Source organism: Bradyrhizobium sp. USDA 4532 (assembly GCF_024171315.1).
Classification (GTDB): domain Bacteria; phylum Pseudomonadota; class Alphaproteobacteria; order Rhizobiales; family Xanthobacteraceae; genus Bradyrhizobium; species Bradyrhizobium australafricanum.
Window position 1 is genome coordinate 1463676 of sequence record NZ_JALJZN010000001.1, and the last position, 56113, is coordinate 1519788.

At 64.4% G+C, this 56113-nt stretch carries 53 protein-coding genes, 1 tRNA gene and 1 pseudogene (1 of these 55 running past the window's edge); 30 read left to right on the top strand and 25 right to left on the bottom strand.

All coding sequences use genetic code 11. The features are described from left to right. Nucleotides 1-860, bottom strand: the 5' portion of a protein-coding gene (locus tag J2R76_RS07080; protein ID WP_253623881.1) for a D-alanyl-D-alanine carboxypeptidase family protein. 394 nt of this gene lie to the left of the window's left edge; the window shows 860 of its 1254 coding nt (coding positions 1-860); the start codon lies at nucleotides 858-860; its stop codon lies beyond the left edge, outside the window. A 162-nt stretch (nucleotides 861-1022) separates the two neighbouring features. Between J2R76_RS07080 and J2R76_RS07085 the strand changes: the two genes are divergently transcribed. Continuing rightward, nucleotides 1023-1958 carry an alpha/beta fold hydrolase gene (locus J2R76_RS07085; RefSeq protein WP_253623882.1) on the top strand — a complete coding sequence of 312 codons (936 nt, stop codon included), beginning with the start codon at nucleotides 1023-1025 and terminating at the stop codon, nucleotides 1956-1958. Nucleotides 1959-1991: 33 nt separating this feature from the next. Here J2R76_RS07085 and J2R76_RS07090 read toward each other — a convergent pair whose 3' ends face one another. Beyond that, nucleotides 1992-2924: a septal ring lytic transglycosylase RlpA family protein gene (locus J2R76_RS07090; RefSeq protein WP_375166483.1), complete on the bottom strand. Its 933-nt coding sequence runs from the start codon at nucleotides 2922-2924 to the stop codon at nucleotides 1992-1994. 789 nt (nucleotides 2925-3713) lie between these two features. Here J2R76_RS07090 and J2R76_RS07095 point away from each other — a divergent pair. Then, a complete protein-coding gene (locus tag J2R76_RS07095) occupies nucleotides 3714-4148 on the top strand; it encodes an NUDIX domain-containing protein (RefSeq protein WP_253623884.1) in 435 nt (144 codons plus the stop codon). On the opposite strand, the gene J2R76_RS07100 is transcribed toward J2R76_RS07095, so the two are convergent. After that, nucleotides 4102-4584 (bottom strand): low molecular weight phosphatase family protein, encoded by a 483-nt coding sequence (locus tag J2R76_RS07100; RefSeq protein WP_253625995.1) that lies wholly within the window; start codon nucleotides 4582-4584, stop codon nucleotides 4102-4104. The two genes, J2R76_RS07095 and J2R76_RS07100, sit on opposite strands and share 47 nt — an antisense overlap. Nucleotides 4585-4732: 148 nt before the next feature. Between J2R76_RS07100 and J2R76_RS07105 the strand changes: the two genes are divergently transcribed. Continuing rightward, a tRNA-Ser gene (locus tag J2R76_RS07105) sits at nucleotides 4733-4822 on the top strand. 298 nt (nucleotides 4823-5120) lie between these two features. Then, on the top strand, nucleotides 5121-5675 hold the full coding sequence (locus J2R76_RS07110) for an SGNH/GDSL hydrolase family protein (protein WP_253623885.1): 555 nt from the start codon (nucleotides 5121-5123) through the stop codon (nucleotides 5673-5675). Between the two features lie 7 nt (nucleotides 5676-5682). Here the strand turns inward: J2R76_RS07110 and J2R76_RS07115 are convergent, their stop codons facing one another. Further along, entirely contained in the window at nucleotides 5683-6603 is a 921-nt protein-coding gene (locus tag J2R76_RS07115; protein WP_168856382.1) for an alpha/beta fold hydrolase, read from the bottom strand. Between the two features lie 150 nt (nucleotides 6604-6753). On the opposite strand from J2R76_RS07115, the gene J2R76_RS07120 reads away from it, so the two are divergent. Both J2R76_RS07120 and J2R76_RS07125 read left to right on the top strand, forming a co-directional pair. Continuing rightward, a complete protein-coding gene (locus J2R76_RS07120) occupies nucleotides 6754-7212 on the top strand; it encodes a helix-turn-helix domain-containing protein (protein WP_028340657.1) in 459 nt (152 codons plus the stop codon). Nucleotides 7213-7298: 86 nt separating this feature from the next. Beyond that, complete coding sequence (locus J2R76_RS07125) at nucleotides 7299-7466, top strand: hypothetical protein (protein ID WP_016847764.1); 168 nt, start codon at nucleotides 7299-7301, stop codon at nucleotides 7464-7466. A gap of 12 nt (nucleotides 7467-7478) precedes the next feature. Here J2R76_RS07125 and J2R76_RS07130 read toward each other — a convergent pair whose 3' ends face one another. After that, nucleotides 7479-8297 (bottom strand): aminoglycoside phosphotransferase family protein, encoded by an 819-nt coding sequence (locus tag J2R76_RS07130; RefSeq protein WP_253623886.1) that lies wholly within the window; start codon nucleotides 8295-8297, stop codon nucleotides 7479-7481. Nucleotides 8298-8497: 200 nt separating this feature from the next. Between J2R76_RS07130 and J2R76_RS07135 the strand changes: the two genes are divergently transcribed. Beyond that, the gene (locus J2R76_RS07135; RefSeq protein WP_028332011.1) at nucleotides 8498-8755 is read left to right on the top strand and encodes a hypothetical protein; all 258 of its coding nucleotides are present in this window, start codon (nucleotides 8498-8500) and stop codon (nucleotides 8753-8755) included. Between the two features lie 18 nt (nucleotides 8756-8773). Here the strand turns inward: J2R76_RS07135 and J2R76_RS07140 are convergent, their stop codons facing one another. From J2R76_RS07140 to J2R76_RS07160, 5 genes are all read right to left on the bottom strand, one after another. Next, the gene (locus tag J2R76_RS07140) at nucleotides 8774-10117 is read right to left on the bottom strand and encodes a sorbosone dehydrogenase family protein (RefSeq protein WP_253623887.1); all 1344 of its coding nucleotides are present in this window, start codon (nucleotides 10115-10117) and stop codon (nucleotides 8774-8776) included. A gap of 80 nt (nucleotides 10118-10197) precedes the next feature. Beyond that, nucleotides 10198-11811: a DHA2 family efflux MFS transporter permease subunit gene (locus J2R76_RS07145; RefSeq protein ID WP_057018671.1), complete on the bottom strand. Its 1614-nt coding sequence runs from the start codon at nucleotides 11809-11811 to the stop codon at nucleotides 10198-10200. Further along, nucleotides 11808-12965 carry an HlyD family secretion protein gene (locus J2R76_RS07150; RefSeq protein WP_253623888.1) on the bottom strand — a complete coding sequence of 386 codons (1158 nt, stop codon included), beginning with the start codon at nucleotides 12963-12965 and terminating at the stop codon, nucleotides 11808-11810. Before J2R76_RS07150 ends, J2R76_RS07145 begins: the two co-directional genes overlap by 4 nt. 83 nt (nucleotides 12966-13048) lie before the next feature. Next, on the bottom strand, nucleotides 13049-14545 hold the full coding sequence (locus tag J2R76_RS07155; RefSeq protein WP_057018673.1) for a sensor histidine kinase: 1497 nt from the start codon (nucleotides 14543-14545) through the stop codon (nucleotides 13049-13051). Between the two features lie 16 nt (nucleotides 14546-14561). After that, entirely contained in the window at nucleotides 14562-20852 is a 6291-nt protein-coding gene (locus J2R76_RS07160; protein ID WP_057018674.1) for a HAMP domain-containing protein, read from the bottom strand. 273 nt (nucleotides 20853-21125) lie between these two features. Between J2R76_RS07160 and J2R76_RS07170 the strand changes: the two genes are divergently transcribed. Further along, on the top strand, nucleotides 21126-23114 hold the full coding sequence (locus J2R76_RS07170; RefSeq protein ID WP_057018675.1) for a PAS domain-containing sensor histidine kinase: 1989 nt from the start codon (nucleotides 21126-21128) through the stop codon (nucleotides 23112-23114). A gap of 176 nt (nucleotides 23115-23290) precedes the next feature. On the opposite strand, the gene J2R76_RS07175 is transcribed toward J2R76_RS07170, so the two are convergent. Both J2R76_RS07175 and J2R76_RS07180 read right to left on the bottom strand, forming a co-directional pair. Next, entirely contained in the window at nucleotides 23291-23473 is a 183-nt protein-coding gene (locus J2R76_RS07175; protein WP_225646739.1) for a hypothetical protein, read from the bottom strand. Nucleotides 23474-23642: 169 nt separating this feature from the next. Continuing rightward, complete coding sequence (locus J2R76_RS07180; RefSeq protein WP_038377154.1) at nucleotides 23643-23954, bottom strand: hypothetical protein; 312 nt, start codon at nucleotides 23952-23954, stop codon at nucleotides 23643-23645. A gap of 61 nt (nucleotides 23955-24015) precedes the next feature. Here J2R76_RS07180 and J2R76_RS07185 point away from each other — a divergent pair, with 61 nt between their 5' ends. Beyond that, entirely contained in the window at nucleotides 24016-24216 is a 201-nt protein-coding gene (locus J2R76_RS07185) for a DUF3072 domain-containing protein (RefSeq protein WP_026192767.1), read from the top strand. Between the two features lie 117 nt (nucleotides 24217-24333). Then, nucleotides 24334-24588, top strand: coding sequence for a hypothetical protein (locus tag J2R76_RS07190; RefSeq protein WP_028332017.1), 255 nt, complete (start codon nucleotides 24334-24336; stop codon nucleotides 24586-24588). 173 nt (nucleotides 24589-24761) lie between these two features. Here J2R76_RS07190 and J2R76_RS07195 read toward each other — a convergent pair whose 3' ends face one another. Then, a complete protein-coding gene (locus tag J2R76_RS07195; RefSeq protein WP_057018676.1) occupies nucleotides 24762-25019 on the bottom strand; it encodes a hypothetical protein in 258 nt (85 codons plus the stop codon). Between the two features lie 112 nt (nucleotides 25020-25131). On the opposite strand from J2R76_RS07195, the gene J2R76_RS07200 reads away from it, so the two are divergent. Then, nucleotides 25132-27201, top strand: coding sequence for an ATP-dependent helicase (locus J2R76_RS07200; RefSeq protein ID WP_253623889.1), 2070 nt, complete (start codon nucleotides 25132-25134; stop codon nucleotides 27199-27201). Nucleotides 27202-27360: 159 nt separating this feature from the next. Here the strand turns inward: J2R76_RS07200 and J2R76_RS07205 are convergent, their stop codons facing one another. The 3 genes from J2R76_RS07205 to J2R76_RS07215 all read right to left on the bottom strand — a co-directional run bounded on the left by J2R76_RS07205 (nucleotide 27361) and on the right by J2R76_RS07215 (nucleotide 28433). Then, the gene (locus J2R76_RS07205; protein WP_253623890.1) at nucleotides 27361-27642 is read right to left on the bottom strand and encodes an adenylate/guanylate cyclase domain-containing protein; all 282 of its coding nucleotides are present in this window, start codon (nucleotides 27640-27642) and stop codon (nucleotides 27361-27363) included. Next, on the bottom strand, nucleotides 27581-28096 hold the full coding sequence (locus J2R76_RS07210) for an adenylate/guanylate cyclase domain-containing protein (RefSeq protein ID WP_253623891.1): 516 nt from the start codon (nucleotides 28094-28096) through the stop codon (nucleotides 27581-27583). Before J2R76_RS07210 ends, J2R76_RS07205 begins: the two co-directional genes overlap by 62 nt. Nucleotides 28097-28181: 85 nt before the next feature. Continuing rightward, nucleotides 28182-28433, bottom strand: a complete 252-nt coding sequence (locus tag J2R76_RS07215; protein WP_253623892.1) for a PilZ domain-containing protein — start codon at nucleotides 28431-28433, stop codon at nucleotides 28182-28184. 264 nt (nucleotides 28434-28697) lie between these two features. On the opposite strand from J2R76_RS07215, the gene J2R76_RS07220 reads away from it, so the two are divergent. Genes J2R76_RS07220 through J2R76_RS07230 form a run of 3 tightly spaced genes read left to right on the top strand, consistent with a single transcriptional unit; the run spans nucleotide 28698 to nucleotide 31730 of the window. After that, nucleotides 28698-30104, top strand: a complete 1407-nt coding sequence (locus tag J2R76_RS07220) for an MFS transporter (RefSeq protein WP_253623893.1) — start codon at nucleotides 28698-28700, stop codon at nucleotides 30102-30104. A gap of 12 nt (nucleotides 30105-30116) precedes the next feature. Further along, the gene (locus J2R76_RS07225; protein WP_253623894.1) at nucleotides 30117-31304 is read left to right on the top strand and encodes an acyl-CoA dehydrogenase family protein; all 1188 of its coding nucleotides are present in this window, start codon (nucleotides 30117-30119) and stop codon (nucleotides 31302-31304) included. A gap of 24 nt (nucleotides 31305-31328) precedes the next feature. Further along, the gene (locus tag J2R76_RS07230; protein ID WP_141342398.1) at nucleotides 31329-31730 is read left to right on the top strand and encodes a VOC family protein; all 402 of its coding nucleotides are present in this window, start codon (nucleotides 31329-31331) and stop codon (nucleotides 31728-31730) included. Nucleotides 31731-32035: 305 nt separating this feature from the next. Here the strand turns inward: J2R76_RS07230 and J2R76_RS07235 are convergent, their stop codons facing one another. Continuing rightward, nucleotides 32036-32776: a Spy/CpxP family protein refolding chaperone gene (locus J2R76_RS07235; RefSeq protein ID WP_076828866.1), complete on the bottom strand. Its 741-nt coding sequence runs from the start codon at nucleotides 32774-32776 to the stop codon at nucleotides 32036-32038. Between the two features lie 454 nt (nucleotides 32777-33230). On the opposite strand from J2R76_RS07235, the gene J2R76_RS07240 reads away from it, so the two are divergent. The 9 genes from J2R76_RS07240 (at nucleotide 33231) to J2R76_RS07280 (ending at nucleotide 42755) form a co-directional block, all read left to right on the top strand. Continuing rightward, nucleotides 33231-34571 (top strand): ABC transporter substrate-binding protein, encoded by a 1341-nt coding sequence (locus tag J2R76_RS07240; RefSeq protein WP_076828868.1) that lies wholly within the window; start codon nucleotides 33231-33233, stop codon nucleotides 34569-34571. A 116-nt stretch (nucleotides 34572-34687) separates the two neighbouring features. After that, complete coding sequence (locus J2R76_RS07245) at nucleotides 34688-35626, top strand: carbohydrate ABC transporter permease (protein WP_016847560.1); 939 nt, start codon at nucleotides 34688-34690, stop codon at nucleotides 35624-35626. Continuing rightward, nucleotides 35626-36537 carry a carbohydrate ABC transporter permease gene (locus J2R76_RS07250; RefSeq protein ID WP_016847559.1) on the top strand — a complete coding sequence of 304 codons (912 nt, stop codon included), beginning with the start codon at nucleotides 35626-35628 and terminating at the stop codon, nucleotides 36535-36537. The genes J2R76_RS07245 and J2R76_RS07250 overlap by 1 nt, the downstream gene beginning before the upstream one ends. 4 nt (nucleotides 36538-36541) lie before the next feature. Next, nucleotides 36542-37642, top strand: coding sequence for an ABC transporter ATP-binding protein (locus tag J2R76_RS07255; protein WP_057018685.1), 1101 nt, complete (start codon nucleotides 36542-36544; stop codon nucleotides 37640-37642). 29 nt (nucleotides 37643-37671) lie between these two features. Next, nucleotides 37672-38661, top strand: a complete 990-nt coding sequence (locus J2R76_RS07260; RefSeq protein WP_057018686.1) for a hydroxyacid dehydrogenase — start codon at nucleotides 37672-37674, stop codon at nucleotides 38659-38661. 69 nt (nucleotides 38662-38730) lie between these two features. Continuing rightward, entirely contained in the window at nucleotides 38731-40155 is a 1425-nt protein-coding gene (locus tag J2R76_RS07265; RefSeq protein WP_141342399.1) for an amidase, read from the top strand. Nucleotides 40156-40255: 100 nt separating this feature from the next. Continuing rightward, the gene (locus tag J2R76_RS07270; protein WP_057018687.1) at nucleotides 40256-40921 is read left to right on the top strand and encodes a hypothetical protein; all 666 of its coding nucleotides are present in this window, start codon (nucleotides 40256-40258) and stop codon (nucleotides 40919-40921) included. Nucleotides 40922-40976: 55 nt separating this feature from the next. Beyond that, nucleotides 40977-41750 carry a transporter substrate-binding domain-containing protein gene (locus J2R76_RS07275; protein WP_375166484.1) on the top strand — a complete coding sequence of 258 codons (774 nt, stop codon included), beginning with the start codon at nucleotides 40977-40979 and terminating at the stop codon, nucleotides 41748-41750. 171 nt (nucleotides 41751-41921) lie between these two features. After that, on the top strand, nucleotides 41922-42755 hold the full coding sequence (locus tag J2R76_RS07280; RefSeq protein WP_253623895.1) for a DUF2147 domain-containing protein: 834 nt from the start codon (nucleotides 41922-41924) through the stop codon (nucleotides 42753-42755). A gap of 349 nt (nucleotides 42756-43104) precedes the next feature. Here J2R76_RS07280 and J2R76_RS07285 read toward each other — a convergent pair. The 3 genes and pseudogenes from J2R76_RS07285 to J2R76_RS07295 all read right to left on the bottom strand — a co-directional run bounded on the left by J2R76_RS07285 (nucleotide 43105) and on the right by J2R76_RS07295 (nucleotide 45478). Next, nucleotides 43105-44132, bottom strand: a pseudogene (locus J2R76_RS07285) (IS110 family transposase). 219 nt (nucleotides 44133-44351) lie between these two features. Further along, entirely contained in the window at nucleotides 44352-44756 is a 405-nt protein-coding gene (locus J2R76_RS07290; protein ID WP_076828878.1) for a cupin domain-containing protein, read from the bottom strand. A 23-nt stretch (nucleotides 44757-44779) separates the two neighbouring features. Continuing rightward, complete coding sequence (locus J2R76_RS07295) at nucleotides 44780-45478, bottom strand: ribonuclease activity regulator RraA (RefSeq protein WP_076828879.1); 699 nt, start codon at nucleotides 45476-45478, stop codon at nucleotides 44780-44782. A gap of 213 nt (nucleotides 45479-45691) precedes the next feature. On the opposite strand from J2R76_RS07295, the gene pxpB reads away from it, so the two are divergent. The 4 genes from pxpB to J2R76_RS07315 all read left to right on the top strand — a co-directional run bounded on the left by pxpB (nucleotide 45692) and on the right by J2R76_RS07315 (nucleotide 48823). Then, the gene (pxpB, locus tag J2R76_RS07300; RefSeq protein WP_057018691.1) at nucleotides 45692-46423 is read left to right on the top strand and encodes a 5-oxoprolinase subunit PxpB; all 732 of its coding nucleotides are present in this window, start codon (nucleotides 45692-45694) and stop codon (nucleotides 46421-46423) included. After that, nucleotides 46420-47454 carry a biotin-dependent carboxyltransferase family protein gene (locus J2R76_RS07305; protein WP_141341295.1) on the top strand — a complete coding sequence of 345 codons (1035 nt, stop codon included), beginning with the start codon at nucleotides 46420-46422 and terminating at the stop codon, nucleotides 47452-47454. The genes pxpB and J2R76_RS07305 overlap by 4 nt, the downstream gene beginning before the upstream one ends. 30 nt (nucleotides 47455-47484) lie before the next feature. After that, nucleotides 47485-48258 carry a LamB/YcsF family protein gene (locus J2R76_RS07310; protein WP_057018693.1) on the top strand — a complete coding sequence of 258 codons (774 nt, stop codon included), beginning with the start codon at nucleotides 47485-47487 and terminating at the stop codon, nucleotides 48256-48258. Nucleotides 48259-48406: 148 nt separating this feature from the next. Next, nucleotides 48407-48823 (top strand): hypothetical protein, encoded by a 417-nt coding sequence (locus J2R76_RS07315; RefSeq protein ID WP_057018694.1) that lies wholly within the window; start codon nucleotides 48407-48409, stop codon nucleotides 48821-48823. 74 nt (nucleotides 48824-48897) lie between these two features. Here the strand turns inward: J2R76_RS07315 and J2R76_RS07320 are convergent, their stop codons facing one another. From J2R76_RS07320 to J2R76_RS07330, 3 genes are all read right to left on the bottom strand, one after another. After that, nucleotides 48898-49050 (bottom strand): hypothetical protein, encoded by a 153-nt coding sequence (locus J2R76_RS07320; protein WP_016844408.1) that lies wholly within the window; start codon nucleotides 49048-49050, stop codon nucleotides 48898-48900. A gap of 345 nt (nucleotides 49051-49395) precedes the next feature. Beyond that, nucleotides 49396-50553: a CmpA/NrtA family ABC transporter substrate-binding protein gene (locus J2R76_RS07325; RefSeq protein ID WP_057018695.1), complete on the bottom strand. Its 1158-nt coding sequence runs from the start codon at nucleotides 50551-50553 to the stop codon at nucleotides 49396-49398. Then, nucleotides 50550-51140: an ANTAR domain-containing response regulator gene (locus tag J2R76_RS07330; protein WP_028332037.1), complete on the bottom strand. Its 591-nt coding sequence runs from the start codon at nucleotides 51138-51140 to the stop codon at nucleotides 50550-50552. The genes J2R76_RS07325 and J2R76_RS07330 overlap by 4 nt, the downstream gene beginning before the upstream one ends. 116 nt (nucleotides 51141-51256) lie before the next feature. Here J2R76_RS07330 and rimO point away from each other — a divergent pair, with 116 nt between their 5' ends. Together rimO and J2R76_RS07340 are read left to right on the top strand one after the other, a co-directional pair. Next, nucleotides 51257-52582 (top strand): 30S ribosomal protein S12 methylthiotransferase RimO, encoded by a 1326-nt coding sequence (rimO, locus tag J2R76_RS07335; protein WP_057018697.1) that lies wholly within the window; start codon nucleotides 51257-51259, stop codon nucleotides 52580-52582. Between the two features lie 101 nt (nucleotides 52583-52683). After that, nucleotides 52684-52857 (top strand): hypothetical protein, encoded by a 174-nt coding sequence (locus J2R76_RS07340; protein WP_159109454.1) that lies wholly within the window; start codon nucleotides 52684-52686, stop codon nucleotides 52855-52857. Here the strand turns inward: J2R76_RS07340 and J2R76_RS07345 are convergent. Next, nucleotides 52834-53307: a hypothetical protein gene (locus tag J2R76_RS07345; RefSeq protein ID WP_141341296.1), complete on the bottom strand. Its 474-nt coding sequence runs from the start codon at nucleotides 53305-53307 to the stop codon at nucleotides 52834-52836. The two genes, J2R76_RS07340 and J2R76_RS07345, sit on opposite strands and share 24 nt — an antisense overlap. A gap of 1015 nt (nucleotides 53308-54322) precedes the next feature. Beyond that, complete coding sequence (locus J2R76_RS07355; protein WP_076828958.1) at nucleotides 54323-54544, bottom strand: DUF3606 domain-containing protein; 222 nt, start codon at nucleotides 54542-54544, stop codon at nucleotides 54323-54325. Nucleotides 54545-54802: 258 nt separating this feature from the next. Here J2R76_RS07355 and J2R76_RS07360 point away from each other — a divergent pair, with 258 nt between their 5' ends. Beyond that, on the top strand, nucleotides 54803-55999 hold the full coding sequence (locus J2R76_RS07360; RefSeq protein WP_141341298.1) for an acetylornithine transaminase: 1197 nt from the start codon (nucleotides 54803-54805) through the stop codon (nucleotides 55997-55999). Nucleotides 56000-56113 lie beyond the last annotated feature (114 nt).

Here is a 56113-nt window from a genome sequence, read left to right on the forward strand (position 1 = left end):
GCGCGGTCCTCGGAATCCTCGAGGCCATTGACCACGACGATCAGCCGCGTGTCGTTCTGCACCGCCGAGCCGACCATGCCGTAGCCGCCTTCCTTGGTGTAGCCGGTCTTCAGGCCGTCGGCACCGGGCAACGCGTTCAGCAGCGGATTGCGGTTCTGCTGGCGGATCTTGTTCCAGGTGAATTCCTTCTCGCCGAACAGCTTGTACCGGTCCGGGTAGGTCAGGATGATGTGGCGCGCCAGCGTTGCGAGCTCCCGCACCGTCATCTTGTTGGCCGGGTCGGGCAGCCCGTTGGAATTGCCGAAGGTCGACTTGGTCATGCCGAGCTCGCGGGCGCGCTTGGTCATGAATTCGGTCGCAAAGCTATGCTCGTTGCCGGCAATGCCTTCGGCGAGCGCGATGCAGGCATCATTGCCGCTCGGGATGATCGCGCCATGCAGGAGATCGTCGACCGAGACCTTGCTGTTGATTGCCGCGAACATCGTCGAGGTGCCGGACGGCGCCCCGCCCCGCCGCCAGGCGTTCTCGCTGATCCGGTACTCGTCCGTGAGCTTGATGTCGCCCTTCTTGATGGCGTTGAACACCACCTCGGCCGTCATCAGCTTCATCATGCTGGAGGGCGCGCGGAGCTCGTCGGCGTTCTTCTCGAACAGCACGCTGCCGCTTGAGGCCTCCACCAGGATCGCGGTCGGCGCATCGCCGTCGAACCCGCCCTCTTCCTTCTTGGCGCCCTGGACGCTGTTGTTGGCGGCATAGACCATTCCGCCGAAACCGATCGCCAGCGCGACTGCGGCCAGGCCGCGCCAGCAACGCCCGGCGCGAGCTGACAACGTGCGGGGAACTGCGGTCTGGGCTGCCATCGGCGATGTCCTGAGAGACTGCGTTCTAACAGCTGGAAGTATCGCAAACAACTGAGGTTTCTGCGCTTGTGCACGGCCGGCCGGATTGCCGGTTGCGTTGAACGTCCCTATCCTTGGAACCAGCTAACGTCAGCAGAACCGGCAAACAAGGCGGAAACGCGAATGTCATCCTCCCGCACCATCTCCGCCAACGGCATCGACATGTTCGTGCGCGAGGCCGGGCAAGGCCCGCTGGTCGTGCTCTGCCATGGCTGGCCGGAACTGTCCTATTCATGGCGGCACCAGCTCGCGGCGCTGGCCGCGGCAGGCTTTCGGGTCGTCGCGCCTGACATGCGCGGCTTCGGCCGCACCGGCGCGCCGGCCGAGGTCGGCGCCTACACGATCTTCGATACGGTCGGAGACATGGTGGCGCTGGTTGCCGCGCTCGGCGAGACACGCGCGATGATCGTCGGCCATGACTGGGGCGCGCCGGTGGCCTGGCACGCGGCCCTGTTCCGTCCCGACATCTTCACGAAAGTCGCCGGCCTCAGCGTGCCGCCGCCGTTCCGCGGCCGCGGTCGCCCGCTCGAGACCCTGCGCGACAGCGGCATCACCAATTTCTATTGGCAGTACTTCCAGCCGCCCGGCGTGGCCGAGGCCGAGTTCGAGCGCGACATCGCCCACACCATGCGCCTGGTGCTCGGGCGTGGCGTCTCCGATCCAAGCTCGATGTTCGTCGACGAGGCCAAGGGCTTCCTCGGCAAGCTGCCGGCCGGAATGCCATTGCCGGCCTGGCTGACCGAGGCCGACATTGCCGAATTCGCCGAAGGCTATCGGCACTCCGGCTTCCGCGGCGGCCTCAACTGGTACCGCAATCTCGACCGCAACTGGGAGCTGACCGCGCCCTGGCAGGACGCGCAGATCAATCAGCCGTCGCTGTTCATCGCCGGCTCGAATGATTCGGTGATCACCGGGCTGATCGGCGCCAAGCGGGTCGCGGACATGGAGCGCGTGCTGCCGAACCTCAAGCAGAAGCTGATCATCGAGGGCGCCGGCCACTGGATCCAGCAGGAGCGTCCCGACGAGGTCAACGCGGCGCTGATCGCGTTTCTGAAGTGATCAGGCCAACAGCCTGATCTGTAAACGCATGGCTCAGTAGAGCCCGCGCCCGCTCAGGACTTCGGCCGGTCCGCGCGCGTCGATCGGGACATAGGCGGCCGCCGGGCTCGGGCTTGCGGCGTAGCGCGCGTCGCCCTCATAGGAGACTTCGCGCGGATTGTTCAGGGCGCGGCGGTGTGACCGGCTCGAGGCCGACATTTCCGAGGTGGCGCTCACCGAGGCGTAGTCGGCCTGGGTGTTGCCGAGGCTGTAGGGCCGCCCCTCAGGCAACGGAACGTCGCCACGGACCCGGCCCGAGGAGGACGACATCTCCGGCACGAACGGCCGTGCGGAGGCGACGCGGACCATCGACGGGGACGGCGCTGGAGTACCGGTGCGCAGGGTCGCCATCAGCTGGCGGTCGTCGGACCCCTCGAGCGGCGCCCGGCCGACATATTCGACGCGAACGCGCGCCACGCCATTGCCTTTGAATTCAAGCAGTTCTGCGGCTTTGTTCGAGACGTCTATGAGGCGATTGCCGTGGTACGGGCCGCGGTCATTGACCCGGACGACGAGCGATCGGCCATTACTCAGATTGGTGACGCGGGCGTAGCTCGGCATCGGCAACGTCGGATGGGCGGCGGTGAGCGAGCCCATGTCGAACACCTCGCCATTGGCGGTCAGGCGGCCATGGAAATCGTCGCCGTACCAGGACGCCATGCCCTCGGCGCGGTAGTTCTCGTTCTCCTCCGGCACATAGGTGCGGCCGGCGACAACATACGGCTTGCCGATGCGATAGGTGCCGCCGCCTTTCGGCACGGGATCACCCAGCGCCACCACGCGCGGGCTCGACGACACCCCGTATTTGGGGTCGACCCGGTTGGCGAACTTGTTCGAGGAGGCACAATTGGCGAGGACGAGGCACGTCGCCACCGCAACGGCGCCGCGCGCCGTCCGGATCATCGAATCTGGCCGTCTAATCCCCATCTGCCCCAAGTACCATTCTGCCGGACGTGCGCCTACTCCGAGGCGTCGAAGTCGTTTGCCGTCGCTGTGCGGCCCACCTCCGCACCAGAGCGTGACGATATCGCAACCGGAACACGGCGGAAATGGGGAGAGCCGGCGGGCGGTGGCGTCTTGGTGAATGGTCTGTTGCGCCGCCTCCGTCGTTCTACTGACCTTCGCCCCTGCCAAACGCCCTCGCCTGTCCCGCGATCAGACACACTGTTGCAGCAAATCATCAGTCCGGGCGCATCTTGGATTCCAACAATTGAATCTTTTTGACTGTGCAAGCCTGCAATCGTTCTCTCCTCCGTGTGGGGCGCAAAGGAAGTTTGCGATGATCGAGACGGTTACAGCGGTGATGGGCTTGGTGAGTGCGGCGATCTTCTTGGCGCACGCCGTGGAAGGCTATCGGTACCGGGCCTGACAGTCCGTTGAAGGCGGAAAGACGCGTCACCTCTTTCCAGGAGTGAATGTGTTCGGAAAGCTTTAATCAATTCGGATGAGCATCGATTGAAGGCAGGTGTATCATGCGTAATCACGATTTGGTCTCCGACGGGTTTCTGACCCTGACCGCAGCAAGCCTCGTGCTGCTGTGCTCGAGCCTGCTGGCGTTCGCTTTCGGCTGAACGTTTTTGAGATTCTACCGGCGCCCGTTCGACGGGCATCGGTTACCCCTACTCATTCCCCGCCAAACGGGTTGCGGCAGACGCGCTGTCTTCTCCCCGCCCCACTCGTGACGCATCCTCGCCGTTTCCCGAAGAGGATGTACGGATGACCGGCAGTGTCAGGGAGGGAACGTCCGCCCTTCTCGTCAGCACAGATGGCCGGCTGCTGATGCAACTGCGCGACGACCTCCCGCATGTTACCGATCGCGGAAAGATCAGCCTGTTTGGCGGACGGCGGGAGGGCGCCGAGACCTTCCTCGAATGCGTCGTTCGCGAGATCCACGAGGAGATCGGCTACTACCTGCCGCCCGAGCGTTTCGAGTTGATCGGCCGCTATTCCGGTCCCGATCATGCAACGCCAAACGGCACGCTTCGCGGCGAGGTGTTCCTTGCGCGCGATGTGCCCATCGACCAATTGACGGTGACCGAAGGCCGCATCGAGATCGTCGCCATCGACGATCTCGAACGCATCAGCGACATGCTCGCGCGCCCGGCTACGTTTGCGCTGGAGATCTTTCTGAAGCGCAAACCGATGACTTAAGCGCCGAAACCAGTGCGCGGATGTGATCGTCGATCATGGCCAACGCGACTGACGGATGAGCAAAGTCGATATCGTCAACGTGCCAGTAAGTCACCCTGTCGGCGACCTCCGGGAACCGGCGCTCGATCAGCGGACGGTGCTCGGCCTCCTTGAGCGCGATCACGAGGTCGGCGTCGTCGAAGTCGGCCAATGAACAGGGCTGCGGAAACCGCGTTGCGCCTTCCGGAACGATGCCGCTCGCGCGGAGACGATCGTCGGTGAAGACTGACATCGGCCCGACATTGTCGGGCGATCCCCGCTCGGCCGCGCCTCTGGAGGATGCGCGCCACGCCAGTTGTTCGGCTCTTGCAAGATGATTGAACAGTTCCTCTGCGTATCGACTGCGATAGTAGTTGCCGGTGCAGAGAAAGAGGACACGCTTCATGGGCCTCATCATGGCCAAGGTGGGCCCTCGCGGTCAACGGCGTTGCAAGCGTGGGCCCTTTGAGTTCACGGACCGGCGAATGACGGGCCCACCCGGGTTTCGCTGCCAAGTTCGCGTTGCGTTCGGCGCCGCCCTACGCTAAGGGCCTGATCCTTGATCCGGAAGGGTGGCCGAGTGGTTTAAGGCACCGGTCTTGAAAACCGGCGTGCCCGCAAGGGTACCGTGGGTTCGAATCCCACCCCTTCCGCCACCGCTTTCAATTGGGCGCTGTCCAGCCGGGCTCAGAGCTGAGACCAAAGCGGCAGCGATAGCCAACCACCAAATGGCCGCAACGGAGGTAACGGGTTGCGCGTCGCCGTATCCAGCCACCTCCCGCAGGACGTGATCCGCAGAAAGTGATCGCTTCGGCGTTGTGCGGTTGTTTCCGAATATTGCTCGGGCTGGAGCCGTGATGATAGCTCTGAGGAGCAATGCGTCGCGCACTACCTTGGGTTTTGGCCGTTACTTTTCTGATTGGTTTTGTCGCTTCCTTTGCGGAGCTGCAGAGGATGCGCAACCGTTTCGGCGAAGTGTCTCAGCACGCCTTTCACGATCATGCCGCGGTGCGCGAATTCATGATACGCGCTGCGCTCGCCGACGCGCCGGCGCCGATCGTCGTGCTTGGCGACAGCATCACCGAAATGGCTCCGCTGCCCCGGCAGCTCTGCGGACGTCCGGTCATCAATGCCGGTGTTGGCGGTCAGACCATCGCGGAGGCAAAGCAGCTCGCCGGGCGCGTGCTGCAGGACCAGGGCGCATTCTTGCTCGTGCTCGCGGTCGGCGCCAACGACGCCGGATCGCCAACGGCGCAACGCGACTTCGCCAACCTCATCGAGACCGTCAAGTCGCTCTCGACGCGGCCATTGGTGACCATCGCCGTCGCAGCTGACGAATCGACCAACCGGGCGATCGAAGCCGCCGCAGTTGCGCGTGGTGTTCGGTTTATCGACCCGCATCTGCCGCCGGGCGCGAAGATGGCCGACGGCATTCACTTCACCGCGGCCGCCTACAAGGCCTGGGTGCCGGCACTTGAGGCTGCGATCTCGGCGGAATGCACGATGTGACGCGTAGTCACGTCTGCCGCATGAACTCCGCAATCAGGCCGGCGATTTCCCCAGGCGCATCCTCGAAGCAGTAATGCCCGACGCCGGCAAGGCGTCTGACCGGCGCCGTCGGGAAGATTGCGGAAAACAGCGGCAGGAAATGCTCCGCGCGCAGCGTGCGGTCCGCCTCGCCCCAGATCGCGAGCGCAGGCTTGCTGCGGATCAAGCGGTGGGCGGCGGGATCGGGCGTCTGGAATTGATGCGCGCCGGTCGCAAAGCCCTTGGCCCAGCCGATCGCACCGAGGCAGTCCGCCGGACGGGCGAAGTGCGCGCCGTAGGCGGCGAGCCAGGCGTCCGTGATGACGGCGTTGTTCTCGAATCCGTTGAGCTTCAGCGTGCTCAAAATGTTGAAGCCGAGCTGTCCGAGAACCGGCTCAAGGTCGCCGCTCGCCTCGGCCTTTGCGATCCATTGAAACCACGGCGAGACCTGCGCGTTGGCGGCGACGCGATCGAACAGATCGCTCTGCCCGAACGGCGTTGGCCCGTTGGCGGAGACGATGCGGCGAATCCGGCCCGGATGCCGGGCCGCCAGCCCCATGCCGACCGGGCCGCCGAAATCATGCATGACCAGCGTGATGTCGGTGAGATCGAGCGCGCGGACCAGCGCTTCGAGATTGTCGACATGGTCCTGAAGCCAATAGCTGCGATGCGCCGGCGTCGCGCTCTTGCCAAAACCCATGTGATCCGGAACGACCACCCGGTGCGTCGCACTGAGGCTCGGCACGAGGTGGCGGAACAGATAGCCCCAGCTTGGTTCGCCGTGCAGGCAAAGCAGCACCTCGCCGTCCCGCGGACCTTCGTCGACATAATGCATCTGAAAGCCCGGCGCCGCGCTGAAATGCGGTGCGAAAGGAAAAGTGCCGTCGAACGCGGCGTCGGCTTGGATCATGGCGCACCTCAGGAGGTTTTAATTTGCAACCATCGTGTATCGCTTGAGGTTTTATTTTGCAACCAATATATCGAACCCACGATCGGGTGGTTTTCCGGCCGCGGCTCTGAGCGCCGATCATCCCCCAGGGAATGAGTGTTGAGGATCACGATGGCCAAGCGAGTGAGCCACAGGGACTCGATGTGCGGCGTTGCCCGGCCGCTGGATGCGATCGGCGACTGGTGGTCGCTGCTGATTGTCCGCGATGCGTTCGACGGGCTGCGCCGCTTCGGCGAATTTCAGAAGAGCCTCGGGCTTGCCAAGAACATCCTCTCGGCGCGGCTCCGCAATCTTCTGGCGCACGGCATCATGGAGACGGTGCCCGCAAGCGACGGCAGCCCCTACCAGGAATATGTGCTGACCGAAAAGGGACGCGGCCTCTTCCCGCTCCTCGTGGCGCTCCGGCAGTGGGGTGAGGATTTCTTCTTTGAGCCCGATGAGGCGCATGTGCTGCTGGTCGACCGCAAGAACGGGCTGCCGGTGCGACGGCTCGAATTGCGCGCGCAAGATGGACGCGTCGTTGGCGCGGAGGACACGATGGTGCGGCTGCCGCCGGCTTCACCTGAGTGAGTGAAGCAAGCGTGTCGCGCGCGCCGTCAACGGCAACCGGATGTTAACTCTCCGTGCCGCAGCATCCGCGCGTGGAGGTTCGACCAATGCAGACATTCCGGATTTCGCTGAGCGATGGGACGCGGCAATTCCACACCGCGATTCAGGCGCCGGACCCCGCTTCCGCGCGCATCAAGGCCGCCTATTTCTTCGATATCTCGAAGTGGCGGATTTTGAGCGTGTCGCTGAGTGGAGCCAGCGCCGCGGCGGCGTAGTCGCTGCGCGCCCTACGCCATCCGGTCGAGTTCGGCGGCGGCGAGCTGTGCAATCGTAAGGTCGATTTCGGCGAGCGGATCGTCATCCCCCAGAAACCATGCGGCCGACAAGCCGGTCCAGGCTACGATCCATGACAGCAGGCGCCGGCGATCCAGCCGCGCGGCTTCAACGACGATGTCGAGTCGCCGCGCAAAGCGTCCGGGTTCGGTCGCGACCGGCCGTGTCGGATCCGCAAGATCCGGATTGGTGAAGATGTTGGCGAAGTCGAAGCCGCGCTCGCCGACGAGATGCTTCGGATCGATCGCAAGCCAGCCGCGCGCGCCGAAGTCGAGCACGTTGTCATGGTGCAGGTCGCCATGCAGGACCACGATCTCGCGCTGACTGCCCAGCAGAGCTTCGGCAACTTCCGCCGATCGGTTCAGAATGCCGCCATGCGCCCTCGCCGCGGGCCACAACTCACGAAACCAGTGCGTCAGCGGCGTCAGATCCGGCCGCGGCTTCGCTCGCTCGGCGTGAAGCCGATCAGCCGTTGCGCAGAGAATCCTGCAGGCCTCGTCGTCCCGGCCGGTTCGCGCCATTTCGCTGAGCGAAGCCGATCCCGTCGCCCTCTCGAGCAGAAGGGCGTCGCCGTCACGGGCAAGAACCCGCGCCGCACCTTCGCCGTCCCACCACTCCATCACGATGGCACCGAGGCGCTCGTCCGGCTCGTGCGAGAGCTTGAGCATGGCCGGCTCCCCATGCCGGCGCACCGGCAGCAACCGTGCGGCGCGCGTCACGATCGGGTCGCCGTCGGGGACAAGGCTCCAGGCCGAGAGATAGGGAGCGAACATTTGGGTGGACTGACCGGGGACGAAGAAGCGAGCCTCGTGGTTCTAATCATTGCTTCCGCGTGCTGCCACGCCGGTTCCCTGCGGCGCATCGTGGCAGGGCCACGCGAACCGGTTCCCGCTGCCCTGGCCATGTTGGCTGATGACAGCCCCCACCCATCTCGCGCTACAATGTCGCAGCCGGTGCTACGGAGGGTGTGGCGATGCCGCGAAAGGGAATTACCGGACACGACGAATGGGTGGTCACGGAGGCCCTGGCCACAGCGCTGGTGGCGCTCGAACAGCTGCCGACAAAGCATCAGCCGCGCGCGCATATGGAGGATGTCCGAAAAATTCTGACCGCCAGATGTGAGGCCGGCGCCGTCACGCTGCATCTTGCGCAGGCCAAGTGCCGGTTGTTTCCCGACACCGATCCCCTGACCATCTACGAGGAGTATGGCCTCAAGGACGGACTCGGCTAGCGCGCGCCGTCTGGAGCATTAGTCGCGGCTGACGCGCCAGATCGTGCCGTTGCCGTCTTCGGAGACCAGCAGTGCGCCGTCGCGAGCGACCGTCACACCGACCGGACGGCCCCAGACCTCATTGTCGCCGATCACAAAGCCGGTGACGAAATCCTCGTACTCGCCGGTCGGCACGCCGTCCTTCAGCCTGATGCGAATGACCTTGTAGCCGGTCCGCTTCGACCGATTCCACGAGCCGTGTTCGGCGGCAAAGGCATCGCCGCGATACTCCGGCGGAAAGCTGCTGCCGGTGTAGAAGGTCAGGCCAAGCGACGCCGAGTGGGCCTGCAACAGCACGTCGGGGACCGTCACCTTGTCCTTCAGGTCGGGCCGCGCGCCGGCATGCGCGGGGTCTTCGTTGCCGCCGATGTAGTACCAGGGCCAGCCGTAGAACGCGCCTTCGCGGACCCGTGTCACATAGTCGGGCACAAGATTGTCGCCGCGGCCATCGCGCTCGTTGGTCGAGCACCACGGCGTGCCGCTTCCGGGCTGGATCGCAAGTCCGACGCAGTTGCGGATCCCCGTGGCAAACAGCTTCTGGTTCTTGCCATCAGGATCGAAGGCGAGCACGGCGGCGCGATCGGTCTCGTCGCCCCATGCCGCGCCGAGCGCATGGTCGCGGCTCCAGGCCTCGATGCCCTTCGGCGGGCGACCCAGCCCCTCGCCTGCGTTGCCGGCGGAGCCGACAGACACCAGCATCCGCTTGTCGTCCGTCGTGAACACGATATCACGCGTGGAATGGCCGTAGCCGGGCGGCAGCCGGGCGACGATCGTCTCGGGTTTTCCCGACGCCTTGAGATCGCCGTTACGGTAGGCAAAGCGCACGACGCTGTCGGTGTTGGCGACATAGAGCCATTGCGGATTGTCACCGCTCGGAAAGAACGCGATGCCGAACGGCTGGTTCAGGCCGGTTGCGTAGACTTCATTGGTCGCAGGCCTGGTGGCGCCCTCGGCGCTGCGCAGGATACGAATGCGGCCGGAGCCCGTTTCCACCACGTAGATATCGCCATTGGGCGCGGTCCGGATGATCCGCGGACCGCTGAGCCCGCTCGCAAACAGTTCGACCTTGAACCCTGCCGGCACCTGCGGCGCGGCCGACGCAGGTCTCGGCATGACGCGCGGAAACTTGCTGCTCGACGCCGTTGCCCCGGGCTTGGGTAAGTCCTGCGGCGTGATCAGGCGCACCGTGCCCGGCTTGTCGCGTTGCCAGTCGCCGAAGGCTTCCGCGCCTTTCAGCACGGGCTCGGCGCCCGACCGCGTGATGCTGATCGCCGCGAGGAAGACGACCGACAGACCCGCACCGACAAGACTCGTCCTGGGCATATGCTCCTCGCGCGATTTCCCTTCGGCCACGCCGTTCATAGCGTGGTTCGGCCGCTCCCGCGTTCACAATGTCGTCTGCTCTAATGTCCCTTGGGTGGCGCCGTCAGATCGACCGGTTTGATGATCAGCGCCAGCGGGATCATCACGAGGCCGATGATCGAGAGCATCCAGAACACGTCGATATAGGCGAGCAGGTCGACCTGCCGCTGCAAGGTCTGGCCGACCCAGGCGACCGCCTGGGACGCGGCGTCCGATGCGTTCGACCCCTGTGCCTCAAAGAAGCGCGTCATCGTGTCGATGGTCTGCTGATACCCGATGTCGGACGGCGCGGCATGTTCGACCAGCCGGCTCTGGTGGAATTGCTGGCGTTGCGCCAGCGCGGTCTGGGCGAGTGCGACGCCCATCGACCCGCCGATGTTGCGCGCGACGTTGATCAGCGCCGAGGCTTGGTTGGTCTTGTCCGGCGGCACGCCGTCATATGAGGCCGTCGTGACGGGGAGAAACAGGAACGGAAGCCCGGCGGAGAGAAAGATGCGTGAGAGCGCAGCATAGCCATAGGTGATGTCGCCGTTCAGTCCCGTCAGATGCCACATCGAGAATGCGACGATGCAGCCGCCGATCGCGATCAGATATTTCGGCTGGACGCGGCTGACCAGATGGCCGACCACCGGCATCAAGATCAGGGTGACGACGCCGCCGGGCGACAGTGCGAGCCCGGCAAGCAGCGCAGTATAGTTCAGCTCGGTCTGCAACAGCTGCGGCAGGAGCTGCGTCGACGAGATCAGCACCGCGCCGGTGCACAGCATCACCAGGAAGCACGATCCGAACTGGCGACGTCCCAGCAGGCGGAGATCGACGATCGGGTCCTTGCGCGTCAGCTCCCAGGGGATCAGCGCGATCAGGCAAATCGCAGAGGCCAGCGCGAAGCCGACGATCATGTTGGACCCGAACCAGTCCTTGCGCTGGCCTTCGTCGAGCACGAATTCGAGCGAACCGAGCCCGATCGCGACCAGTACGAAGCCGATGTAGTCGACGCGCAGGCCGTCCTTGAGGAGCTCCTTGCGCTCCTGCTCGGCGCCGAACGGCTCCTTGACCAGCGTCCCGACCAGGAACAGCGAGAGCAAGCCCATCGGCACGTTGATCAGAAAGATCCAGTGCCAGCTATAGGTATCGGTGATCCAGCCGCCGAGCGTTGGCCCGACCACGGGAGCAACCACCACCGCGACGCCGTAGATCGCGAACGCCTGGCCACGCTTGGCCGGCGGAAAGGAGTCGGCGAGGATCGCCTGCTCGCTCGTCGCCATCCCGCCGCCGCCAAGGCCCTGGATGATCCGGAACAGAACCAGCGCCTCTAGGCTCCAGGCAAGCCCGCACAGCAGGGACGCGAACGCGAAGGTGCCGACGCAGATCATGTAGAAGCGCTTGCGGCCGATCACGGTCGAGAGCCAGCCCGAGATCGACAGCACGATCGCGTTGGCGACCAGATAGCTGGTGATCACATAGGTGCTCTCGTCGATGCCGACGGCCAGGCCGCCCGCGATATGGCGCAAGGCCACGTTCGCGATCGTGGTGTCCAGCACCTCCATGAATGTCGCGATCGAGACGACGAAGGCAATCAGATAAGGATTATGTCCGCCGGCAGCCGAACGCTCCGGCGACCAGGCCGCGCCGCCGCCTGCCGCAACGTCGCTCATCGCACCCTGGTCCAGGGCACGACCGACATGCCCGGCCCGATCGGAACGTCATTCGGCCAATTGTCGATCACGATCTTCACGGGAACGCGCTGCACGACCTTGACGAAATTGCCGGTCGCGTTCTCCGCCGGCAGCAGGCTGAACGCAGTGCCCGAGCCCGGCTGAACCGAAGCCACGCGGCCAGTGAGCTTGCGCCCCGGATACGCATCGATCCTGATCTCGACCGGCTGGCCCGGGCGCATGTCCGTCAGCTGCGTTTCCTTGTAGTTGGCGGTGATCCAGACCTCGTCAGGAACGAACATCATGACGCTCTGGGCCGGCGCCACATAAGTGCCGACCGCGCCGCTCAGCTTGACGACGCGTCCGGATTGCGCTGCGACGATGCGGGTATATTGCAGGTTCAATTTGGCCTGATCGAGCTGGGCCTGCGCCTGCTCCAGCGATGCCTTGCTGCTCTTGAGCTGAGCCTCAAGCGTCTTGACGCCGAGCTCTGCGGCAGTCACTGCCGTTCTGGCGCGGCTGGCATTGGCCTGCTGGGCGTCGAGATCCGAGCGGGTCTGCTGCTGCCGCTGCACCGTGCCCGCGCCCTTTTCGACGAGGTTCTGGGCGCGCTCCGCCTCCTCCCGCGCGAACTTCAATTGCGCCTCGGCCTGTTGCTGCTGCGCCTTGGCTTCCTTGATCTGCTCCTGCTGGCTGTCGATCTGGGCCTCGACATTGGCGATATTGGCCTCTGCGACCGCGACCTGTGCGCTGGCCTGATCGACTGATATCTTGTAGTCGCGCTCGTCGATCCTCGCGAGGAGATCGCCGGCATTGACGTGCTGGTTGTCGGTGACGGGGACCTCGACGACATAGCCGCCGACCTTCGCCGCCACCGCAAAGCTGCGTGCGGCCACGAACGCGTCATCGGTCGATTCATAGTGACGCACGTTGAGCCAATAGCTCACGCCACCGATGATCGCGAGCAGGAGCAGACAGGCGCCGACTGTGGCAAGCAGCCAGTGCTCGCGCAGCCGGTCGCGCATCGATGGCTTGCGCTCGGTTTCCTGCTGTGGCGCGGATCCGCGGTCGGGTCGCGATCCTTGCTCGGGGTTGCGCTCGGGCTGCCGCGGCTTCTCCCCGGACGGCCCGCGCTCTCGGGTTTGGGCATCCAAGGCAGCACCTCAAGCCACGAATGGAGCGATCAAGCCCCGTTAACCGCAGCGTCCGGCGCTTGGTTCCTGTTCGATGGGAGGCGCTACACGGCCCTGGAACTGACCATGGGCTGGCGCTGCTCGGCCGTCGACAAATCGCGGTAGGCCGCGGGCTCTCCGGCCAGCGCCTTGAGCGGAACCGTGAGCCGGCACACCAGGCCCTCGGTGCGCCAATCGAAGTCGGCGCGGCCGCCGAGCTGGGTCTCGATGCTGGCGATGACGCTTCTCGTGCCGAAACCTCTCTGCTTCGGCTTGGTCACGGGAGGTCCGCCGGATTCCACCCAGGCCAGGATCAGCGTTTCGTCGTGCAGTTCCCAGGTGATCGCAAGCCGGCCCGACAGCACCGACAGGCTACCGTATTTGGCGGAGTTGGTGACGAGCTCATGCAGCGCCAGCGCCAAGGTCTGCGCGGTCGCGGGCTGCAACTGCACCTCTTCGCCATCGATCTGGATCTGTCCGGCTTCCGAATACGGCGCGATCTCCTCGGCGACCAGCCGCCGGATTTCGGCGCCCTGCCAGCTCGACAGCGACAGCACGGTGTGAACGCGTGCCAGCGCCGTGATGCGGCCCTCGACCGCCCGCACATAGGCGGTCACGTTCTGCGCGCGCGTAAGCCGCACGATCGATTGTGCCAGCGCGAGCGCGTTCTTGGCGCGATGGTCCACCTCGCGGGTCAACAGGCTCTGCCGCTCCTCGGCCTTCTTGCGATCGGTGATGTCGACGGTGACGCCGCTCACCCGTACCACCTTGCCGTTGCGGTCGCTGGTGGCCGCGGCTGTACCGACGCACCAGCGCACTTCGCCGTCCGGCCGCATGACGCGGAATTCGGTTTCATAGGACGTCTGGCCCTTGCCGAAGCCGGTCCAGGCTTGCCGGAGGTGCTCGACATCGTCGGGATGAAACAGCGCTTGTATATTGTCGGAGGTGAGCTTGAAGGATTTCGGGTCGACGCCGAAGATCTTGTATTGCCCCTCGTCCCACATCCAGTCGCCGTTGACCCAATCCCAGTCCCACGAGCCCATCTTGCCGGCCGCAATCGCCATGCTGCGGCGTGCCTCGCTTTCGACCAGTCGCGTGGTCGACTGCTCGAGCTCGGCGGTGCGTGCGCGCACGCGGTCCTCGAGCTCCGCGTTGAGGCGTTCGAGCTGTCGTGTCTTGCGGTAGAGCTCGGCGAACACGCGGATCTTTGCCCGCAGCACCTCGGGCACGACGGGCACCGGCACGTAATCGACCGCGCCCATCTCGTAGCCGCGGAGCCGGTCGATATCGCTGACCTGGATTGCCGAGATGAAGATCATCGCGGTCTTCTGGAAGCGCGGATGGTCGCGGATCATCGCCGCGAGCTCGAAGCCGTCGAGCTCTGGCATGCAGACGTCGACCAGGATGACCGCGACTTCGTTCTTGAGCAGGAACTCCAGCGCCTCGCGGCCCGACGACGCGGCGACCAGTGTCTCGCCGAGCTCCTTCAGGATGACCTCATAGGCCAGCAGCTTCGCCGGCTGGTCATCGACCAGAAGGATGTTTACCTTTTCGTGGTCCATCATGTTCGATCGCCGATCAGCGGTGCAGCCACATGCGGATCGCCAGCAGCAGTTGCTCGGTGTTCACGGGTTTCGCCAGATAGTCGGACGCGCCTGCCTCCAGGCATTTCTCTCGATCGCCTTTCATCGCCTTCGCGGTCAGCGCGATGATCGGCAGCCGCGCGAAGGCGGAGTTTTGCCGGATGGCGCCGATGGTCTGGTAACCGTCCATCTGCGGCATCATGATGTCCATCAGCACGATCGCAATCTTGGGATTGGATTCGACCAGCGAGATGGCCTCGTGACCGGTTGTCGCAGTCAACACCTTCATACCTCGCCGCTCCAACACGCTCGAGAGCGCGAAGATGTTGCGGGCATCGTCGTCGACCAGCAGTGCGGTCTTGCCAATAAGATCCTCATCGGAACTATTGAGCTTCTCCAGCATCCTCTGTTTTTCGACGGGCAATTCCGTGATCACACGGTGCAGGAACAGTGACGTTTCGTCGAGCAGACGCTCCGGCGATTCCACGCCCTTGACGACGATGCTGCGCGCCATCGTATGCAGTTCCGCGTCTTCTTCCGCTGAAAGTTCCCGGCCCGTAAACACGACGACGGGTATATTGGACAGCGTCTCGTCCTTGCGGATCTGATCCAGCACTTCGAAACCGCTCATGTCGGGCAGGCGCAGGTCGAGCACGACGCAGTCGCACGGATTTTCGCGCATCGTCGAGAGCGCCCCTGCCCCGGTGCCGGTGGTCACGATCTCGATATCCTCGTGCCCGAGCAGTTCGGTGATGCTGAGCTGCTCCGCCGCATTGTCCTCCACGATCAGCAGGCGCTTGCGGCGTGGTCTGGCGTATTCCTTGATCTGCGACAGCGCAGCGCTGACGCCTTCCGTCGTCGTCGGCTTGTTGACGAAGGAGAACGCGCCGCGCGCCAGCGCGTGCTGCCGGTCCTCGTCGAGCGTGATGATCTGAACCGGAATGTGACGGGTCAGCGGATTGTGCTTGAGCTGGCTCAGCACCGTCCAGCCGAGCATGTCGGGCAGGAAGACGTCGAGCGACACCGCGCTCGGCTGGAACTGCTTGGCCAGATCCAGCGCTTCGGCGCCGCGGCTTGCGACCAGCACCTTGAAGCCCTTGTCGCGCGCCAGATCGATCAGCACCCGCGCGTAATGCGGATCGTCCTCGACGATCAGCAGGATGGTGTCGCCGGGCTCGAGATCGAGCCGGTCGTCCGGAAGCTGCTCGATCACACGCTCCTGCGCGCCCGAAGCCTGCAGTGCCGGCGCCGGCGCGTGCGGCATCGCGATCGGCTGAGCCTGCGGGCGCAGTGCCACCGAGGGTCCGGCATATTTCAGCGGCAGATAGAGCGTGAAGGTCGAGCCCTTGCCCGTCGCACTGCGCAGATGGATCTCGCCGCCGAGCAGACCCGCGAGCTCACGGCTGATCGCCAGTCCAAGACCGGTGCCGCCATATTTGCGGCTGGTGCCGGCGTCGGCTTGCTGGAACGCCTCGAAGATCAGCTTCTGCTTGTCCTGTGGAATGCCGATGCCGGTATCCGACACCTCGAACGCAACGACCGCAGGCGCCGCGTTGAGGATCGGATGCTCCACACTCCAGCCGCCGAGCGCGGCCGACACGGTCAGGCTGACGCCGCCTTCCGCGGTGAACTTGAACGCATTCGACAACAGGTTCTTGAGCACCTGCTGCAGCCGCTTGGAGTCGGTCACCATGCTGCGCGCAAGATTGGCGTCGACATCGATGCTGAACGAGAGATGCCGGTTCTCCGCCTCGTGCCGGAACGGCCGTCCGACGGTCTCGAGCAGGCTCGATGTCAAAATCTCCTCGGCGTCGACCGTCACCGTGCCGGACTCGATCTTGGAGAGATCGAGGATGTCGCTGATCAGGTTCAACAGGTCGGTGCCGGCGCCGTGAATGGTGCGGGCAAACTCGACCTGCTTGCCGGTCAGATTGCCGTCGGGATTTTCGGTGAGCTGCTGGCCCAGGATCAGGATCGAGTTCAGCGGGGTCCGCAACTCGTGCGACATGTTGGCGAGGAATTCGGATTTGTACTTCGAAGTCAACGACAGCTCGGTCGCCTTTTCTTCCAGCGCGCGCCGCGCCTGCTCGATTTCCTGGTTCTTGCGCTCGACGTCGACATTGCGTTCGGCCAGCTGCTGGGCCTTCTGCTCCAGCTGATCGTTGGTCTGCTGCAATTCCTTCTGCTGGGTCTGCAACTCGCCGGCGAGCTGTTGCGACTGCTTGAGCAGCGCCTCGGTCTGCATCGTCGCCTCGATGCTGTTGAGCACGATGCCGATACTGTCGGTCAACTGTTCGAGGAAGGTGATCTGCGAGGTCGTGAACGAGGAGATCGAGGACAGCTCGATCACCGCCTTGACCTGGTTCTCAAACTGCACCGGAAACACGACGAGGTTCTTCGGCATGATCCGCATCAAGGCCGAATTGATCGGCACCGCATCGCCGGGAATTTCGGAGACGAGACGCTGGCGCTTGTCGAGCGCGCATTGGCCGATCAATCCCTCGCCGAACTGGACGATCTGCGGATGCGGATTGCTGCTGTCGCTGGCATAGGCCGACAACAGGCGCAACTGCGCATTCTCGGGATTGTCGACCTGGTAGATCACGCCCATATGCGCGTTGATCAGCGGCGCAAGCTCGGTCAGCAGCAGCCGGCCGACGGTCGCAAGATCGCGCTGGCCCTGCAGCATGTTGGTGAAGCGCGCCAGATTGGTCTTCAGCCAGTCCTGTTCGGTGTTGCGCTCCGTGGTGAGACGGAGGTTCCCGATCATCGTGTTGATGTTGTCCTTGAGCTCGGCGACCTCGCCGCGGACGTCGACCTGGATCGAGCGCGTCAGGTCGCCCTTGGTCACGGCGGTCGCCACTTCCGCGATCGCGCGCACCTGCGAGGTCAGGTTGGCCGCGAGTAGGTTGACGTTGCCGGTGAGATCCTTCCAGGTGCCGGCCGCGCCGGGCACGTTGGCCTGACCGCCGAGCCGTCCCTCGACGCCGACCTCGCGCGCCACGCTGGTGACCTGTTCGGCGAAGGTCGCAAGCGTCTCGGTCATGTTGTTGATGGTGTCGGCGAGCGCGGCCACCTCGCCCTTCGACTTCACCGTCAGGTTCTGCTTCAGGTCGCCGTTGGCGACCGCGGTCACCACCTTGACGATGCCGCGCACCTGCTCGGTCAGGTTGACCGCCATGACGTTCACGGTGTCGGTGAGGTCCTTCCAGGTGCCGGCAACGCCGCGCACCTCGGCCTGGCCGCCGAGCTTGCCCTCGGTGCCGACCTCGCGCGCCACGCGCGTCACCTCGCCGGCGAAGGCGTTGAGCTGGTCGACCATGGTGTTGATGGTGTTCTTGAGCTCGAGGATTTCGCCCTTCACGTCGACCGTGATCTTGCGCGACAGGTCGCCGCGCGCCACCGCGGTGGTGACTTCGGCGATGTTGCGCACCTGGGTGGTCAGGTTCGCCGCCAGCAGGTTGACGTTGTCGGTGAGGTCCTTCCAGGTGCCGCCGACGCCGGGCACCACGGCCTGGCCACCGAGCCGTCCCTCGGTGCCGACCTCGCGCGCCACGCGCGTCACTTCGGCGGCGAACGAGCGCAGCTGCTCGACCATCGTGTTCAGGGTGTCCTTGAGCAGCAGGATCTCGCCGCGCACGTCCACGGTGATCTTCTTCGACAGGTCGCCGCCGGCGATCGCGCTCGCGACCTCGGCGATGTTGCGGACCTGCGCGGTCAGGTTCGACGCCATGAAGTTGACGTTGTCGGTCAAATCCTTCCAGGTGCCGGCGACGCCGGGCACTTCGGCCTGGCCGCCGAGCTTGCCCTCGGTGCCGACCTCGCGCGCCACACGCGTCACCTCGCCCGCAAACGCATTGAGCTGGTCCACCATCGTGTTGATGGTGTTCTTGAGCTCGAGGATTTCGCCCTTCACGTCGACGGTGATCTTGCGCGATAAGTCACCGCGCGCCACGGCGGTCGTCACCTCGGCGATGTTGCGGACCTGCGCGGTCAGGTTGCCGGCCATCGAGTTGACGTTGTCGGTCAAGTCTTTCCAGGTGCCGGCGACGCCGGGCACGTTGGCCTGGCCGCCGAGGCTGCCGTCGGTGCCGACCTCGCGCGCCACGCGCGTCACCTCGCCCGCGAAGCGGTTGAGCTGGTCGACCATCGTGTTCAGCGTTTGCTTCAGCTGAAGGATCTCGCCGCGCACGTCGACGGTGATCTTGCGCGACAGGTCGCCGCCGGCGATCGCGGTCGCGACCTCGGCGATGTTACGAACCTGCGCCGTGAGATTGCCGGCCATCGAGTTGACGCTGTCCGTCAGGTCCTTCCAGGTGCCGGCGACGCCGGGCACCTCGGCCTGGCCGCCGAGCTTGCCGTCGGTACCGACCTCGCGCGCCACGCGAGTCACCTCACCGGCGAAGGCGTTGAGCTGGTCCACCATCGTGTTCAGCGTTTCCTTCAGCTGAAGGATTTCGCCCGACACGTTCACCGTGATCTTCTTCGACAGGTCGCCCTTCGCCACCGCGGTCGCGACCTCAGCGATGTTGCGGACCTGCGCGGTCAGGTTCGAGGCCATCGAGTTGACGCTGTCGGTGAGATCCTTCCAGGTGCCGGCGACGCCGCGCACCTCGGCCTGGCCGCCGAGCTTGCCTTCGGTGCCGACCTCGCGCGCCACGCGCGTCACTTCGCCGGCGAAGGCGTTGAGCTGATCGACCATCGTGTTGATGGTGTCCTTCAGCTCGAGGATTTCCCCGCGCACGTCCACCGTGATTTTCTTCGAGAGGTCGCCGCCAGCGACCGCGGTCGTCACGGCGGCGATGTTGCGCACCTGCGCGGTCAGGTTCGACGCCATGAAGTTGACGTTGTCGGTCAGATCCTTCCAGGTGCCGGCGACGCCGAGCACGTTGGCCTGGCCGCCGAGCTTGCCTTCGGTGCCGACCTCGCGCGCCACGCGCGTCACTTCCGACGCGAACGCGTTGAGCTGGTCGACCATGGTGTTCAACGTTTCCTTCAGCTGAAGGATCTCGCCCGACACGTTGACCGTGATCTTCTTCGAGAGGTCGCCGCCGGCGATCGCGGTCGCGACGTCGGCGATGTTGCGGACCTGCGCAGTCAGGTTCGACGCCATGAAGTTGACGTTGTCGGTCAGGTCCTTCCAGGTGCCGGCAACGCCGGGCACCTGGGCCTGGCCGCCGAGCTTGCCCTCGGTGCCGACCTCGCGCGCCACACGCGTCACTTCCGACGCGAACGAGTTGAGCTGGTCCACCATCGTGTTGATGGTGTCCTTCAGCTCCAAAATCTCGCCGCTGACGTCGACCGTGATCTTGCGCGACAGGTCGCCGCGCGCCACGGCCGTGGTCACGTTGGCGATGTTGCGTACCTGGGCGGTCAGGTTGCCGCACATCGCGTTCACCGAGTCGGTGAGGTCCTTCCAGGTACCGGCGACGCCGGGCACGATCGCCTGGCCGCCGAGCTTGCCGTCGGTGCCGACCTCGCGCGCCACGCGCGTCACTTCGGAGGCGAACGAACGCAGCTGATCGACCATCGTATTGATGGCTTCCTTCAGCTGCAGGATCTCGCCGCGAACGTCGACCGTGATCTTCTTGGACAGGTCGCCGTTGGCGACCGCGATCGTCACCTCGGCGATGTTGCGGACCTGGCCGGTCAAATTGTTGGCCATCGAGTTGACGCTCTCGGTCAGGTCCTTCCAGACGCCGGTCACTTCCGGCACCTGGGCCTGGCCGCCGAGCTTGCCCTCGGTGCCGACTTCGCGCGCCACGCGCGTGACCTCCGAGGTGAACACCGAGAGCTGCTTGATCATCGTGTTGACGATGTTCGCCGACTGCAGGAATTCGCCGCGCAACGGCCGGCCCTCGACGTCGAGCTGCACGGTCTGCAGCAGGTCGCCTTGCGCCACCGCAGCGACCGCGCGGGTGACCTCGCGCGTCGGCCACAGCAGATCATCGATCAGCGTGTTGACCGAACTCTCCATATCGGCCCAGGCGCCGCTGGCGAGGCCGAAATTGACGCGCTGGCGGGTCTGTCCCTCGCGGCCGACGACCTGGCCGACGCGCGCCAATTGCTGCGCCATGCGCTCGTTGGCGGCTGCGATTTCGTTGAAGGCGTCCGCGATCTTGCCGTCGATGCCGAGATAGTCGCCACGCATCCGGACCGAGAAATCGCCGGCGCGCATCGCCTGCAGCGACTGCAGCAGGTCATGCGAAGAATCGAGGCTTCCGTTTGATTGCTGGCTGCGGCGCGTATCAGCACGGGGACGAGGCGACGAACCGAGATCGGTCATGTAATTTCCCCTACGCGCTGGCTGCGAATCCAGAGACTCGGAAAAGCCAGTGTGACCATCAGAATGACTGCCCTTGATCTATTCAAGCGGGAAAACGCCAAAACCGCAATTTGTGACGCAAACCGAGTACCTTAATCGCGATTGGAACCAAAAGTTCCGACCGTTGGCCGAACTTTTCCGAAGAACGACGGAGCCGGCCCTGATCGCCCGGTCCTCGTGCTCGCATGGAACATTGACCATCCCTGCGCGTTTCGGGCGGGGGCAGGATCGGTGATGGTTAAGAAATCAGAACAACTCAAACGGGGCATCGTCGAGAGCCGGCACGATCGTCGGCCGGTGGCTGGCGGCGTGGTCGACTACGCCATTTGCACGCTCGGCCCCGATGGCCGGGTCATCAACTGGAACAAGGGCGCCGAGCGCATCACGGGCTATCCGGCCAAGGCGATCCTCGGCAAGCACTTCTCGGTCTTCTATCCTGCCGAAGACCGCGCATCCGGCGTTCCGGCGAGAGCGCTGCAGATGGCGCGGAAGGAGAAGCACTCAGCGGCCGAAGGCTGGTCCGTCCGCAAGGACGGGTCGCAATTCTACGCCGCTGTGGTCATCGATCCGATCTACGAGAAGCGCAAGCTCGTCGGCTACACAATGGTCACCCGCGACATCACCGAGCGGCATCAGGCGCGCGCGGATCTCGAGGCCAGCGAAAGCCAGTTCCGCCTGCTGGTGAGCAATGTCACCGACTATGCGCTCTATATGCTGACGCCGGCCGGCATCGTCGCCAATTGGAACGCCGGCGGCGAGCGCATCAAGGGCTATTCGCCCGGCGAAATCATCGGCCAGCACTTCTCGCGGTTCTATACGCCGGCCGACCAGGCTGCCGGCAAGCCCGCCCATGCGCTCAAGATCGCGGAAGAGACCGGGCATTACGTGGAGGAAGGCTGGCGGGTCCGCAAGGACGGTTCGTTCTTCCGGGCGAGCGTCGTGATCGATCCGATCCGCGATACCGACGGCAGCCTGGTCGGCTTCGCCAAGATCACCCGGGATATTTCCGAGCGGCGCGACGCGCATCAGAAGCTCGAACAGGTGCAGCGCCAGCTTGCGGAATCGCAAAAGATGGATGCGCTCGGCCAACTGACCGGCGGCGTCGCGCACGACTTCAACAACCTGCTGATGATCATCTCCGGCAATCTGCACCGGATCAAGCGCGAGGTGATGAGCGAACGGGGGACGCTTGCACTCGGCGCGATCGAAACCGCATCCGAGCGTGCCGCGTCCCTGACCAGGCAGCTCCTCACCTTCGCGCGTCGGCAGAGTGTCAATCCGCAGACCATCAACGTCGCTGACAGGATCACCGCGGTGCGAGAGGTTTTGACCAGCGCGCTCGGCGGCGCGATCAAGCTGAACATGGAGATCGGACCGGATCTCTGGCCGATCTTCGTCGATCCGACGGAATTTGAGACCGCGCTGATCAACCTCGTGGTCAATGCCCGGGATGCGATGACCGGCGGCGGCACGCTGACCGTCGCGGCGCGCAATGTCCCGGAAGCCGCCCAGGTGGTCGTCAGCATTACCGACACCGGCGAAGGCATTCCAGACGATGTCATGAACAAGGTCTTTGATCCCTTCTTCACCACCAAGCCGGTCGGCAAAGGGACCGGCCTGGGGCTGTCCCAGGTTCACGGTTTCGCGCACCAGGCGGATGGCCGGGTCGAGATTACAAGCGCGCTCGGCAAGGGCACGACGGTCAGCATCTATCTCCCGCGCGGGACTGCGGCCGCAAAGCGCACGGCTACGGGGCACAGCACGCCCGGCTTGGCCACGATCCTGCTGATCGAGGACAATCCTGCCGTCGCCGATGCGAGCACGGGCCTGCTCGAACAGCTCGGCTACACCGTGCGCTGGGCCTCGAACGCGGAGGCCGCCTTGTCGGAAATCGACGCCAACGGGATCGATGTGGTGTTCAGCGACATCGTCATGCCCGGCAGGATCGATGGACTGAAGCTGGCGCGCACGATCCGGGACAGAAAGCCCGAGCTGCCGATCCTGCTGACGACAGGCTACAGCGCGAGCGCACGCGACGTGAGGTCCGACTTTCCGGTGTTACGCAAGCCGTACCACATCCACGACCTCAGCCGCGAACTCGCAAAGTTGACGGGGCACGGCGTCGGCAGCGCGACGAGCGGGCCATCCGGCAACGCTTCGAGCGAGTTCGATGCCACCGCGCATGACGTCGTGGCAAGACCAAAGGCGAAAGCCCGCTCCTAGTGTGCTGAATGCGAAGTTCGTGCGATTTCGCGGCAGCCACTTTCACGAACTTCGCATTCATAAAGCACACTAGAATCATAAGTTTGCCAGTGTCCTTATCGAATCCGAAGTTCGCTCCGAAGATGCGGCAAATGATGCGAACTTCGGATTCGGGACACTAGTTCAAAATCGAAAGGCTAGCGTTCCGCCGGCCAGCTTCGCCGCACCAATTGCACCCGCTCGATGCGGCTGCATTGCTCGCAGCGGTACTGAAGAATATCCCTGCCCTCGCTGCCCGGATGGCTGCTCTCGAGCCGCATCGTCCTGATGCAGCTGATGCAGGAGATCAGCGTCAGCAGTGGACTGCGATCGTCATTCATCGATGCCCGCGGTGGCGCGGTCGGATCGGCGATCATGGCGCTGGGCGATGCTATGGTATTGGCTCTCACCACAAGAAAATGCAGATCCTGCGGTCCCAGTTCCTTCCTTGAAACCTGATTTGGGCCTGAGCCGGTGTTCGAGGCTCCCTACTTTGGACAAACCCCCGGATCACACCCGGGCGTTGCTGTGACCGGGCGCAGGCTTCGCCTTGTCCTTGTCCACCTTGACCTTCGTGCCGGCGCGGTCCTCGAAGCTCCGGCTCAGCCGCTCCCGGACCGTAGGGAGACGCTCGCCGCCGCCGGCGGCTTTCCACCGGCCGACCAGTTGGGCCACTTCGGCTCGCATCGCCATCAGCCGGTACGATGCTTCACTGCAATCGAGGTCGCGGTTGACCTGATCCCGGATCGACGCCTCGATCAGGCTCATCTCAGCTCGCAACGTGCTGATCTTGCGCCGAATTTCATTGATCTTATTGTCCATGTCTTGTTAGAACAAAAATAGAACATATTGTCAAGTCACGATCCAGCAAGCGAGGCAAGCAATGAGCGTGGCAGCGGTAAGATATGGTGGGGTCGCGGAGCGGCTTGGTGGGCTGATGACCCGTGCCCAGGCGCTGCGGTTGAGGAGCCTTGCCGAGGAGGCCTATCAGCCGAACCAGTACGCACGCGACCTGACGTCCGAGGAAGCCGAACGGCGGATCGACGCGCTGAAGGCGGAGATCGCGCTGGCGGATTCGTTCTGACCGTCCGCGCCAGCCAGGCCGGACGTCCCCTTAAGGCTTTGATATAGCGGCGCAGCTAGGTCTGTTCCTGTTATTGCTGCTTTGTCTTATTGCTGCTTGGTCCTGGGGGAGCCTGACGTGCTGGAGTTGGAGAAGCGGTCGCCGCTTGCGTTCCCGATTACGCTGAAGGACGGGCGAACGCTGGCGACGGTCGGCGACGCCGCGGACTACCTGTCCGCGCTAAACCTGGATCAGCGCGAGCGCGGCTACTGGAAGACGGCGATCATGATGTTCAACAACGCCATGCGCGAGCCGAGCTATCTGAAGATCGCAACCATGAACCTCCGGTCCGCGCTCGTGTATGACCGCCTGGTCGATGACGTTGGCCCGTGATTGTGGTGCCGCGGCTACAGCCGAATCGGCGGTGGTTGCGTAAGGCGCTGTTCGTTATGGCCGCAAACAAGGTAACGGCGGTACACGCGACGGCCGGGTGCGCAATGCGCTTCAGCCGCACTCTCGGGCCGCCTTGGAGGGCCAATGGAACACCAAGGAGGCTCATTTTCTTTTCAAAGCAGTTTCGCGCGGACGAACAGCATCCGCAACGCGTTGGTCGCTTGCACCGTCAGCATGGCGTTACCGGCCGCTCTCTCGAGCGCAACCAATGCCTCGTCATGCAGCGAGCGGAACTCCATCCATTCGACGGCGCTGAGATTGCTGATGAAGCTATAGGCCTGGCCGACGGTCGCGAGCGTCACCGTCTCGCCGTTCAGCCGCACCTTGAACGTCGCCTTCAGCGGCGTGTCGGATTTGGATACGTCACCCATGGCGGGGTTGTGCGCCGCGCCGCGTTAATGTCAATCTAATTTCTCTCCGTCCGCCTCGGCGCGCCGGCCCCAATGAATCGCAATGTCTGTTAGCGTTTCGTGGGGGTGATTCGTGACTGATCTTGCCAACACAGCCTATCTCGATGCGCTCAATGCCGAGCAGCGCCGCGCTGTCGAGCACGGGGTCGGCAAGGATTGCATCGTCGGCGCGCCGCTGTTGGTGATCGCGGGCGCGGGGTCCGGCAAGACCAACACCCTCGCCCATCGCGTCGCGCATCTGATCGTCGCTGGCGCCGATCCGCGCCGCATCCTGTTGATGACCTTTTCGCGGCGCGCCGCCGCCGAGATGGCCGGCCGCGTCGAGCGCATTGCGCGCCGCGTGCTCGGCGATCGCGCCTCGGTCATGACCGACGCGCTGAGTTGGGCCGGCACGTTCCACGGCATCGGCGCGCGGCTGCTGCGCGAATTCGCCGAGCGTATCGGCCTCGACCCGGCCTTCACGATCCATGACCGCGAGGATTCCGCCGACCTGATCAATCTGGTCCGCCACGATCTCGGGTTCTCCCGCACCGAAAGCCGGTTCCCCACCAAGGGCACCTGCGTTGCGATCTATTCGCGCTGCGTGAACGCGGAGATGCCGATCGAGGCCGTGCTCGGCCAGTTCTTCCCGTGGTGCTCCGGTTGGGCCAGTGAATTGAAACAGCTGTTCGGGGCCTATGTCGAAGCCAAGCAGCGGCAGAACGTGCTCGATTACGACGACCTCCTGCTCTACTGGGCGCAGATGGTGACGGACAGCGCGCTGGCCGAGGAGATCGGCGGCCGTTTCGACCATGTGATGGTCGACGAATATCAGGACACCAACCGCCTGCAGTCCTCCATCCTGCTCGCGCTCAAGCCCGCGGGCCGCGGGCTCACCGTGGTCGGCGACGACGCGCAGTCGATCTATTCGTTCCGCGCCGCCACCGTGCGCAACATCCTTGACTTCCCGGCCCAGTTCAGCCCGGCCGCCGAGATCGTCACGCTCGATCGCAACTATCGCTCGACGCAACCGATCCTGTCGGCCGCCAATGGCGTGATCTCGCTCGCCAAGGAACGCTTCACCAAGAACCTGTGGACCGACCGGACCTCGACCCGCAAGCCGCTGCTCGTCACGATCCGCGACGAGGCCGATCAGGCCCGTTACATCGTCGAGCAGGTGCTGGCCAATCGCGAGGAAGGCACCCTGTTGAAGCACCAGGCGGTGCTGTTCCGCACCTCCTCGCACAGCGGACCACTGGAGGTCGAACTGGCCCGCCGCAACATTCCGTTCGCGAAATTCGGCGGCCTCAAATTCCTCGACGCCGCGCATGTCAAGGACATGCTGGCGCTGCTGCGCTTCGCCGCCAATCCGCGCGACCGGGTTGCAGGTTTTCGCATCCTGCATCTGTTGCCCGGCGTCGGACCGGCCTCGGCGCAGCGGGTGCTCGACCGCATGACCGAGGCCGCCGATCCGATTGCTGCGCTCGTCGCGCTGCCCGCTCCGCCCCGCGCCGGTGCGGACTGGCGGCTGTTCGTGGAGGCCATCGAGAACCTTCGCTACTCGGAATGGCCCGTCGATATCGAACGCGCCCGCCTCTGGTACGAACCGCATCTCGATCGCATCCACGAGGACAGCGAGGTACGCCGCGCCGATCTCATTCAGCTCGAGCAGATCGCCGCCGGCTACCCGTCACGCGAACGTTTTCTCACCGAGCTTACGCTCGATCCACCCGATGCGACCAGCGACCAGGCTGGCGTGCCGTTGCTCGATGAGGATTATCTGATCCTGTCGACGGTCCATTCCGCCAAGGGCCAGGAATGGAAATCCGTCTATGTGCTCAATGTCGTCGACGGCTGCATGCCCTCCGACCTCGGCGCCGGCACGTCGGCCGAACTCGAGGAGGAGCGCCGCCTGCTCTACGTCGCGATGACCCGCGCCAAGGACGATCTGCATCTGCTGGTGCCGCAGCGCTTCTTCGTTCACGGCCAGGCCGCCAAGGGCGACCGCCACATGTATGCCTCGCGCACCCGCTTCATCCCGGAACGACTGCTGCCGATGTTCGAGCGGACCACCTGGCCGCGCGCCGCGGCCGCGCAGGCCTCCGCGGCCAACCGCGCGCCGCCGATCGACATCGGCGCCCGGATGCGCGGCATGTGGCGCTGACGCCGGTTCGAAGATTTTCATACGGGCTGGAACCAAGCCGCCGACCTTGCGTTGAGGCGGCGTTCGTAATCGGCAAACGACCATCCCCGACGGCTTCGGCGCGCAGTTGCACGCTGGAGCCGTCTTTTTTGCGCCGCGTCAATTCACGCGAAAGCCAATTCACGCAGGAAATAATGTGACGGGCTGGTCGAAGCCCTTCAGGGTGTAATCGGCACCGGCTGCCGTGATCATGTCGCGGGTTCGATCCCGCACGGCCGTCGTCACAAGGATCTCGCCTGACCTGGCGGCCGCCTGCGCGCGTGCCGCGCGATTGACCACCGTGCCGACTGCCGTCAGGTCGCGGTGGGCCTGGCCGAACTCACCGAAATTGGTGTCACCGCTATCCAATCCGATTCCGATTCCGATGCCGATCTCGATGTCGCCGGCGCCGATCGCCCGCACCAGCGCATCGTGCCTGTCGCGAAAACTGCGCTGGATCTGGCGCGCCGCGAGCAAGGCCTGCACGGAGATCGTCGCGCCGCACCGGGAAATTGAAGATCGCGAACACGGCATCGCCGATGGTCTTGTTGAGGATGCCGTCATAGCGCCAGATCGCGGCGGCGCAGTCGTCGTAGAACGCGTCGAGCAGCGAGGTCAGCCCGTCCTGCGCGATGGTCTGCGTCAGTGTGGTGTAGCCGCGCAGATCGGCGAACAGGATGGTGGCGTCGATGGTCACGGCGCGCGCCTTCATGATCTTCGAGAAGGCCATCTCGCAGAGCGTGCATGTGTTCGGGTTCATGCGGCTCGGCCGGGCGCCGAACAGACGCAACGGCGCCGCCAATGGACCGCGCAACGGGATCGGCATATGCAGGTTCTGCCAGCAGCCAAGGCAGATCGTTGCAGGTTCCGGAGTCATCGGCGGATCACCTGCTGTTCCAGCAACGAAACCCGACCGCCTTGGCACGCAGGTTCATGGGCGTCCCCAATCGAGATAGCCGCGCTCAGGCGGTTGCCACGAAACTCACTCCAATTCGCGACTTCTTACTCCAGATCACCTGGCACTCGTAGACGACCGAGGCGTCGCGGGCCATCACCAGGCGGAATCGGTGCGGGACGAAGGCCGTATTCTCGACCTCGATGGCCGCCCCCTCCGGCGAGATGTTCACGATCGTGCAATGCATGACCGAACCGCCCGACGAGACATAGCCGGGTTCATTGACCTCGGTTCGCGGATGCTTGCGCTTTTCGTCCACCCGGCTGCTCCCCGCTTCCTCCACGCAAACGTGGGCGATCGGCATTGCAGAAGTCAACGGCTCCGGCGGCTCACATCGGGCTTTCGCACCACCATTTGTGCGCAGCTATACGCCGAACCGCTTATCGCGCGAATGCAGATGAGCCCCGCGTCGGCGCGGGCTTGTCGTTCGCGCTGGCACGAGGATAGCCTCATCCTATGGGCGATGCGCTGGCGCGACGCACGCTCCGGGGAACAATGAACAGGCGCCATGGGGAGACGCGCCATGTTCGAGATTCTCGATCGCCGGACGACTCTGACCGGCAACCAGATCAAGATCCTTGCGGCGGCCATCATCGGCGATGCGCTGGAATTCTTCGACTACTTCCTGATCGGCTTCGTGCTCGCGTTCCTGATCGGACCGTGGAAGCTCACCTTCGGCCAGTCGGCCACCGTGCTGATGAGTTCCGGCATCGGCGCCATCCTCGGCGCCTACCTCTGGGGCTGGCTCGCCGACCGGGTCGGGCGGCGTATCGTCTTCATCGGCACGGTGCTGAACTTCTCGATTGCGACCGGCCTGCTCTATTTCACACCGGATAATGGCTGGGTCTATCTGGCGATCCTGCGCTTCTTCGTCGGCACCGGCGTCGGCGGTCTTTATTGTGTCGACCTGCCGCTGGTGCAGGAGTTCATGCCCTCGCACAAGCGCGGCTGGGTCGGCGGCCTCGTCACCTGCGTGATCCCGCTCGGCGTCGGCCTCGGCGCGGTGCTCGGAGCCGTCATGGGAACCGATCAGTGGCGGCTGTTGTTTGCGATCGGCGTGCTGCCGTCGGTCCTGGTGCTGCTGGTTCGGATCTGGGTTCCGGAGTCGCCGCGCTGGCTGTGCCGGCAAGGACGCTATGACGAAGCCCGCAAGTCGCTCGCCTGGGCGCTGCAGGTGCCGCCGTCGGAGCTGCCGCTGCCGAGCGCGGCCGACGCCGGTCCGATCGTCACGACGAGCTGGTTCGATCTGTTCAAATATCCGCGCAGCCTGATCGTCTCCTGGCTCGGCAATGCCGGCGCGCAAACCGGCGTCTACGGCATCACGCTATGGGCGCCCGCACTGTTCGTGCTGCTGCTGAAGGTGACGCCGCAGGAAGCCGCCAAGATGATGATCCTGCTCAGCATCACCGGCTTCCTCGGCCGCATCTCGTTCTCCTGGTTCTCGGAGCTGCTCGGACGGCGTGTTGCCGGCGGCCTGCTCGGCTTCGGCGCCGGCGCGCTGACGATCATTGCCGGCTACCACTACGATGCGACTTTGTTCGGCATGTCGGCGTTCTGGCTGCTGCTGGCCGCCGCCTTCTTCTTCTCCGACGGCGGCTTTGCGATCGTCGGTCCCTACGCGGCGGAAGTCTGGCCGTCGCATCTGCGTACCACGGGGATGGGGTCGGCCTATGGCTTCGGCGGCATCGGCAAGATCATCGGGCCGGTCGGGCTTGCGCTGATCGTCGGTTCGAACAACTACCTCAAGCCCGACGTGCCACTGACCCAGATCCCGACCGCCTTTGTCTATCTCGGCTGCTGGTTCCTGATGGCGGGGGCCGTCTATTTGTTCTTCGGGCTCGAGACCCGGGGCAAGTCGATCGAGCAGATCGACAAGGAGCTCAATGCGACGGCCGACGTCGCGGCCTCCGCAACGATCCGGCGCGCCTGAGGGAGGCCGAACATGAATGTGACTGCTGCGGACCTTATCGGTGATCGCGACGTGATTGCCCGCGCCGAGGCGATCAGGGACACGGTGGCGGCCGCCTCCAACGATATCGAAACGACGCGCCGCCTGCCGCCCGACTTGCTCGACCGGCTGCATGAGGCGCGGCTGTTCCGCCTGCTGCTGCCGCGTTCAACCAACGGGATCGAAACCGACCCGGTCACCTTCTTCCATGCCATCGAGACCATCGCCAAGGCGGATGCCTCGACGGCGTGGTGCCTGAGCCAGGCCGGCGGCTGCGCGATGTCGGCGGCCTATCTCGACCTGCCGGTCGCGCAGGAAGTGTTTGCCGACCCGCGTGCCGTGCTGGCCTGGGGCCCCGGCCCGAGGGTCAAGGCCATCGAGTGCGAGGGCGGCTACCGCGTCACCGGGGTCTGGTCGTTTGCCTCGGGCGGGCGGCACGCCACCTGGCTCGGTTCGCACTGCCCGGTCTATGCCGCGGACGGCTCGCCGCGCCGGGATGCCAATGGCGAGCAGGTCGAGCGCACCATGCTGGTGCGGACCGAAGACGTCGCATGGACCGACATCTGGAACACGGTCGGATTGCGCGGTACCGCCAGCGACCAGTTCGCGCTCGACGATTTCTTCGTCCGCGCGGACCATTCGATCACCCGCGAATTCGACCGCGAGTGTCGCGAGGATGGCCCGCTGTACCGGATGAGCAACCATACTTGCTACCAGATCGGCTTTGCCGGAGTCGCCTGCGGCATTGCCCGCAGTGCGCTCGACAATTTCGTCGACGTCGCCCGCAACAAGGTGCCGCGCGGCATGAAGAAGACACTGCGGGACAATGCGGTGGTGCAGTCCGGCCTCGCCCAAGCCGAGGTCAATCTGCGCGCCGCCCGCGCCTTCCTGCTGCAGTCGATGGCCGACATCTGGAAGGATCTGGTTGCCGGCCACAGCATCACGGTGGCACAGCGCATGACGATCCGGATGGCGGCCACCCATGCCATCCACAAGGCGCGGGAGGCCGTCGATTTCGCCTACAACACCGCCGGCGCCACCGCGATCTTCGACGGCCATCCGCTGGAGCGGCGCTTCCGCGACATCCACACCGTGACGCAGCAATTGCAGGGCCGCTTCAGTCATTTCGAGACGGTCGGCGCCTGGATGCTGGGCGTCGATGCCGACCTCAGCTTCGTTTAACCCGATTTCTCAAGGAGAAGAACCATGCCATTGGGTGGACTACAGCATTACACCATCGAGCCGCAGGATCTGGAGAAGACCAAGGCGTTCTATTGCGATGTGCTCGGGCTTGAGAACGGCGAACGGCCGCCGCTCGATTTCCCCGGCTACTGGCTCTATTCCGGCGGTCAGGCCACCGTCCATCTGATGGGCACCCGCAAGCCCCGCGACGGCATCGTGGTGCGCGGCACCGAGAAGAAATATGAGGACACCGGCCGCCTCGACCATATCGCCTTTGCCGCCAGCGACGTCGAAGCCGTGCGCAAGCGCCTGCAGTCGAAGAACGTCACCTTCCGTGAGCAGATCGTGCCGCGCACCGGCGACACCCAGATCTTCCTCTACGATCCGGACGGCGTCGGTGTGGAGCTGAACTTCCCGAAGAGCTAAGCGCCAGCGTTTTGCGGATCGCTGATTGCCGGGCAGAGCCGTCCGAAGGACATCGTCGCTTTGCCGCGCCGATGTCCCGGTCATTGACGGCTCAATCCGCGCTGGCCTCGGGCGCTGTGGATGGTTCCCGACAAGGCCCTGACTCGGCCATCACTCGGGCGTGATCCGGTCCGTTTTTCTTCAACATTGAATGACGAATTAACCGGGCCGCGCCGCTGCGGCAGAATAGCCGGGTGCTGCGCCTTTAACCTACCCCAGGGCTTGGTGGCCCGGCTATTCGTCCCCACTTGGCCGGCGAGATTTCCTCAGTCGAGCCCGCGTTCGTGGCTCAGGCGGACCATTTCGTTGATGAAGATTTGTTTCTGCTTGTCGTCGAGGCTGGCAAACAGCGGCTCGGCGGCGTCGGCGACGCCGCGCTGATCGACCGCCCGGTCATTGAGGAACTGGGCCTCGTTGCGCATCTGCTCGATGATGTCATCCGGCGGATCGCGCTGCGCCCGCGCGATGCGCAGGTTGAGTCGGTCGGCGCCGTTGTGGCCGAGATAGTGCATCGCACTGTTGAAGCCGGCCCAATTCTTCTCCTGCTCCGGCGTCAGGTTGAGCTCCTTCTTGATCCGTTCGATGTTGGCGTCGCTGTTGGCGACGATCTGTTCGGCCGTCAGCTGCGGCGCGCCGGCCTGGGTCAGCACGGTCGGCGCTTGCTTCGCGCCCTTGTCCTTTGCGGCGGCCTTGGCCGACTTGGGGGCCTTGGCGCCGGCCGCCGCGCCCTGTGCGTTCTTGCCGCTGCCGGCATTGGGGTTGTTGCCATTGTTGCCGGTCAACACCCCGGTCACGCCGGTCACCACCCCGACAACGCCGCCGATGGCTCCGCCGAGAACGCCGCCGACCGGCCCGGCAGCCTTGTTGCCCTCGCGCGCCCCCTTTTCGACGCCCTGCACGATCTGCGCATCGACCATATGAGGCACTGCGAGCAACGTGACGGTGGCGGCCCCAACCGCGGCGCACAATCTCCATTGTGCGCGCAGCTTCGCTACCGGGATGAGCATGATCGGGTCTCCGTGATCGGTGGTGGATTGCGGAATTGATGCGGGAGTAGGTTCGACAAATCCGGACTTTAGCGTTTCCGGCTTCAGCAAGTCTATCGGCCGCGCCGGGCATCAACATGGCGGAACAGAGTTCGCTGAGGCTTGACCGGAAAGCTGCGGCTCAACCGCGCACCGTCTGCGACCTTGTCTGCGTCGCCGCCCGCGTGCGTCGCAGCATGATCGCAAGACGCACGGCAAACCGCCGGCAACTGCAGTGATGCGAACGGCACTGCCTGCTATTTGACCACAACGTTAGTTCTAGTTGGCATCAGCATCTCGTTTCTCGACAGATGCCGGCAATTCTGTTCTGATCGGTTTCAACGCAATCCCGCGACGTCGCGCAAACGCGACGCACAAAAAAGAACAACGGGATTCAAAAAGTCTTTTGTCCGTCGGCTACCAGGGAGGGAATGCCATGTCACGGAAGAAGCTCTCGCGCCGAGAATTCGTCGCAGCGACAGCGCTGTCATCGGCCGCGCTGATTACAGCCCCCTACGTGCGTGGCGCCTACGCAGCCGGAAAGCTCTCGATGGGCTTCTGGGATCACTGGGTGCCCGGCGCGAACAGTGCGTCCACCGAGCTGGTCAATGAATGGGCTGCCAAGGAGAAGGTCGAGGTTCAGATCGACTACATCACCAGCCAGGGCAACAAGAACATCGTCACCATCGCCGCCGAGGCGCAGGCGAAATCCGGTCACGATATTTTCCAGATGCCGACATGGTGGCCGCAGGCCAACGCCGAGTTGCTCGAGCCGGTCAACGACATCATGGATCCGCTCCTCAAGCTGAACGGCGATGTCAACGGCACGGTGAAATATCTCGGCCAGGCCGGCGGCAAATGGCTCGGCGTTCCCGCCAGCGTCGGCAGCCAGATCAAGGGTCCTTGCTCGCGCATCGACCTGATGAAGAAACACGCCAACATCGACGTGCAGGAGATGTATCCGGTCGGAAGCGAGCCGAAAGCCGATAACTGGACCCTCGATACGTTCCTCAAGGCGGCTGAAGCCTGCCACAAGGCCGGATTCCCGTTCGGTATCGGCCTTGGCGAAACCAGCGACAGCGTCGACACCGCCGGCGCGATCTTCCAGTCGTTCGGCGCGCAGCTGGTCGATGCCAAGGGCAATCTCACCGTCAAGACCGACGCGGTGCGCCAGGCCCTCGACTACTACAAGAAGCTGCTCGCCTTCCTGCCGCCCGATGTGGCGGCATGGGACGACGCGTCCAACAACAAGTGGCTGGTCGCCGGCAAGGGCGCGATGATCCTGAATCCGCCGAGCGCGTGGGCGGTCGCCAAGCGCGATGCTCCGCAAGTCGCCGAGCAGTGCTGGACGCACGGGTTCCCGGCCGGGCCGAAGGGACGCTTCGCGCCCTATCTGCCGTTCTTCTGGTCGATCTGGTCGTTCTCGAAGAACAAGGAGGCGGCCAAGAGCCTGCTGACGCACCTGTCGCAACCTGCATCGATCGAGAAAATGGTGGTCGCCAGCGGTGGCTATGACCTGCCGGCCTACGAAAAGCTCACGACCTTGAAGGTCTGGGCGGAGCAAGCGCCGCCAAAGGGGACGCTCTACCACTATCCGAACCCCTATAAGCACCAGACGCTGTCGATTGCGGCCTCGCCCGCGCCGCCCAAGATCGCGCAGCAGATCTACTTCCAGGCCACGCTGACCAAGATGTGCCTGCGGTACTACCAGGGTGAAAGCATGGAAAAGACACTCGCCTGGGCCGAGGGCGAGTGCGAAGGCTTCATGCGAAGCTGACGACAAGCGAGGTCTCGCGCGACCACCCGTAATGTTGGCCGCGCGAGGTCCCGTCTTCACATCCCAGCCGCCGGACTGGCGAGCTGTGCAACCAACCCGCGCGAGGGACCTGCGTTATGGTTGACGTCGCATTCCAATCCAACCGCGCAGCCGCTGCCCAGACGGGACGAAGGCGCGCCGGCCTGCGCAACGCGCTGCGGCGCAAGTCGATGGCCGCGTTCCTGATGACATTGCCGCTGATCCTCCTGATCGCGATCCTGGTGCTCTACCCGGCCCTCTACTCCTTGCACCTCGCGACGCTGAACAAGGCGATGACGAAGTTCGTCGGGTTCGGCAATTTCGAGTTCCTGTTCAAGCGCGACACCTTCTGGCTGGTGGTCAAGCAATCCTGCATTTTCGCGATCTCGGCGGTGATCTTCAAAGCCCTGATCGGCTTCATCGTCGCGCATTTCGTGCACAACGTACCCGCCAACAAGCAGCGCAAGTGGCGCGGCATGCTGCTGGTGCCATGGGTGATCCCGCCGGCGATGAGCACGCTGGCGTGGCTCTGGCTGTTCGACCCCTCCTACAGCGCCTTCAACTACACGCTTTCCTTCTTCGGCATCGGGCCGATCCCGTGGACCGGCGATGCGATGTGGGCGCGCTTCTCGGTGATCCTCGTCAACGTCTGGTACGGCGCGCCATTCTTCATGATCATGTATCTGGCGGCGTTGAAATCGGTACCCGACCAGCTTTATGAGGCGGCCGCTATCGACGGCGCCAATTGGTGGCAGCGCATCTGGTACGTTACGCTGCCGATGATGCGCAACATCATCGCGATCACGACGCTGTTCTCGCTGATCGTGACCTTCGCCAATTTCGACATCGTGCGCATCCTGACCGCGGGCGGGCCGCTCGACCACACCCATATCTTCGCCACCTGGGCGTTCCGCGTCGGCATCGAGGGCAGTGATGTGCCGCTCGGCGCCAGCGTTTCGCTGTTCATGGTGCCGATCCTCGCGGTCGCGGCGATCTTCATCCTGCGCGACATCACCAAACGCGGGAACGAAGCCTGATGAGCTCGCTGACGATCGACAAGTCCGGACCGACCCGCAAGGTCAAGTACGGCAGCATGAGCCGCGACCGCGCCTGGGCGCTACGCTGGTCCTATTTCTTCCTGGTGCTGTTTGCGATCTTCTCGCTGACGCCGCCGATCTACATGCTGATCACCTCGCTGAAGAGCAGCGCCGAGATCTCGGCCGCGACCAATCCGTGGTGGGTCTATCATCCGACACTCAGCAACTACATCGAGCTGCTGACCTCGAACCAGTTCCTGCGCTTCTTCTGGAACTCGGCCTGGGTCTCGATCATCGTGGTCACCATCACGATGCTGATCAGCGTGCCGGCGGCCTTTGCGCTGGCGCGGATGAAATTCTGGGGTTCGGCGACGCTCGCGACCGGCGTGTTCCTCACCTATCTCATTCCGGACAGCCTGCTGTTCATTCCGCTGTTCAAGATGTTCGCCGTGTTCGGCGACTGGACCGGCATCCAGCTGGTCAATCGCTGGTACGTGCTGCTGTTCATCTACCCGACGCTGACGGTGCCGTTCTGCACCTGGATCATGATCGGCTATTTCGCCTCGATCCCGAAGGAGCTCGACGAGGCGGCGATTATCGACGGCGCGAGCTGGTTCCAGACGCTGACCCGGATCTTCATCCCGGTCGCGCTGCCCGGCCTGATCGCGGCCACGATCTTCGCCTTCACCGTCTCCTGGGCTCAGTTCCTCTATCCGCTGGTGTTCACGACATCGACCGATCAGCTGGTGCTGCCGGTCGGCATCATCACGACCCTGATCAAGGGTGACGTCTTCAACTGGGGACAGATCATGACCGGCGCCCTGCTCGGCGCCGCGCCGCCGCTGATCATCTATGCCTTCCTGATGGACTACTACATTGCTGGCCTGACCGCCGGTGCGACAAAGGGTTGAACTTATGGCTGATGTCAGTTTGCGGAAGGTTGTGAAGCGTTACGATGAGGTCGAGGCGGTGCGCGGCATCGACCTTGATATCGCCGACCATGAGTTCGTGGTGCTGGTCGGGCCAAGCGGCTGCGGCAAGTCGACGACGCTGCGGATGATCGCCGGCCTCGAGGACATTTCCGACGGCGACATCATGATCGGCGGCGACGTCGTCAACGACGTGCCGCCGAAGGACCGCGACATCGCGATGGTGTTCCAGAACTATGCGCTCTATCCGCATATGACCGTTGCCGAGAACATGTCGTTCGGCCTGCGGCTGAAGCACTATCCCAAGGCCGAGATCAAGAGCCGGGTCACCGAGGCAGCCCGCATGCTCGACATCACCGACCTGATCGACCGCAAGCCGAAGCAGCTCTCCGGCGGCCAGCGCCAGCGCGTCGCGATGGGGCGGGCGATCGTGCGCAATCCGAAGGTGTTCCTGTTTGACGAGCCGCTGTCCAACCTCGACGCCAAGCTGCGCGTGCAGATGCGGATCGAGATCAAGAAGGTGCATCAGAAGGTCCGCACCACGACGGTCTACGTCACCCACGACCAGGTCGAGGCGATGACGCTTGCCGACCGCGTCGTGGTGATGAATCACGGCAGGATCGAGCAGATCGGCACGCCCAACGAGCTCTACCACAAGCCGGCGACCCGGTTCGTCGCAAGCTTCATCGGCTCGCCCGCGATGAATTTCGTGCCCTGTCGGCTCGAGGACACCGGCGGCAAGCTCAACGTGCGGCTGACCGATCGCCTCGCTTTCACGCTGCCGCCGGCACGCGCCGCCCGCTACCAGGCTCTCTCCCGCACCGACAAGCTGTTGCTGGGCATCCGGCCCGAGCACGTCATGGAGGCGCGGCCGCATGCCGAACCGGGCATCGAGCCGTTCGACGCGACGCTCGACGTCACCGAGCCGATGGGGATGGAGACCCTGGTCTATTTCACGCTGGAGGGCACCCAGGTCTGCGGCCGGGTCAATCCCAATGCCGGTGCGCAGGATGGCAGCCCGCTCCGATTGGCTGTGGACCTCAACAATATGCATTTGCTAAACGAGGTGACCGGCGTCGTCCTTTGACGGCGCACAAGAAACCTCAAGGGCAGGAAATGGCCACCAACAAGAAGAAGATTTTCGTCACCCAGACTTTGTCACCGGGGGCACGGGTGCTCCTCAACGAGCGGGACGACGTAGAACTCATCGAATTTCCCAACCTGATCTCCGCCAAGGACTTTCAGACCATGCTCGAGCAGCATGCGCCGGTCCATGGCGTGGCGCTGGGCGCAACCCGCTTCGGCGAGGCGGAGCTGGAGGCGTCCAAGGGCATGATGGTGGTGACCCGGATCGGTGTCGGCTATGACGCCGTCGACGTTCCGGCGCTGTCGCGCCGCAAGGTGCCGCTGATGGTCGCAGGCACGGCGAACTCGCCGTCGGTCGCCGAACAAGCTGTGTTCATGATGCTGACGCTGGCCAAGCGCGCGCAGGAAATGCACACGATGGTCAAGGACGGCACCTGGGCGAGCCGGCTCGGCGTGCTGCCGTTCGATCTCTACGGCAAGACCGTCCTGATCGTTGGCTTCGGCCGCATCGGCACCCGCACCGCCAAGCGCTGCCTCGCCATGGAAATGAACGTGCTGGTCTACGATCCCTACAAGCCCGCCAGCGAGATCACGGCTGCCGGCTGCGAGGCCGTGTCGAACCTCGAAGCGGCGCTGCCGCGGGCGGACTTCGTCACGATCCATTGCCCGAAGAATCCCGAAACCGTCGGGCTGTTTAACGCCGCGCGGATCAGGTTGATGAAGCCGACCGCCTATCTCATCAACACCGCCCGCGGCGGCATCGTCGACGAGACGGCGCTGCACGACGCGCTGGTGTCAGGCAAGCTCGCCGGTGCCGGCCTCGACGTGTTCGAGGTCGAGCCGCCGCCGGTCGGCCAGCCCCTGCACGCTTTGCCCAACGTGATCATGGCGCCGCACGTCGCGGGCGTCACGGTCGAGGCCGTCGATCGCATGAGCGAGCAGACCGCACGCAATATCCTGAGCGTGCTGGATGGCAATCCGCTGCGCCAGAATGTGATCAACCAGGACGTCCTCGGCTGAGCTTTCAGCCTTCCTCGTTTGCGCCGCGGCCGATCCGAAACGATCGGCCCGGCGATGCGGAGTACCCACATGGCCTTCAAGGAATTCGGCAACTACGATGCGGTCGGTCTCGCCGAACTCGTCCGCAACAAGGACGTGACGCCGAAGGAGCTGCTCGACGAGGCGATCGCGCGCACCGCCGCCGTCGATCCGAAGATCAACGCGGTCGTCGTCAAGCATTACGACTATGCCGAGCGCCAGATCGCCAGAGGGCTGGCTGACGGTCCCTTCACCGGCGTGCCGTTCCTGCTGAAGGACCTCGATCTGCTCGAAGGCACCCGCACCACGTCGGGCGCCAGCCTGCTGAAGGACTTCGTCGCCGATCACAACGGCACCCTGGCCCAGCGTTTCCTCGATGCCGGGCTTGCGATCTTCGGCAAGAGCTCGAGCCCGGAATTCGGGCTGATGCCGACGACGGAATCCCGCCTGTTCGGCCCGACCCGCAATCCCTGGAATCTCGACCATTCCTCCGGCGGCTCGTCCGGCGGCGCTGGGGCTGCGGTCGCGGCCCGCATCCTGCCCGTCGCGCATGCCAGCGACGGCGGCGGGTCGATCCGGATCCCCGCCTCCGCTTCCGGGGTGTTCGGCATGAAGCCGACGCGCGCCCGCAATCCGGTGGGTCCCGATCGCGGCGAAGGCTGGGGCGGCTTCTCCGTCGGCCATGTGCTGAGCATCAGCGTCCGCGACAGCGCGGTGATGATGGATGCGATCCACGGTCCGGAGCCGTCGAGCCTCTACGTGGCGCCGCCGCCGGAGCGACCGTTCTCGCAGGAAGTCGGCCGCGATCTCGGCCATTTGCGCATCAGCTTCACCGACAAGTCGCCCTACGGCGATGCGATCGATCCCGAGATCGCTGCGGCGGTGCGCGACATAGCCAAGCTGCTGGCGGGCCTCGGCCATCACGTCGAGGAACGTGCGCCGCCGCTTGCGGCCGATCCCGCCGCAGTCATGACGACCATCGTCGGCGGCAACACGGCGCTGACGATCCGTCTGCTCGAGCAGCGCGTCGGGCGCACCCTGACGTCGGACGATGTCGAGCGGCTCACGCTCGCCAGCGCCCAGAATGCGACCAAGATGAACCCGGCCGACTACGTGGCCGCGCAGCTTGCGGCGTTCCAGATCTCGCGCGCGCTTGCGACCTTCTTCGAAGGTTGCGACATCTTCCTCAGCCCGACGCTGTGCGCGCCGCCGCTCCGCCTCGGCGAGCTGAACACGATGTCCGAGGACCTCGGCCACATCGCGCCGGTGCTGCGCCGCTACATGCCGGGCACCTCGATGTTCAACATGTCCGGACAGCCGGCGATGTCGGTGCCGCTGGCTTGGAACAAGGCCGGTCTGCCACTCGGCATGATGTTCGCGGCCAAGCTCGGCGAGGAAGGACTGCTGTTCCGCCTGGCCGGCCAGCTCGAACAGGTCCGCCCCTGGAAGGACCGGCGTCCGCCGGTTTGCGCGTAGGCCCCACCGAAGCGCCCGGGCTGACAAAGGCCAGTCAGATCAGGTAGATAGGAATGGCGTCGGCGCGATTCCGCCAACGCCGAGCCTGGGAGACCGAACCGTGAGTGACCCGACCGACAATGCGCTCGCCGCAATCGCGAGCATCCTCGATCAGACGACGACACCTCCCGAGAAGGCCAAATCGTCCGACAAGACGGCGGATAAGGAAGCCGAGCCCGCCAAGGAGCCTCCGGTCTCCATCGCGATGCCGCCGCCCCTTCCGTCGTCAGTCGAAGTCGTATCAGTCGAGACCGTGTCCATCACGACCGTGTCCGTCGAGGCCGCGCCCGCCGAGTCGTCGGCGGGCGAGCCGCCGCCGGTCGAGGCGTCCGAACCGGTCGAACAGCCCGAGGCAAGTAAAGCTGAAGCAAGTGAACCGGAGCCAACCGAACCGGAGCCGAGCCAGCCGGAAGCGGAGCCGGAGTCGATCCAGCCGCCGCCCCAACCGATCGAGGCCAATGGCTATTCCAAGTCCGGCCCAGGACCAATGGCCGCGCTGCGCTTCCGCTGGACGGTGCGCCAGGACGGCGCCCAATATTATGTCGACGAGACCGTCGGCGAGGCATCGACCCCGCTCGTCAACGGCCCGATGGAGCGGGACGCCGCGATCAAATTCGTCGACGATCGCGAGGCCCAAGCGCGGCGGCGCTTCGAGCATTTCAAGCACGAGATGCTCAGCCGCACTGCAAGCGTCGTTCAGGCGAGCAAGGACAGCAACGAGGCCTGAGACGCGATACGTGCCCTTCGGGCATCGCAATCAAATGCGGATGGAGAAGACCTCGATGTTTCGCGCGCTGGCCGGCCTCGCTCTCGCTTTGCTCCTGTCCGCCGCGCACGCGCAGCAGGCGCCGTCCCGGCTCGATGAGATCGTCAAGCGCGGCATCCTGCGCGTCGGCATGACCGGCGACTATTTGCCCTTCACCTATCTCGACAAGGAGACCAAGGCCTTCCGCGGCTTCGATGTCGACATGGCGCAGTCACTCGGCAAGGCGCTCGGCGTCAAGGTCGAGTTCGTGCCGACATCGTGGCCGCAGATGACCAGGGATTTCGAGGCCGACGATTTCGACATCGCGATGGGCGGCGTCTCCATCACCTTCGATCGGCAGAAGAAGGGTCTGTTCTCGACGCCGATCATGCGCGAAGGCAAGACGCCGATCGCGCGCTGCGCCGACAAGGGCAAGTTTGAGACGATCGCCGAGATCGACAAACCCGGCACCCGAGTCATCGTCAATCCCGGCGGCACCAACGAGCGCTTCGCGCGCGCCCACGTGAAAGCCGCCGAGATCCGCGTCTTCAACGACAACACCAAAATCTTCGACGAGATCGCCAAGGGCGACGCCGACCTGATGATGACCGATGCGTCCGAGACGCGCTATCAACAGAAACTGCATCCCGGCGTGCTGTGCGCCGTGCATCCCGACAAGCCGTTCGACTTCGCGGAAAAGGCCTATTGGATGCAGCGCGACGTCGCCTTGAAAGCGTTCGTCGACCAATGGCTTCACATCGCGCGCGAAGATGGCAGCTACGCGAAGATCTACGCTGCATGGTTCGAATAGCCCGCGCCACGCTCAAAATTTGAAGCGCACGGCCTGAAACCAGACCGCAATCCAGCGATTTGAACCTAGGCCGCGAGGATACGACTCATGTTCTGACCGTGATCTAGGACACGTTCAGCGAGGTGGTCACCGGATAGCCTTGCGAACAGGTTCCCTGCACCGGAGGTCGGGATGAGAAAACTACTGGCGATCGCCACGTTCGTACTGGCGAGCACGGCCGCAGCGCAGGCGCAGTACACATTCGATTACGGCGGCCGCACGATTCGAATCGATCCCGATCGCGGCACGGTTTCGATCCCCGGCGTCTACGACAATACTCCCCGCCGCACCAAACGCGCCAAAAGCGAGGACACCGAGCAGAAGCGCAAGGTTCCGAAGGAAGCCAACACGGACGCCAAGTCGGACACTAAGACGGACGCTAAGACGAATTCCCAGGCCGCGCCGCCCAGCGCGCCAGCAGCGACTGCTCCGCCCGCCGTCGATCAGGCCGCCGTCCCGCCGGCGCCTGCCGCAACGGCAGAGCCGCCCAGCACGGGCGTTGCGCCCACGCCGCCTTCAGCTACAGCCGCGACCACACCGCCGCCGCCCGCGGCGCCAGCCGTCCAGCAAACTGCGCCGGCTGCAAAGCCCACCACCGCTCCAACGGTCGGCGCCGCCTCGCCGAGCGCTCCGGTGCCCAAGCCGCTCGCCAATCCCGTGCAAGCAGCGAACTCGCCGCTCGGCGTCTGGCTCACCGAAGAGAAGGAAGGCAAAATCCGCATCGAGCAATGCGGTGGCAATCTCTGCGGGTACGCCGTCGACAAGAAATCGAACGCCAACGGCGAACAGGTGCTGGTCAACATGAAGGCGGGCAAGGACAAGTGGAGCGGCCGCATCTTCGATCCGAACAGCGGCAGCACCTACGATTCCACCATCGCGATGAGGAGCCCGGACACGCTACGCGTCCAGGGCTGTGCGTTCGGCGGCATGTTCTGCGGCGGCCAGACCTGGACGCGGGTGAATTGATTGCCTGCAAATCGTAGCCCGGATGGAGCGAAGCTTAATCCGGGATTTTCACCATGGGAGAGACTGCCCCGGATTGCGCTTCGCTCCATCCGGGCTTCTGTAACGGGCCTTGGTTAGTCAATCCCTTTTCGCGTCATCCACTCGCCGGGCACTTGCTTCTGTACGGGATCGGCGCGAAGGCCGTCGCCTGATGGGGTGCATTGAGGAGCCGGCCGGCCAATCTACGGATTGCGTGGTCGTGAGCCACTTCCCGGATGGCGGCCTGACCGGATCCATCGTCCCAGCGGAGGGACTTCGCTCGGGGAGAGCCTGGTGTCGTGGCCCGCCCGGAACCGATTGCTGCTCCTGGCTAGATGGCCTTGGTCATCGGGTTGAACGGTTTGGTGTCGGCGAGCATGCGATGCAGGATCACGGCGAGCTTGCGAGCCAGCGCTACCTTGGCCTTGCGCATGCCTGCGCGCCGGGCGATCCGCATCGCCCAGCTCTTCAATGCCGAGCAATTCTTGACCGGCTTGGTCAGCATGACGTGAGCTGCCTGGTAGAGTGCCTCGCGCACGGAGGCATCCCCGATCTTGCTGATGCGGCCGGTGTAGTCGGTCTCACCGGACTGGTACTTCTTCGGGGTGAGCCCAAAGTGGGCTCCCGTGGCCTTCGAGGAGCGGAAGCGCTTCGGGTCGTCGATCGCCGCGGCATAGGTGAGCGCCACGATCGGACCAACGGACGGCGTTGTCATCAGGAGCTTGGCGGATGGATGCGTCCTGGCGAGCTTCTGGGTGTGCTTGTCCAGGCTCTTGAACTCCCGCAGCAGCACCGCATGGGCTTGGAGCAGCGCCGCCGCGACCAACTCCAGTCCGGGATGGCCGGTCACGAGCTCGCGGATGCGTCCGGCGAACGTGCGCTCGGTGGTCGCACCGACCTTCAGGCCAAAACCGCGAAGTATGCCGCGCAGGCTGTTCTCGACATCGCGAAGCTTGGATTGCAGCAGCTTGCGCGCCGTCAGGATGGCGCGGGTCTCCTGCGCCGCGACCGACTTGCAGTGCACCGGCCGGAACCAGCCGAGCCGCATCAACTGCGCGATCCGGCGGGCATCGTTGCGGTCCGTCTTCACCGGCATCGACTTGAAGGCTTCGCGAACGTGCCGCGTTTCCAGCAGCTCGACCGCAAGCCCTGCGTCTCGCAGACCCGCATACAGCCATTGCGACAAGGGGCCTGCCTCCAGCCCGATCCGTTCCAGTACCAGACCCAGCGACCGGAACCAGGCGATCAGCGCCGCCGGCTCGCTCGCAACCTTCGTCTCGCGCAAAATCTTGCCTGTCCCATCGACAAGGCAAACGCTCGAGCATTCCAAAGACACGTCATTCCTGCATAGTGGTACATGGTCGTCCCTTAATGATGCTTGGAGCGGGCTTGCCCGACTCCGTTGAACACCATCAGTTTGAGGGACGACCGCCTTCCAACCAACAGGCCGCTCGCGAGCGCGCTTCCAAATTGCGCCGTAGCGAGCGGGCGGCCGGCCCGTCACCCCATCTACGGTCTCATAAAATCAAAAGCCCCACCTGATAGCGGGGCTTTCATCTTGCGAACTGCTACGACGCTTCAGCCGACCTTGCCGCTGTATTCCTCGTCGGTGACGTGCTCCATCCAAGTCGAATAGACGCCATCGAGCGCCTCCTGCATGGCGATGTGGGTCATGCTGTTGTCCGGCGAGGCCCCGTGCCAGTGCTTCTCGTTCGGCGGAATCCAGACGACGTCGCCAGGGCGGATCTCCCTGATCGGGCCGCCCTTGGCCTGCACGCGCCCGATGCCGGAGATCACATACAGCGTCTGTCCGAGCGGATGGGTGTGCCAGGCGGTGCGTGCGCCGGGCTCGAACGACACGCGCGAGGCGTTCAGCCGCGCCGGCGCGGGCGCCATGTTGATCGGGTCCTGTAACACCGTGCCGGTAAAATTCTCCTTCGGCGCGCGGCGGGTCGGCCGCGAGCCGGAAACGTGGATGTCCATGGGGTTACCTCCCTTTCTTGACGTTATTTCTTGGTCGCGGCGTAGCGCGCCTTGGTCTCGGCATTCATCGGATACAGGCCGGGCAGCTGGGCGCCATTGTTCACCTCGTTGACGATCCACGCTTCCATCCGTTCCTGCTCCGGCCCCTCGGCCAGCACGTGATCGAGGAACGCCTGCGGGATCAGCACCGCGCCATCCTGGTCGGCCACCACCACGTCGTTCGGGAATACGGCAACGCCGCCACAGCCGATCGGTTCGCCCCAGCCGACGAAGGTCAGACCTGCAACCGACGGCGGAGCCGCGTAGCCGTCGCACCACACCGGCAGGCCGGTGCCGAGCACGCCCTCGACGTCGCGCACCACGCCATCGGTGATCAGCGCCGTCACCCCGCGCTTGGCCATGCGGGCGCAGAGGATGTCGCCGAAAATGCCGGCATCGGTGATGCCCATGGCATCGACCACGGCAATGCAGCCCGCCGGCATCGCCTCGATCGCGGTGCGGGTCGAGATCGGCGACGACCAGGATTCCGGCGTCGCCAGATCCTCACGGGCCGGCACGAAACGCAGCGTGAAGGCCGGTCCGACCAGCCGCTTCTGCCCTGGCTTCAGCGGCTTGGTGCCGCGCATCCAGATGTTGCGCAGGCCCTTCTTGAGCAGGACGGTGGTGATGGTGGCGGTGGACACGTGCGACAGCGTCGCGATCGCTTCGGCGGACAGTGACATCTGGAAAGCTTGCTCCGATGGGAGGAAAAGACCGGCGCATGTTGCCGGGCAAAGGCCTTGCGTCAAGGGCTGCGCGAAAAAGCTGCGATCATCCAGATTTATCACTGGCATGCCGATTAATTTATTGAAGTTGCTGCATCATTTTGCACGAAGCGAATTCCGTTTTATCTCGAAACACGCTAGCTTGATGGTTGACGAACAGCGCTTCACCCAATGGCCGACCCCTTAAGTCCTCCCCGCCTTTTGCCGAGTGGCGACAGCGCCATCACGGTGGAATTCAGCCGCACCATCGACGACGCCGCCAACCGGCGGGTGCTGGCGCTCGACCGCGTCATCGCTGCCGAGCCGATTGCCGGCATCACCGAGACCGTGCCGACCTACCGGTCGCTGCTGGTGCATTACGACCCCGTGCAGATTACTTTCGATGCGCTGGGCGAGCAGCTGCTGGCACGCGCCGCCAAGGCGCCGCCGACCGAGACCGGAACGCGGCGCTGGCGCATCCCGGTGACCTATGGCGGCGAGCACGGCATCGATCTCGAGGACGTCGCGAAGGCGCTCAAAACCACGCCCGACCAGATCGTGGCGCGCCATGTCGCCGGCGACTATCGCGTCGCCATGATCGGCTTCACGCCGGGCTGGTCCTATCTCAGCGGACTGGAGAAGTTCCTGCACATGCCCCGGCGCAAAGATCCGCGGCTCCTGACCCCGGCCGGCACCATTTCGATCGGCGGCATCCAGACCGGCGTGCAGTGCCTGGCCGGCCCGAGCGGCTGGCACCTGCTCGGCCGCACCCCGGTGCGAACCTACCAGTTGCATCGCGATCCGACCTTCCTGCTGGAGCCGGGCGACGCCATCACCTTCACGGCGGTGGACGCCAAGACCTTTGCCGAACAGGACCGCGCCGCCGAGGCCGGCGAGTTCGTCGCCGAACTGGTGACGCCATGAGCAAGCTCGTCGTCAGCTCGATCGGCCCGGCGAGCTCGGTGCAGGACGCTGGTCGTCCGGGCTCGCAGCGCTACGGTCTCGTGCCGAGCGGCGCGATGGACCGGCTTTCGCTGGCGGCCGCCAACACGCTGGTCGGCAACGACCTGTTCGCCGCCGCGGTCGAGATCGGCCCGTTCGGCGCCAGCTTCACCGCGCGCGGGGGCGCGGTGCGCGTCGCCCTCGCCGGCGCGTCGCGCAATGCGGATATCGGCGGCCGGCCGGTCGCGTTCGACAGCTCGGCGACGCTTGCCGAAGGTGAGACGCTCACTCTCGGCTTCGCGCGCGGCGGCTCGTTCAGCTATCTCGCGATCGAGCACGGCATCGAAGGCGAGCCGATGTTCGGCAGCCTCGCCGTCAACGCCCGCGCCGGGCTCGGCAGCCCCTACCCGCGGCCGCTGCAAAGCGGCGACGAGTTGACGACGCAGGCTGCAAGCGGCGCGCCCGAGCGCCGCATCGAATTGCCGGCCGCGACCGATGCGCCGATCCGCATCCTGTTCGGCCCGCAGGACGACGAGTTCGCCGAGGACCACAAGGAGCTGTTGGTCGACAGCGAGTGGAAGATCTCGGCGACCAGCGACCGCATGGGCTATCGCCTCGAAGGTCCCGCCATCAAGCATCTCGACGGCCACAACATCGTCTCCGACGGCACCGTGAACGGCAGCATCCAGGTGCCCGGCAACGGGCAGCCGATCGTGCTGATGCCGGACCGCGGCACCAGCGGCGGCTATCCGAAGATCGCAACCGTGATCACGGCCGATTTCGGCCGCTTCGCGCAGATCTCGGCCGGCCGGCCGTTCCGCTTCAAGGCGGTGACGATGGCTGAAGCGCAGGCCGAGGCGATCAAGTTCCACGAGCTGCTGCGTTCCCTGCCCGACCGCCTCCGCGGCATTGAGGATTTTGGTCTCAACATCGAAGCGCTGCGGGATGCGAATGTCGCGGGTCAGGCCGTCAACGCCGTCGATGTGTCGACCTGGCAAGTTGCGCTACCCTGAATCTGTACAACAACAGACGGATCGATCGTCATGACTTCAACTATCGACCTCAATTGCGATCTCGGCGAAAGCTTTGGCCCCTGGGAAATGGGCAATGATGCCGCGATGATCGAGCTTGCGACCTCGGTCAACGTCGCCTGCGGCTTTCATGCCGGCGACGCCGACATCATGCGCAAGACGGTCGAGCTGGCGAAAGCGCGCGGCGTCAGCGTCGGCGCCCATCCCGGCTATCGCGACCTGCACGGCTTCGGCCGCCGCCCGATGCCGGGACTGACGTCCTCGGAGATCGAGAACCTGATCGCCTATCAGATCGGCGCCCTGCAGGCGATCGCGACCGCGGCCGGCCACAAGGTCACCCACGTGAAGGCGCATGGCGCGATTTCCAACGTCGCTTGCGAGGACGACATGACGGCACGAGCGATCGCCAATGCGATCAAGGCAGTCGATCCCAATCTCATCTTCGTGGTGCTCGCCAACTCGAAGCTGGTGCGCGCAGGTGAAGCGGCGAATCTGCGGATGGCGCATGAGGTGTTCGCCGACCGCGCCTATGAGGACGACGGCAACCTGGTGTCGCGCAAGAAGCCCGGCGCGGTGCTGCACGATCCCAAGGCGATTGCCGATCGTGTGGTGCGGATGGTGCAGGACGGCGCGGTCGTCTCGGTCACCGGCAAGGTGATCAAGATGCAGACCGATACCGTCTGCATCCATGGCGACACGCGTGGCGCCGTCGAGATTGCGCGCGGCCTGCGCGAGGCGCTGAAGCAGGCGGGCATCACCGTTGCGCCGTTCAAGACCGCGCACTAAGCCGCGAACATCGATCAAAAAAGGGCCGGCCGCCGTGCCGGCCCTTTCGATTCCGTTAAGAGTCTTCTTAAACCCAAACTTGCCGTTTGATTGTTAGGTGCAGCTTCCGAGCCTTTGATTGTCCTCTTAGGAAATTGGGTACGAAAGCATGTTCCGCACCAGCCTCTCCCTCACCATTGCCGCGGTTGCCACCGCCGCCTTCACCAGCGCGGCATCCGCCGGCTGCTACAGCTGCTATACGCCGCCGCCGCAGCCGTGCACGACCTGCTATCAGGTGCAGAGCGTGCCGCCGCAGTATCGCACGGTGCAGGAGACCGTCATGGTGGCGCCGGGCCGCGTCGTCGCGCATCGCACGCCGGCACAGTATCGCACCGTGATGGTGCCGAGGACGGTGATGGTCGCGCCCGAAGGCGTCGCCTATGAGCGCATTCCGCCGCAATACGCCACCCAGGAGCGCGTGCAGATGGTCTCGCCGGGCTATTCCTACTACGCGCCGGTTCAGCAGACCTGCAGCACCTGCGGTGGCGGCTACGGCTACGGATATGGTCGCGGTTACGGCTACTGAGCTGTCAGCATCCAGCCAACACAAAGCCGCCGCCTGAGGACATCAGACGGCGGCTTTTGAATTTTCCGAAGGACTCAGAACGGGTGGACGGACAGCGTGCCGAACACGATGGCCGCGATCACCGCAAAGGCGCTGTACAGCGCCGCCGTGTGAATTCCGGTCCCGGACTTCCGTGAAATGTTACGCGCGTAAAGGTGCAGGCGGGCCTCCGCCGATAGCTCGCGCATGGTCGATCTCCAACGCCCCATTGTCGGACATATGGAATATCGTTCGCGCCCGGATTCAAGCGGGCGGCAAAAATAGCGACGCCGCCGCCTTCGGGAACTCGGTTCCGAGAGGAATATTCCTTCCCGCGCGCTCGGCCGAGAATCCTATTCGCCGCAATTCGAGGCGTCGGGAACCCGCGCCAGTCCCGCGATAACCGAAAATCTCGAAAACAACCCCATGCAAAGTAGCCGGAGGTCGATAGCCGAGGCGCTGCCGCCGCCGCGCCTGTTGCCCATCCCTGTCTGTCCCAGCAACACGACGCACCGGTCGTGCACGTGCCGCCGGAAGCGGCCGCTGCGGCGCGCTCAGGCCTTCCAGCGCCCGATCTTGAACGCCGCCAGATGGCCCGGAACGTCGCTCGGGTCGAAAGGCGGGCCGGCGAACGCCCCGATGGCGCTGGAGGCGCCGGCCGGGCGACCCGATGCCGCGTCGTAGAGATCGGGCCTGAACACGGCCATGGCGGTCTTCAGCGCTTCCGGCCGGTATGGCGCCTGGCCCCAGCGAACCATCTGCGCATAGAGCCAGGCCGCCTGCCCCGGATCAGGCCGCGCCGCCGCCTCGCGCCCGACCAGCAAATAGCGATTGCTCTCGCGCATGGTGCCGTCGGGCGAAATCTTCAGGTGGCCATCGAGCGTGCGCTGGATGACGCTGGCATCGACGCCGATCCGCTCGGGCTGCGCCAGGATGCGCGCGACCTCGGACCGGTTCTCGGGCCGCTCGATGAACTCCACGGCGCGCAGATGTGCACGCACCAGCGCCGCCACGATGTCGGGATGCTTCTCCGACCAGCTCTGCCGCACCGCCAGCACCTTTTCCACCGCGCTGAGCAGGATGTCGGAGACGAAGTGCAGGATGTGGCCGATGCCGAGATCGACCGCGATCGAATTCCAGGGTGCGCCGACGCAGAACGCGTCGACATGACCGTTGGCGAGACTGTCGACCATGTAAGGCGGCGGCAGCACCACGAGCTGGACATCCTCGTCGGGATCGACGCCGCCGGCGGCCATCCAGAACCGCAACTGGTAATTGTGGGTCGAGAACGGGAAGGTCATGCCGAAGGTCAGCGGCTCCGCCCCGCTCTTCCGCCGCTTGGCCACCACGCGGGCGAGCGCCTGTGCGGTTGCCATCGGATCGAAGCGGTCGCCGTCGATCTCTTCCATCAGCGCGGCGTGCAGCGCCGGCGATACGGTGATGGCATTGCCGTTGAGCCCGAGGTTGAAGGGCGCCGCGATCGGCACCTTGACGTGACCGAGCCCGAGGCTCGAAGCGATCGCCACCGGCGCCAACAGATGAGCGGCATCGAACAGGCCGATATTGAGCTTGTCGCGGACGTTCGACCACGACACTTCCCGCACCAGCGTGACGTCGAGGCCTTCGGCCGCCGCGAATCCCTTGTCGACCGCAACGATCAGCGCGGCAGCGTCGACCAGCGGAATGAACCCGATGCGCAATGGTGTGGTCATTTCAACAGCTCCGACGCCGTCAGGATCGATTGCGCGATCTCTCCGATTTTCTTTTTCTCGCGCATCGCGGTCGAGCGCATCAGCACGTAGGCCTCCTCCTCGGTCAGTCCCTTCACCTTCATCAGGATGCCCTTGGCGCGATCGATCACCTTGCGCTCCTCCAGCGCGTGCTTGGTGCGGTCGAGCTCGTCCTGCAATTTGGCGAAGGCATTGAAGCGGGAGACGCACAGATCGAGGATCGGCTTCATCCGCTCCTTCTTGAGACCGTCGACGATGTAGGCGGAGACGCCCGCCTCGACCGAGGCCTGGATCGAGGCGGCGTCGCTCTGGTCGACGAACATCGCGATCGGCCGGCGGACGGCGCGGCTGACCTGGAACATTTGTTCCAGCACGTCGCGACTGGGGTTCTCGAGGTCGATGACGATGATCTCGGGGTCGAGCGCATAGATTCGCGAGAGCAGGCTCTGCATCTCGCTGATATGCACGACATCCGTATACCCGGCCTCCCGCAGTCCCTCTTCCAGGATGGCCGCTCGGATCGGGCTCTCGTCGACTATGACGATCTTGGGAGACGATTCAGCGCTCATCGACAACTCTTAAGGCCCGGCAGATGCATCCATATCATGCCGGAAGCGCCGGGAAAGGGTTGTAATTCTCGGCAATTGGGACTAGCTCCTGCCCATTCATCAGGCAGATCAGAGATATGCAAGAGGCCGCCGCGCCGAAAGTGAGCTTTGTGTCCTTGGGGTGCCCCAAGGCGCTGGTCGATTCCGAGCGCATCATCACCCGGCTGCGCGCGGAAGGCTATGAGCTGGCGCGCAAGCATGACGGCGCCGACATCGTCATCGTCAACACCTGCGGCTTCCTCGACAGCGCCAAGCAGGAATCGCTCGCCGCGATCGGCGAGGCCATGGCCGAGAACGGCAAGGTCATCGTCACCGGCTGCATGGGTGCCGAACCGGAGCAGATCGAGAGCGCCTATCCCGGCGTGCTCTCGATCACGGGGCCGCAGCAATATGAGAGCGTGCTGGACGCCGTGCATCGGGCGCTGCCGCCGGCGCACAACCCGCATATCGACCTGGTGCCGCCTCAGGGCGTCAAGCTGACGCCGCGGCACTACGCGTATTTGAAGATATCCGAAGGCTGCAACAACCGCTGCAGCTTCTGCATCATCCCGAAGCTGCGCGGCGATCTGGTGTCGCGGCCGGCCAATGACGTGCTGCGCGAGGCCGAGAAGCTGGTGAAGGCCGGCGTCAAGGAATTGCTCGTCATCTCGCAGGACACCTCGGCTTATGGCGTCGACCTGAAATACGCCGAGAGCCCGTGGCAGGACCGCAGCGTCCGCGCAAAATTCTTCGATCTCGCCAAGGAGCTCGGTGAGCTCGGCGCCTGGGTGCGGCTGCAATATGTCTACCCCTACCCGCATGTCGACGAGGTCATCGGCCTGATGACCGAGGGCAAGGTGCTGCCCTATCTCGACATCCCGTTCCAGCATGCGAGCCCTGACGTGCTGCGCGCGATGAAGCGCCCGGCTGCGCAGGAGAAGACGTTGGCGCGGATCCAGAAGTGGCGCGAGCAGAGCCCCGAGCTGACGCTGCGCTCGACCTTCATCGTCGGTTTCCCCGGCGAGACCGATTCCGATTTCGCCTATCTGCTCGACTGGCTCGATGAAGCGGAAATCGATCGCCTCGGCTGCTTCAAATACGAGCCGGTTGCCGGTGCCGCGTCGAACGCGATTGGCAATGCCGTACCCGACGAGATCAAGCAGGAGCGCTGGAATGCGCTGATGGCGCGGCAGCAGAAGATCTCCGCGAGGCGCCTCAAGCGCAAGGTCGGCACCCGCCAGCAGGTCATCATCGACGAGGTTGGCCCCACGGTGGCGAAGGGCCGGTCAAAGGCCGATGCGCCCGAGATCGACGGCGCCGTCTACCTCACCAGCCGCCGCCCGCTGAAGGTCGGCGAGATCGTGACCGCCAAGATCGAGCGCTCCGACCAGTACGACCTGCACGGCAGCGTCGCCGGATTCTAGCTCCAGTCCGCTCCTTCGAGACCACCCCGGATACCAAACGGCGTCCGTTGCTAGACGGAACTCAAGCGTCGCCGACAAATTGTTGGTCCAGGAGGAATACGATGAGCCGAGCAGATCTTTTGAGGCAGGCCGAGAACGCGGAGCGCCACGCTGACCAAGCCACCGATGAGGAAATCAAGAGCGCGCTAAAGAAGGCCGCCGATGATTATCGGCGCGAGGCCGCGCAGGAGACTGCTATCGCGACAATCGCGTCAGAAGCTGCCGAGCGCGGCTGAAACATCACGGAAGATAGTTGTGCTGAGTACGAGGATCTGGAAGATCACGACGAGAATGCAAAGCAACTGATAAAATGGAACGGACGGTTCGATCGGCTTTGCCCAACGCACCCAAGCAAAGGTCTCTCGCCCCCTAGCGACAGCTTCATCAGTCATGCTCATTGCCTGCCTGGCTCCCCACAATGGCATCAAGACAAGCCAAACTAGGAAAATCGGGCAAACGAAGAGGTAGGATATAGCGTTCTCAGGCTCAAGCGGCTTACCGAACCTATCGAGCCCATGACGGATGATTTCCGAGGGAATTGGAAACTTGAGGTAGATGTACAAGGTCACGCTTATACCCACGAAGGCAAGCAATGCATTGATGATTGCCGTGCGCTTCATGAGTTGCCGAAGGACACCGGCCAACTCGTCGGGCACCCGAGGACGGGCTTGCGCATTTTGAGACATTCAGGTCGAAACCTTCGAGCTTCTGCGAACAAGGCTAGAACAGCACGCGGGCCGGTAGCAACTGCGCGGGGTTTCCGCTCCGTAGGAACGCCGCTTCTTTCCGTTCGTTAACGGAACATCACCGCACGGCTAGTGGCAACTATCGGTGATGAGATCGCCCGGTTTAGCGCTCCGGCCCAACACCAGCAGGGAGCAACGCCATGACCAGCAAGCGGCGTCGTTTCAAGCAAACCCAATCACTGCAAGAACGCCTAGCCGACGAGGCCGTGCGCTCGCAGGCCAAGGCACTCTCTCCGTCTGCAAAAAAGAAGCCCTGCTCAGGAGAGCCCGGCAAGGCGAGACCCCAGCCAATCTGACGGAGTGGCTGACGACCCCAGGTTCACGAGCGCCGATCTAGGCCGCGCCATGATCAACCAGCCCCAATTCGATTCCTATTCGACGGCTGCGCGCGTCTGTCTAGGAGTTGCGGTCTTTAGCGCCACGATGCTCGCTGCACCGATGACGAGCATTCTTATGTAATAGGGCCTCTCAGTTGGCCGGTCTGCAGCGAGGCTGACGTATTACCCCTATTCGCGCAGTAGAAAGGGCCCCAGCTGCGAAAGCTGAGGCCAGTGTTCAGCTGGGCGTCTCAGTGCCGGTAGCGGTGCGGCACCGAACAGGGCGAACAATGCGGCCGCAAGCGCTTCGTTCCTACTCATAAAAAAGGCCCCTGCATCCGGATCATGCAGGGGCCAAGCTGGATCGCCGCACCGCTGTTCACCGAGAAGCAACGGTCGTCGTCCTAGGGCAGAAAAAACACGAAATGAAAATCACGCGCCCTCTTGCCCGGATCATCCCAACGACATCCAGTTCCGGAAATAACTCGTGTGAATCTCGGCGAGACAAATTGCCGCTTTTTCCTGTCCCAAGCGACGGTCCCAATAGAGATGGTCGCGAATGTGCCCCGGGTCTTCGGGGGCAAGACCCGGGGCACGTTCATTCGTCTAATGCCGCTCTGCCGAGGAGCGGCGCATTGCTAACGACGCGTCGAAGGTACCGTTCCTAACGTCTTCCTTATCGCCGACCCGAGCCGGCGCTCAACTCGCTTGCGGCTATTGCCGACCTTCTTGACGGCCTTCTTCACCGATGCTGCCGACTTCCGGGTTTTCCTCGCCTCATAGCTCACCTCGTAATCCTGCCCGCCGGCGACGCGCGCACGGTCCTGCTTGCGACCGCGCGCGGTCTGCTTCCGCGCTATGCCCGTCGAATGAGGCGCTGTCCGCGCTTGACACCACCGCCCCTCTCGCTGTATGGGCCTGCGCCATGAAGCTGAACCGGACCCACCGCCGCGCCATCTGCCGTCGTCGCACCCGCGACGATGCTGGGCTGCGCCGTGTCCGACGCCATCGCTGATCCTATAAATCAGCCGAGGTTTTCGAGAAGGCCGCGCCCCCAAGCGCGGCCTTCTCGCTTTTCGGCCTGACCTTTCCCAACACCGACCCCAGAGGAGATCGACATGACCAACGCTACCCATCCGTTCGATGCGCTGATGGACATCACCGCTCGCCCCGAGGTCGTGTTCGTACGCGGCGCCGGCTCGTATTTGTGGGACAGCAACCGCAACCGCTATCTCGATTTCGTGCAGGGCTGGGCCGTCAATCCCCTCGGCCACTCCCCGGTCATCGTGGCCGACGCGCTGGCGGCGCAGGCGAGACGGCTGCTGACGCCGAGCCCGGCGTTCTACAACGAGCAGAGCCTGAAACTGGCAAAGCTGCTGGTCGACAACAGCTGCTTCGACCAGGTGTTCTTTGCGAACTCAGGCGCGGAGGCCAATGAGGGTGCGATCAAGCTCGCGCGCAAATATGGCACGAAGTACAAGAACGGCGCGCATGAGATCATCACCTTCGAAGGCGGCTTCCACGGCCGCACGCTCGCGACCATGTCGGCCTCGGGCAAGAAGGCGTTCGAGCCCCTGTTCGAGCCGAAGGTCTCGGGCTTCCGCAAAGCCAGACTGAACGACATCGAGTCGGTGCGAAAGCTGATCACGTCGTCGACGGTCGCGGTCATGCTGGAGCCGATCCAGGGCGAGGCCGGCGTCTGGCCCGCGACGGATGAGTTCTTGCAGGAGTTGCGGGCGCTGACCCAGCAGCGCGGCCTGCTGCTCATTGTCGACGAGATCCAGACCGGCATCGGCCGGACCGGAAAGCTGTTCGGCTATCAGCACGCCGGGATCGAGCCCGACATCATGACGCTCGGCAAGGGCATCGGCGGCGGCGTGCCGCTCGCGGCCCTGCTCGCGACCGAGCATGCCTCGTGCTTCGATCACGGCGATCAGGGCGGCACCTTCAACGGCAATCCGCTGATGTGCGCCGCGGGGCTTGTCGTGCTCGATCAGATCGGAAAGCCCGATTTCCTGAAATCGGTCGTCGATGCCGGCCTTTTGCTCGAGCGCGAATTGCAGCGGCTGTCGTCGCGGCACGGTCTCGGCGAGATCAGGGGCCGCGGCCTCCTGCTGGCGCTCGACCTCAAGATGCCGATCGGTGCCGCCGTGGTTGCCGAGGCGTTCGCGGCCGGCGTGCTGATCAACTCGCCGCAGCCGGACACGCTGCGCTTCATGCCGGCGCTGAACGTGACGCGGGAGGAGATTTCCCTTGTCATCGACTGCCTGGATACGGTGCTGACCAAGGTCGGCGCGGCGCGGCGGGTGGCGTAGGATCCTCCCCGCTCGTCATTGCGAGAAGCGAAGCGACGAAGCAATCCACCTTCCCGGGTGGAGAGGTGGATTGCTTCGCGGAGCCTGTCATCCGGCGGCGCTTTGCGCCGACCG

Bases quoted from the DNA above. Each gene is read 5' to 3' on its own strand.
- J2R76_RS07085 (WP_253623882.1), top strand. From the start codon at position 1,023: ATGTCATCCTCCCGCACCATCTCCGCCAACGGCATCGACATGTTCGTG.
- J2R76_RS07090 (WP_375166483.1), bottom strand. From the start codon at position 2,924: ATGGGGATTAGACGGCCAGATTCGATGATCCGGACGGCGCGCGGCGCC.
- J2R76_RS07095 (WP_253623884.1), top strand. From the start codon at position 3,714: ATGACCGGCAGTGTCAGGGAGGGAACGTCCGCCCTTCTCGTCAGCACA.
- J2R76_RS07100 (WP_253625995.1), bottom strand. From the start codon at position 4,584: ATGATGAGGCCCATGAAGCGTGTCCTCTTTCTCTGCACCGGCAACTAC.
- J2R76_RS07110 (WP_253623885.1), top strand. From the start codon at position 5,121: ATGCGCAACCGTTTCGGCGAAGTGTCTCAGCACGCCTTTCACGATCAT.
- J2R76_RS07115 (WP_168856382.1), bottom strand. From the start codon at position 6,603: ATGATCCAAGCCGACGCCGCGTTCGACGGCACTTTTCCTTTCGCACCG.
- J2R76_RS07120 (WP_028340657.1), top strand. From the start codon at position 6,754: ATGGCCAAGCGAGTGAGCCACAGGGACTCGATGTGCGGCGTTGCCCGG.
- J2R76_RS07125 (WP_016847764.1), top strand. From the start codon at position 7,299: ATGCAGACATTCCGGATTTCGCTGAGCGATGGGACGCGGCAATTCCAC.
- J2R76_RS07130 (WP_253623886.1), bottom strand. From the start codon at position 8,297: ATGTTCGCTCCCTATCTCTCGGCCTGGAGCCTTGTCCCCGACGGCGAC.
- J2R76_RS07135 (WP_028332011.1), top strand. From the start codon at position 8,498: ATGCCGCGAAAGGGAATTACCGGACACGACGAATGGGTGGTCACGGAG.
- J2R76_RS07140 (WP_253623887.1), bottom strand. From the start codon at position 10,117: ATGCCCAGGACGAGTCTTGTCGGTGCGGGTCTGTCGGTCGTCTTCCTC.
- J2R76_RS07145 (WP_057018671.1), bottom strand. From the start codon at position 11,811: ATGAGCGACGTTGCGGCAGGCGGCGGCGCGGCCTGGTCGCCGGAGCGT.
- J2R76_RS07155 (WP_057018673.1), bottom strand. From the start codon at position 14,545: ATGGACCACGAAAAGGTAAACATCCTTCTGGTCGATGACCAGCCGGCG.
- J2R76_RS07160 (WP_057018674.1), bottom strand. From the start codon at position 20,852: ATGACCGATCTCGGTTCGTCGCCTCGTCCCCGTGCTGATACGCGCCGC.
- J2R76_RS07170 (WP_057018675.1), top strand. From the start codon at position 21,126: ATGGTTAAGAAATCAGAACAACTCAAACGGGGCATCGTCGAGAGCCGG.
- J2R76_RS07175 (WP_225646739.1), bottom strand. From the start codon at position 23,473: ATGAATGACGATCGCAGTCCACTGCTGACGCTGATCTCCTGCATCAGC.
- J2R76_RS07180 (WP_038377154.1), bottom strand. From the start codon at position 23,954: ATGGACAATAAGATCAATGAAATTCGGCGCAAGATCAGCACGTTGCGA.
- J2R76_RS07185 (WP_026192767.1), top strand. From the start codon at position 24,016: ATGAGCGTGGCAGCGGTAAGATATGGTGGGGTCGCGGAGCGGCTTGGT.
- J2R76_RS07195 (WP_057018676.1), bottom strand. From the start codon at position 25,019: ATGGGTGACGTATCCAAATCCGACACGCCGCTGAAGGCGACGTTCAAG.
- J2R76_RS07210 (WP_253623891.1), bottom strand. From the start codon at position 28,096: ATGACTCCGGAACCTGCAACGATCTGCCTTGGCTGCTGGCAGAACCTG.
- J2R76_RS07220 (WP_253623893.1), top strand. From the start codon at position 28,698: ATGTTCGAGATTCTCGATCGCCGGACGACTCTGACCGGCAACCAGATC.
- J2R76_RS07225 (WP_253623894.1), top strand. From the start codon at position 30,117: ATGAATGTGACTGCTGCGGACCTTATCGGTGATCGCGACGTGATTGCC.
- J2R76_RS07230 (WP_141342398.1), top strand. From the start codon at position 31,329: ATGCCATTGGGTGGACTACAGCATTACACCATCGAGCCGCAGGATCTG.
- J2R76_RS07235 (WP_076828866.1), bottom strand. From the start codon at position 32,776: ATGCTCATCCCGGTAGCGAAGCTGCGCGCACAATGGAGATTGTGCGCC.
- J2R76_RS07240 (WP_076828868.1), top strand. From the start codon at position 33,231: ATGTCACGGAAGAAGCTCTCGCGCCGAGAATTCGTCGCAGCGACAGCG.
- J2R76_RS07245 (WP_016847560.1), top strand. From the start codon at position 34,688: ATGGTTGACGTCGCATTCCAATCCAACCGCGCAGCCGCTGCCCAGACG.
- J2R76_RS07250 (WP_016847559.1), top strand. From the start codon at position 35,626: ATGAGCTCGCTGACGATCGACAAGTCCGGACCGACCCGCAAGGTCAAG.
- J2R76_RS07255 (WP_057018685.1), top strand. From the start codon at position 36,542: ATGGCTGATGTCAGTTTGCGGAAGGTTGTGAAGCGTTACGATGAGGTC.
- J2R76_RS07260 (WP_057018686.1), top strand. From the start codon at position 37,672: ATGGCCACCAACAAGAAGAAGATTTTCGTCACCCAGACTTTGTCACCG.
- J2R76_RS07265 (WP_141342399.1), top strand. From the start codon at position 38,731: ATGGCCTTCAAGGAATTCGGCAACTACGATGCGGTCGGTCTCGCCGAA.
- J2R76_RS07275 (WP_375166484.1), top strand. From the start codon at position 40,977: ATGTTTCGCGCGCTGGCCGGCCTCGCTCTCGCTTTGCTCCTGTCCGCC.
- J2R76_RS07280 (WP_253623895.1), top strand. From the start codon at position 41,922: ATGAGAAAACTACTGGCGATCGCCACGTTCGTACTGGCGAGCACGGCC.
- J2R76_RS07290 (WP_076828878.1), bottom strand. From the start codon at position 44,756: ATGGACATCCACGTTTCCGGCTCGCGGCCGACCCGCCGCGCGCCGAAG.
- J2R76_RS07295 (WP_076828879.1), bottom strand. From the start codon at position 45,478: ATGTCACTGTCCGCCGAAGCGATCGCGACGCTGTCGCACGTGTCCACC.
- pxpB (WP_057018691.1), top strand. From the start codon at position 45,692: ATGGCCGACCCCTTAAGTCCTCCCCGCCTTTTGCCGAGTGGCGACAGC.
- J2R76_RS07305 (WP_141341295.1), top strand. From the start codon at position 46,420: ATGAGCAAGCTCGTCGTCAGCTCGATCGGCCCGGCGAGCTCGGTGCAG.
- J2R76_RS07310 (WP_057018693.1), top strand. From the start codon at position 47,485: ATGACTTCAACTATCGACCTCAATTGCGATCTCGGCGAAAGCTTTGGC.
- J2R76_RS07315 (WP_057018694.1), top strand. From the start codon at position 48,407: ATGTTCCGCACCAGCCTCTCCCTCACCATTGCCGCGGTTGCCACCGCC.
- J2R76_RS07320 (WP_016844408.1), bottom strand. From the start codon at position 49,050: ATGCGCGAGCTATCGGCGGAGGCCCGCCTGCACCTTTACGCGCGTAAC.
- J2R76_RS07325 (WP_057018695.1), bottom strand. From the start codon at position 50,553: ATGACCACACCATTGCGCATCGGGTTCATTCCGCTGGTCGACGCTGCC.
- J2R76_RS07330 (WP_028332037.1), bottom strand. From the start codon at position 51,140: ATGAGCGCTGAATCGTCTCCCAAGATCGTCATAGTCGACGAGAGCCCG.
- rimO (WP_057018697.1), top strand. From the start codon at position 51,257: ATGCAAGAGGCCGCCGCGCCGAAAGTGAGCTTTGTGTCCTTGGGGTGC.
- J2R76_RS07340 (WP_159109454.1), top strand. From the start codon at position 52,684: ATGAGCCGAGCAGATCTTTTGAGGCAGGCCGAGAACGCGGAGCGCCAC.
- J2R76_RS07345 (WP_141341296.1), bottom strand. From the start codon at position 53,307: ATGTCTCAAAATGCGCAAGCCCGTCCTCGGGTGCCCGACGAGTTGGCC.
- J2R76_RS07360 (WP_141341298.1), top strand. From the start codon at position 54,803: ATGACCAACGCTACCCATCCGTTCGATGCGCTGATGGACATCACCGCT.